At 71.6% G+C, this 54,645-nt stretch carries 55 protein-coding genes (2 of these 55 only partly in view); 20 read left to right on the forward strand and 35 right to left on the reverse strand.

Annotation, left to right across the window (positions count from 1 at the left end; genetic code table 11):
* Both ACIBU0_RS00505 and ACIBU0_RS00510 read left to right on the forward strand, forming a co-directional pair.
* On the forward strand, positions 1 to 1,054 hold the 3' portion of the coding sequence (locus ACIBU0_RS00505) for an amidohydrolase (protein WP_398809434.1). Its footprint begins 581 nt before the window's first position; 1,054 of the gene's 1,635 nt are visible here — the last part of the coding sequence; the start codon falls outside the window, past its left edge; the stop codon is at positions 1,052 to 1,054.
* Positions 1,055 to 1,269: 215 nt separating this feature from the next.
* Complete coding sequence (locus tag ACIBU0_RS00510; RefSeq protein ID WP_398809437.1) at positions 1,270 to 3,000, forward strand: hypothetical protein; 1,731 nt, start codon at positions 1,270 to 1,272, stop codon at positions 2,998 to 3,000.
* 84 nt (positions 3,001 to 3,084) lie between these two features.
* Here ACIBU0_RS00510 and ACIBU0_RS00515 read toward each other — a convergent pair whose 3' ends face one another.
* The 7 genes from ACIBU0_RS00515 to ACIBU0_RS00545 form a co-directional block, all read right to left on the reverse strand.
* A complete protein-coding gene (locus ACIBU0_RS00515) occupies positions 3,085 to 4,329 on the reverse strand; it encodes a cytochrome P450 (protein ID WP_398809440.1) in 1,245 nt (414 codons plus the stop codon).
* Entirely contained in the window at positions 4,326 to 4,928 is a 603-nt protein-coding gene (locus ACIBU0_RS00520; RefSeq protein WP_398809443.1) for a GTP-binding protein, read from the reverse strand. The genes ACIBU0_RS00515 and ACIBU0_RS00520 overlap by 4 nt, the downstream gene beginning before the upstream one ends.
* On the reverse strand, positions 4,909 to 5,280 hold the full coding sequence (locus ACIBU0_RS00525) for a DUF742 domain-containing protein (protein WP_398809447.1): 372 nt from the start codon (positions 5,278 to 5,280) through the stop codon (positions 4,909 to 4,911). The genes ACIBU0_RS00520 and ACIBU0_RS00525 overlap by 20 nt, the downstream gene beginning before the upstream one ends.
* Positions 5,277 to 5,687: a roadblock/LC7 domain-containing protein gene (locus ACIBU0_RS00530; protein WP_031485587.1), complete on the reverse strand. Its 411-nt coding sequence runs from the start codon at positions 5,685 to 5,687 to the stop codon at positions 5,277 to 5,279. Before ACIBU0_RS00530 ends, ACIBU0_RS00525 begins: the two co-directional genes overlap by 4 nt.
* 4 nt (positions 5,688 to 5,691) lie before the next feature.
* The gene (locus ACIBU0_RS00535) at positions 5,692 to 7,422 is read right to left on the reverse strand and encodes an ATP-binding protein (RefSeq protein ID WP_398811691.1); all 1,731 of its coding nucleotides are present in this window, start codon (positions 7,420 to 7,422) and stop codon (positions 5,692 to 5,694) included.
* A 262-nt stretch (positions 7,423 to 7,684) separates the two neighbouring features.
* Positions 7,685 to 8,536, reverse strand: a complete 852-nt coding sequence (locus ACIBU0_RS00540) for a hypothetical protein (RefSeq protein ID WP_398809452.1) — start codon at positions 8,534 to 8,536, stop codon at positions 7,685 to 7,687.
* A 74-nt stretch (positions 8,537 to 8,610) separates the two neighbouring features.
* Positions 8,611 to 9,573, reverse strand: a complete 963-nt coding sequence (locus ACIBU0_RS00545) for a GlxA family transcriptional regulator (RefSeq protein ID WP_398809455.1) — start codon at positions 9,571 to 9,573, stop codon at positions 8,611 to 8,613.
* Positions 9,574 to 9,644: 71 nt separating this feature from the next.
* On the opposite strand from ACIBU0_RS00545, the gene ACIBU0_RS00550 reads away from it, so the two are divergent.
* On the forward strand, positions 9,645 to 10,595 hold the full coding sequence (locus ACIBU0_RS00550; RefSeq protein ID WP_398809457.1) for an NADP-dependent oxidoreductase: 951 nt from the start codon (positions 9,645 to 9,647) through the stop codon (positions 10,593 to 10,595).
* Positions 10,596 to 10,601: 6 nt separating this feature from the next.
* On the opposite strand, the gene ACIBU0_RS00555 is transcribed toward ACIBU0_RS00550, so the two are convergent.
* Positions 10,602 to 11,708 carry an NAD(P)-dependent alcohol dehydrogenase gene (locus ACIBU0_RS00555; protein ID WP_398809460.1) on the reverse strand — a complete coding sequence of 369 codons (1,107 nt, stop codon included), beginning with the start codon at positions 11,706 to 11,708 and terminating at the stop codon, positions 10,602 to 10,604.
* Between the two features lie 25 nt (positions 11,709 to 11,733).
* Positions 11,734 to 13,185, reverse strand: coding sequence for an aldehyde dehydrogenase family protein (locus ACIBU0_RS00560; protein WP_398809463.1), 1,452 nt, complete (start codon positions 13,183 to 13,185; stop codon positions 11,734 to 11,736).
* A gap of 103 nt (positions 13,186 to 13,288) precedes the next feature.
* On the opposite strand from ACIBU0_RS00560, the gene ACIBU0_RS00565 reads away from it, so the two are divergent.
* The 3 genes from ACIBU0_RS00565 (at position 13,289) to ACIBU0_RS00575 (ending at position 16,368) form a co-directional block, all read left to right on the forward strand.
* Entirely contained in the window at positions 13,289 to 13,726 is a 438-nt protein-coding gene (locus tag ACIBU0_RS00565; protein WP_398809466.1) for a MarR family winged helix-turn-helix transcriptional regulator, read from the forward strand.
* A gap of 99 nt (positions 13,727 to 13,825) precedes the next feature.
* Entirely contained in the window at positions 13,826 to 15,838 is a 2,013-nt protein-coding gene (fxsT, locus tag ACIBU0_RS00570) for an FxSxx-COOH system tetratricopeptide repeat protein (protein WP_398809468.1), read from the forward strand.
* Positions 15,839 to 15,987: 149 nt separating this feature from the next.
* A complete protein-coding gene (locus ACIBU0_RS00575) occupies positions 15,988 to 16,368 on the forward strand; it encodes an anti-sigma factor antagonist (RefSeq protein WP_398809471.1) in 381 nt (126 codons plus the stop codon).
* A gap of 26 nt (positions 16,369 to 16,394) precedes the next feature.
* On the opposite strand, the gene tuf is transcribed toward ACIBU0_RS00575, so the two are convergent.
* From tuf to ACIBU0_RS00590, 3 genes are all read right to left on the reverse strand, one after another.
* Positions 16,395 to 17,588 (reverse strand): elongation factor Tu, encoded by a 1,194-nt coding sequence (gene tuf, locus ACIBU0_RS00580; RefSeq protein ID WP_398809474.1) that lies wholly within the window; start codon positions 17,586 to 17,588, stop codon positions 16,395 to 16,397.
* 77 nt (positions 17,589 to 17,665) lie between these two features.
* On the reverse strand, positions 17,666 to 18,619 hold the full coding sequence (locus ACIBU0_RS00585) for a ribose-phosphate diphosphokinase (RefSeq protein ID WP_398809477.1): 954 nt from the start codon (positions 18,617 to 18,619) through the stop codon (positions 17,666 to 17,668).
* Between the two features lie 101 nt (positions 18,620 to 18,720).
* Positions 18,721 to 19,911, reverse strand: coding sequence for a cytochrome P450 (locus ACIBU0_RS00590; RefSeq protein ID WP_398809478.1), 1,191 nt, complete (start codon positions 19,909 to 19,911; stop codon positions 18,721 to 18,723).
* A 143-nt stretch (positions 19,912 to 20,054) separates the two neighbouring features.
* On the opposite strand from ACIBU0_RS00590, the gene ACIBU0_RS00595 reads away from it, so the two are divergent.
* Positions 20,055 to 20,717 (forward strand): DUF4230 domain-containing protein, encoded by a 663-nt coding sequence (locus tag ACIBU0_RS00595; RefSeq protein ID WP_398809481.1) that lies wholly within the window; start codon positions 20,055 to 20,057, stop codon positions 20,715 to 20,717.
* A 23-nt stretch (positions 20,718 to 20,740) separates the two neighbouring features.
* Here the strand turns inward: ACIBU0_RS00595 and ACIBU0_RS00600 are convergent, their stop codons facing one another.
* Genes ACIBU0_RS00600 through ACIBU0_RS00625 form a run of 6 tightly spaced genes read right to left on the reverse strand, consistent with a single transcriptional unit; the run spans position 20,741 to position 24,494 of the window.
* Positions 20,741 to 22,501 (reverse strand): complex I subunit 5 family protein, encoded by a 1,761-nt coding sequence (locus tag ACIBU0_RS00600; protein WP_398809484.1) that lies wholly within the window; start codon positions 22,499 to 22,501, stop codon positions 20,741 to 20,743.
* Positions 22,501 to 22,848: a sodium:proton antiporter gene (locus ACIBU0_RS00605; RefSeq protein ID WP_398811694.1), complete on the reverse strand. Its 348-nt coding sequence runs from the start codon at positions 22,846 to 22,848 to the stop codon at positions 22,501 to 22,503. Before ACIBU0_RS00605 ends, ACIBU0_RS00600 begins: the two co-directional genes overlap by 1 nt.
* Positions 22,849 to 22,858: 10 nt before the next feature.
* Positions 22,859 to 23,599, reverse strand: coding sequence for an MnhB domain-containing protein (locus ACIBU0_RS00610; RefSeq protein ID WP_398809487.1), 741 nt, complete (start codon positions 23,597 to 23,599; stop codon positions 22,859 to 22,861).
* A 19-nt stretch (positions 23,600 to 23,618) separates the two neighbouring features.
* A complete protein-coding gene (locus ACIBU0_RS00615; RefSeq protein WP_398809490.1) occupies positions 23,619 to 23,870 on the reverse strand; it encodes a Na(+)/H(+) antiporter subunit B in 252 nt (83 codons plus the stop codon).
* Positions 23,863 to 24,315 (reverse strand): monovalent cation/H+ antiporter complex subunit F, encoded by a 453-nt coding sequence (locus ACIBU0_RS00620; protein WP_398809493.1) that lies wholly within the window; start codon positions 24,313 to 24,315, stop codon positions 23,863 to 23,865. The genes ACIBU0_RS00615 and ACIBU0_RS00620 overlap by 8 nt, the downstream gene beginning before the upstream one ends.
* Positions 24,312 to 24,494, reverse strand: coding sequence for a hypothetical protein (locus ACIBU0_RS00625; protein WP_398809495.1), 183 nt, complete (start codon positions 24,492 to 24,494; stop codon positions 24,312 to 24,314). Before ACIBU0_RS00625 ends, ACIBU0_RS00620 begins: the two co-directional genes overlap by 4 nt.
* A 233-nt stretch (positions 24,495 to 24,727) precedes the next feature.
* On the opposite strand from ACIBU0_RS00625, the gene ACIBU0_RS00630 reads away from it, so the two are divergent.
* Together ACIBU0_RS00630 and ACIBU0_RS00635 are read left to right on the forward strand one after the other, a co-directional pair.
* Positions 24,728 to 25,303 carry a VanZ family protein gene (locus ACIBU0_RS00630; RefSeq protein ID WP_398809497.1) on the forward strand — a complete coding sequence of 192 codons (576 nt, stop codon included), beginning with the start codon at positions 24,728 to 24,730 and terminating at the stop codon, positions 25,301 to 25,303.
* Positions 25,304 to 25,355: 52 nt separating this feature from the next.
* Positions 25,356 to 25,811, forward strand: a complete 456-nt coding sequence (locus ACIBU0_RS00635; protein ID WP_398809500.1) for a VOC family protein — start codon at positions 25,356 to 25,358, stop codon at positions 25,809 to 25,811.
* 35 nt (positions 25,812 to 25,846) lie between these two features.
* Here the strand turns inward: ACIBU0_RS00635 and ACIBU0_RS00640 are convergent, their stop codons facing one another.
* Together ACIBU0_RS00640 and ACIBU0_RS00645 are read right to left on the reverse strand one after the other, a co-directional pair.
* Entirely contained in the window at positions 25,847 to 26,419 is a 573-nt protein-coding gene (locus tag ACIBU0_RS00640) for a GNAT family N-acetyltransferase (RefSeq protein WP_398809503.1), read from the reverse strand.
* 64 nt (positions 26,420 to 26,483) lie between these two features.
* Complete coding sequence (locus ACIBU0_RS00645) at positions 26,484 to 27,260, reverse strand: sulfite exporter TauE/SafE family protein (RefSeq protein ID WP_398809506.1); 777 nt, start codon at positions 27,258 to 27,260, stop codon at positions 26,484 to 26,486.
* A gap of 176 nt (positions 27,261 to 27,436) precedes the next feature.
* Here ACIBU0_RS00645 and ACIBU0_RS00650 point away from each other — a divergent pair, with 176 nt between their 5' ends.
* Entirely contained in the window at positions 27,437 to 28,669 is a 1,233-nt protein-coding gene (locus ACIBU0_RS00650) for a ricin-type beta-trefoil lectin domain protein (protein WP_398809510.1), read from the forward strand.
* Between the two features lie 42 nt (positions 28,670 to 28,711).
* On the opposite strand, the gene ACIBU0_RS00655 is transcribed toward ACIBU0_RS00650, so the two are convergent.
* The 3 genes from ACIBU0_RS00655 to ACIBU0_RS00665 form a co-directional block, all read right to left on the reverse strand.
* Complete coding sequence (locus ACIBU0_RS00655) at positions 28,712 to 29,311, reverse strand: TetR/AcrR family transcriptional regulator (protein WP_398809513.1); 600 nt, start codon at positions 29,309 to 29,311, stop codon at positions 28,712 to 28,714.
* A 136-nt stretch (positions 29,312 to 29,447) separates the two neighbouring features.
* The gene (locus ACIBU0_RS00660; protein WP_398809516.1) at positions 29,448 to 29,684 is read right to left on the reverse strand and encodes a hypothetical protein; all 237 of its coding nucleotides are present in this window, start codon (positions 29,682 to 29,684) and stop codon (positions 29,448 to 29,450) included.
* Between the two features lie 86 nt (positions 29,685 to 29,770).
* On the reverse strand, positions 29,771 to 30,787 hold the full coding sequence (locus ACIBU0_RS00665; RefSeq protein ID WP_398809519.1) for a DNA topoisomerase IB: 1,017 nt from the start codon (positions 30,785 to 30,787) through the stop codon (positions 29,771 to 29,773).
* A gap of 174 nt (positions 30,788 to 30,961) precedes the next feature.
* Between ACIBU0_RS00665 and ACIBU0_RS00670 the strand changes: the two genes are divergently transcribed.
* From ACIBU0_RS00670 to ACIBU0_RS00680, 3 genes are all read left to right on the forward strand, one after another.
* Positions 30,962 to 31,972, forward strand: a complete 1,011-nt coding sequence (locus ACIBU0_RS00670) for a PHP domain-containing protein (protein ID WP_398809522.1) — start codon at positions 30,962 to 30,964, stop codon at positions 31,970 to 31,972.
* A 308-nt stretch (positions 31,973 to 32,280) separates the two neighbouring features.
* Complete coding sequence (locus ACIBU0_RS00675; protein ID WP_398809525.1) at positions 32,281 to 33,252, forward strand: SDR family NAD(P)-dependent oxidoreductase; 972 nt, start codon at positions 32,281 to 32,283, stop codon at positions 33,250 to 33,252.
* A gap of 76 nt (positions 33,253 to 33,328) precedes the next feature.
* Positions 33,329 to 34,357 carry an SDR family oxidoreductase gene (locus ACIBU0_RS00680; RefSeq protein ID WP_398809528.1) on the forward strand — a complete coding sequence of 343 codons (1,029 nt, stop codon included), beginning with the start codon at positions 33,329 to 33,331 and terminating at the stop codon, positions 34,355 to 34,357.
* A gap of 203 nt (positions 34,358 to 34,560) precedes the next feature.
* Here the strand turns inward: ACIBU0_RS00680 and ACIBU0_RS00685 are convergent, their stop codons facing one another.
* The 4 genes from ACIBU0_RS00685 to ACIBU0_RS00700 all read right to left on the reverse strand — a co-directional run bounded on the left by ACIBU0_RS00685 (position 34,561) and on the right by ACIBU0_RS00700 (position 40,385).
* Complete coding sequence (locus ACIBU0_RS00685; protein ID WP_398809531.1) at positions 34,561 to 34,800, reverse strand: hypothetical protein; 240 nt, start codon at positions 34,798 to 34,800, stop codon at positions 34,561 to 34,563.
* 62 nt (positions 34,801 to 34,862) lie between these two features.
* Complete coding sequence (locus ACIBU0_RS00690; RefSeq protein WP_398809534.1) at positions 34,863 to 36,152, reverse strand: ROK family protein; 1,290 nt, start codon at positions 36,150 to 36,152, stop codon at positions 34,863 to 34,865.
* Between the two features lie 56 nt (positions 36,153 to 36,208).
* A complete protein-coding gene (locus ACIBU0_RS00695) occupies positions 36,209 to 37,189 on the reverse strand; it encodes a phosphotransferase family protein (protein ID WP_398809536.1) in 981 nt (326 codons plus the stop codon).
* A 22-nt stretch (positions 37,190 to 37,211) separates the two neighbouring features.
* On the reverse strand, positions 37,212 to 40,385 hold the full coding sequence (locus ACIBU0_RS00700; RefSeq protein WP_398809539.1) for a cytochrome P450: 3,174 nt from the start codon (positions 40,383 to 40,385) through the stop codon (positions 37,212 to 37,214).
* Between the two features lie 189 nt (positions 40,386 to 40,574).
* On the opposite strand from ACIBU0_RS00700, the gene ACIBU0_RS00705 reads away from it, so the two are divergent.
* Entirely contained in the window at positions 40,575 to 41,171 is a 597-nt protein-coding gene (locus ACIBU0_RS00705) for a PAS domain-containing protein (RefSeq protein WP_398811697.1), read from the forward strand.
* 189 nt (positions 41,172 to 41,360) lie between these two features.
* Here ACIBU0_RS00705 and ACIBU0_RS00710 read toward each other — a convergent pair whose 3' ends face one another.
* Complete coding sequence (locus tag ACIBU0_RS00710) at positions 41,361 to 42,284, reverse strand: DUF3626 domain-containing protein (RefSeq protein ID WP_398809542.1); 924 nt, start codon at positions 42,282 to 42,284, stop codon at positions 41,361 to 41,363.
* An 86-nt stretch (positions 42,285 to 42,370) separates the two neighbouring features.
* Between ACIBU0_RS00710 and ACIBU0_RS00715 the strand changes: the two genes are divergently transcribed.
* Positions 42,371 to 42,865, forward strand: a complete 495-nt coding sequence (locus ACIBU0_RS00715; protein ID WP_398809544.1) for an FBP domain-containing protein — start codon at positions 42,371 to 42,373, stop codon at positions 42,863 to 42,865.
* Positions 42,866 to 42,869: 4 nt separating this feature from the next.
* On the opposite strand, the gene ACIBU0_RS00720 is transcribed toward ACIBU0_RS00715, so the two are convergent.
* Complete coding sequence (locus ACIBU0_RS00720; protein ID WP_398809547.1) at positions 42,870 to 44,201, reverse strand: erythromycin esterase family protein; 1,332 nt, start codon at positions 44,199 to 44,201, stop codon at positions 42,870 to 42,872.
* A 268-nt stretch (positions 44,202 to 44,469) separates the two neighbouring features.
* On the opposite strand from ACIBU0_RS00720, the gene ACIBU0_RS00725 reads away from it, so the two are divergent.
* The 3 genes from ACIBU0_RS00725 (at position 44,470) to ACIBU0_RS00735 (ending at position 48,187) form a co-directional block, all read left to right on the forward strand.
* Positions 44,470 to 45,723, forward strand: coding sequence for an FUSC family protein (locus ACIBU0_RS00725; protein WP_398809550.1), 1,254 nt, complete (start codon positions 44,470 to 44,472; stop codon positions 45,721 to 45,723).
* A gap of 46 nt (positions 45,724 to 45,769) precedes the next feature.
* Positions 45,770 to 46,831, forward strand: coding sequence for a hypothetical protein (locus tag ACIBU0_RS00730; RefSeq protein ID WP_398809553.1), 1,062 nt, complete (start codon positions 45,770 to 45,772; stop codon positions 46,829 to 46,831).
* Positions 46,832 to 46,966: 135 nt separating this feature from the next.
* A complete protein-coding gene (locus ACIBU0_RS00735; RefSeq protein ID WP_398809556.1) occupies positions 46,967 to 48,187 on the forward strand; it encodes a lactonase family protein in 1,221 nt (406 codons plus the stop codon).
* On the opposite strand, the gene ACIBU0_RS00740 is transcribed toward ACIBU0_RS00735, so the two are convergent.
* A complete protein-coding gene (locus ACIBU0_RS00740; RefSeq protein ID WP_398809557.1) occupies positions 48,155 to 48,880 on the reverse strand; it encodes a DUF2470 domain-containing protein in 726 nt (241 codons plus the stop codon). The genes ACIBU0_RS00735 and ACIBU0_RS00740 overlap by 33 nt on opposite strands.
* Positions 48,881 to 49,005: 125 nt before the next feature.
* Positions 49,006 to 49,614 carry a TetR/AcrR family transcriptional regulator gene (locus tag ACIBU0_RS00745; RefSeq protein ID WP_398809560.1) on the reverse strand — a complete coding sequence of 203 codons (609 nt, stop codon included), beginning with the start codon at positions 49,612 to 49,614 and terminating at the stop codon, positions 49,006 to 49,008.
* Positions 49,615 to 49,721: 107 nt separating this feature from the next.
* Between ACIBU0_RS00745 and ACIBU0_RS00750 the strand changes: the two genes are divergently transcribed.
* A complete protein-coding gene (locus ACIBU0_RS00750; protein ID WP_398809562.1) occupies positions 49,722 to 51,245 on the forward strand; it encodes a cytochrome P450 in 1,524 nt (507 codons plus the stop codon).
* Here ACIBU0_RS00750 and ACIBU0_RS00755 read toward each other — a convergent pair.
* On the reverse strand, positions 51,207 to 52,037 hold the full coding sequence (locus ACIBU0_RS00755; RefSeq protein ID WP_398809565.1) for a pentapeptide repeat-containing protein: 831 nt from the start codon (positions 52,035 to 52,037) through the stop codon (positions 51,207 to 51,209). The two genes, ACIBU0_RS00750 and ACIBU0_RS00755, sit on opposite strands and share 39 nt — an antisense overlap.
* Positions 52,038 to 52,205: 168 nt before the next feature.
* On the opposite strand from ACIBU0_RS00755, the gene ACIBU0_RS00760 reads away from it, so the two are divergent.
* Positions 52,206 to 52,406 (forward strand): DUF5999 family protein, encoded by a 201-nt coding sequence (locus ACIBU0_RS00760; RefSeq protein WP_398809567.1) that lies wholly within the window; start codon positions 52,206 to 52,208, stop codon positions 52,404 to 52,406.
* 1 nt (position 52,407) lies between these two features.
* Here ACIBU0_RS00760 and sigJ read toward each other — a convergent pair whose 3' ends face one another.
* The 3 genes in view from sigJ to ACIBU0_RS00775 are tightly spaced (at most 33 nt apart) and all read right to left on the reverse strand, a layout consistent with a single transcriptional unit that may run on beyond the window.
* On the reverse strand, positions 52,408 to 53,301 hold the full coding sequence (gene sigJ / locus ACIBU0_RS00765; protein ID WP_398809569.1) for an RNA polymerase sigma factor SigJ: 894 nt from the start codon (positions 53,299 to 53,301) through the stop codon (positions 52,408 to 52,410).
* 33 nt (positions 53,302 to 53,334) lie between these two features.
* Positions 53,335 to 54,078 carry a PIG-L deacetylase family protein gene (locus ACIBU0_RS00770; protein ID WP_398809572.1) on the reverse strand — a complete coding sequence of 248 codons (744 nt, stop codon included), beginning with the start codon at positions 54,076 to 54,078 and terminating at the stop codon, positions 53,335 to 53,337.
* A gap of 28 nt (positions 54,079 to 54,106) precedes the next feature.
* Positions 54,107 to 54,645, reverse strand: the 3' end of a protein-coding gene (locus ACIBU0_RS00775; protein ID WP_398811700.1) for an alpha/beta fold hydrolase. 763 nt of this gene lie beyond the right edge of the window; 539 of the gene's 1,302 nt are visible here — the last part of the coding sequence; the start codon falls outside the window, past its right edge — the gene reads right to left on this strand; the stop codon is at positions 54,107 to 54,109.

Genomic DNA, 54,645 nt, shown 5'->3' on the forward strand with positions numbered 1-54,645 from the left:
GGCCACACCGGCCGACCGGCTGGCCGCCCTGCTGCACGCCCAGCGGCATCTGCACGCGCTCGGCATCACGGCCTGGCAGGACGCGCTGGTCGGGGACTTCCTCGGCATGGACGACCCGTCGGGGGCGTATCTGGCGGCAGCGCGGGACGGCTCGCTGACCGCGCGTGTCGTCGGCGCACTGTGGTGGGACCGCGAGCGGGGCGCCGAGCAGATTCCCGAACTGGTCGAACGGCGGGCCGCGTTGACCCACGGCCGCTTCCGGGCTGGAGCCGTGAAACTGATGCTGGACGGTGTCGCCGAGACCGGCACGGCGGCGCTGCTGGACCCGTACCTCGACAAGTGCGGCTGCGCGACCGCCAACCGGGGCACCGCCTTCATCGACGCCGGGCAACTGCCCGAGTACGTCACCGAGTTGGACGCGCTCGGCTTCCAGTGCCACTTCCACGCGCTGGGCGACCGGGCCGTACGGGACGCGCTGGACGCCCTCGAGGCCGCGCGGGCCGCGAACGGACCGAGCGACACGCGGCCCCACCTGGCCCATCTCCAGGTCGTCCAGCCCGCCGACGTGCCGCGCTTCGCCCGGCTCGGGGCGACGGCGAACATCCAGCCGCTGTGGGCCGCGCACGAACCGCAGATGGACGAGCTGACGATCCCGTTCCTCGGTCCCGAACGGGCCGCGTGGCAGTACCCGTTCGGCTCCCTGCTGCGCTCCGGCGCACGGCTCGCGGCGGGCAGCGACTGGCCGGTGAGCAGCCCCGATCCGCTGCACGGCATCCATGTCGCGGTCAACCGCGTGACACCGGACGGGGGCGACACGCCGGTGTTCCTGTCCGGCGAACGGATCGGACTCGCCGAGGCGCTCGCCGCCTACACGGCGGGCTCGGCGTATGTGAACCACCTGGACGACACGGGCGAGGTGCGCACGGGTGCGCTGGCGGATCTCGTCGTCCTGGACCGCGATCCGTTCGACGGGCCGGTCGAGGCGATCGCAGAAACCCGTGTATCTCTCACTTACGTCGGGGGCGCGCGAGTATACGCAGCTCAAGAGGCCTGAGCAGTAACGGACATCACGGTCCGGTTACGCGTAGATCATTTACGCTCTGGGCAGTCTCGTACCGCTTTCCGGTTCAACTTTCGGACAGCGAAAGCCAGTTCGAGTACGCGGGCGGTCACGGTGACCGCCCGCAGGCAGGGGCGGGGGGACTTTGCGCTGCCCGACCACGGCCGATCGATTCCGTTGCCAGGACCGCCGCTTGAAGGGAAACCGGTGTGAATTCTCGAGTCGTAGGCGGTGGTCCGCAGACGTCTACCGAAAGCTTTCTCCCGGCGGAGCCGGGCGCCCAGCTCCAGCCGGCGGAGGCGGCGAACGCCCTGACCCGCCTCTTCGGGAAACACATCAAGGGGCGCACGGATGAGTACCGAGATTGCCAGAACGCCGCTCAACAGCGGCTGGACGCGCTCGGATCCCCCCACTCCGGCACCACGCTGCATGTGGAGGGAGCCCTCCATCTGGCGCCGCGCGCCTTCCTCCCGCCCGACGAGGAGGGCCACGCCAGGTTGAGGCGGCTCGACGCCGGCCTGCGCGTGATCGAAGCGGCCTTCCCCCAAGTCAGCACCGATGTCGAGGTCTGCCGACTGACCTGCACGATGCTGGAAGGGGCCTGGAGGAGCCGGGCGCTCACCCCGCCGCGCGAGGAGGAGCAGACAGCGGTCTGCACGTGCCCTCTGTGCCGTCGGCTGCCGACGGCCCCCGCACGCACACTGGCCGACTACGGTTGGCGCCAGAGCGCCGGTCGCCCCCTCACCGTCAAGACCTGGCCGTACCACCGGGAACTCGACAGCGTCCTGACCGGTGGATGGGTCCTGGCCCGGCAGCTGAACGACCTCGAACGCGACCTCGGCTACCGCCACCGCTTCGAGGACGACATCCTGCTCTTCCACGAGTACAAACGCGTGATCGACACCATAGACACCACGCGCCTCACCCAACTCATCGAAGGCCGCCTGGCGGAGAATTTCAGCACCAACACCGCCCGGGCCCTGGTCTGCGGGCTCTACGCGGCCCACAAGCGCTCCGTGGACGAGTACTGGCTCCAACAGCACCACGAGGGCAGCGTCGTACTCCCCCAGACCAATCCGCTCGGCCAGAGCACCTACTCGGTCCTGCAGATGATGGACTGCCTGTTCTGGCACGTCTCGCCCGACACCGAGCTCTGGCAGGAGGAACACCTCGCCTCCCTGCTGCTGTGCCGCGTCATCGACGACATGGTCGACGTACGGGCCGACGCCCTCACCGGCGAGATCAGCAACTTCTGGCTCGCGGACATACCCACCCACACCAAGGCCCTCTACGCTGCCTGCGCCATCGCCATGGTCAAGTACGGCTGCATGCCCGAGGCGCACCCCCCGATGTGGAACAGCTGGTTGATGACCAGCACCGTCGTGTGGTTGGGGCTCACCGGCCGGCACGGCCTGTGGTTCGACGGCATCACCCAGGGCCTCCCCCCGGCCGAGGAGTGCCCGCTGTGCGACCTTCAGCCCAACGCATGCACCGGCATCCTCACCGACGGCACCACCCTCACCTTCGCCCCGCGGCCCACCGCGCCGGCTCTGAGCGCCCGGACCGCCGAGCTGTCCGCACGCTGCCGGGCCCAGCACCCCGGGACATGGCCCCTCTTCGACGCCGAGCTCCATGCCTTCGAAGCGCTGCACGGCCCCTGGCACGGCAGCACCGACAGCACATGGGAGATCCTTCGCCGCACGTACATCGCCGCCGTGGAGGCATCCGGCGCCGCACCGTCCACGGCCCGCGCTCGTGAGGTCCAGCAGGACTCCGGCGCGGTGGGGTCCGAGTTCTTCTACGCCCTGCACGACCCTGAGACCGGGAGGGAGGACACCGCATTGCTCGCCTACATGTTCGGCTGCGCCCACCCGCATTTCCTCTGGAACGCCACGGGATACCGTCCCACGGAGCTCGCGGGCGACTGGCTCGACGGCTGACGCCTCGATCCTGTTCCGGAAACCCCCATGAGATGACGCCGCTGCCCGGCCGGATCACCCGGCCGGGCAGCGGCGTCCTGGGGCCTATACCTCGAACTCGACCGGCAGGGAGTCCAGCAGGGACATCCATGTGGACGCGGTCGAGGTGAGCTCCTCCGGCGGCACGGCCAGGCGCAGGCCCGGCAGACGGTGCAGCAGGACGTCCACCGCGATCTCGATGATGGACATCCCGATGTTCTGTCCGGGGCACTCGTGCGGGCCCGAGCCGAACGCCAGGTGCGCCTGGTTGCCCTGCACCGAGACATCCGGGTCGGGCCGGACCTCGGGGTCGAGGTTGCCGGGGGCGAGACCGAGCACGAGCAGATCGCCCTCCTCGATGCGGTGCGCGCCCAGTTCGACATCGCTGGCGGCGAAGCGCCCCGGCAGGACGGCCAGCGGCGGAGAGTTCCACATGGCCTCCTCCACCACCGCCGAGATGTTCAGCTGACCGCTGATCAGCCCGGAGAGCCGGGAGGTGTCGGTCAGGACCAGCTCCAGCACCCGGGCCAGCAGGTTGGTCGTGACGTGTGCGGCGATCAGCACCGCGCGCAGGTGGGCCACGACCTCGTCGTGGTCGAGCGCCGCGTGATGCTCCAGCAGGCTGGTGGCGAGGTCGGAGCCGGGTTCGGACCGCCTGCGCTCGGCGAGTTCACCGAAGATCTCCCTGATCACGCCGTCGTGCATGACGGCGTCCTCGCCGCCCTTCATCACCTGGGCACAGGACTCGACCAGGCGACGCCCCTCCGCCTCGGCGAGCCCCAGAACGCGGGCGATCACGAGCATCGGCAGCAAGTCCGCGTAGTCCGCCACCAGATCGGCGCGGCCGGAGTCCGCGAACGCGTCGATCTGCTTGTTGGCGAAGTGCGTGGCGTGGCGCCGGACACCGCGGCCGGCGGCGGACTGCAGCCCGTCGCTGACGGCACCGCGCAGCCGGCGGTGAGCCTCGCCGTCCTGGGACACACAGTCGGGGCGCCAGGCGAGCATCGGAACCAGCGGAGAGTTCTCCGCGACCCGGCCCTCCCGCCAGTCCCGCCAGGTCCGCGCGTCCCGGGGGAAGTGGAGGGGGTTGTCGAGCACTCGCCGGCTGTCCCGGTAGCCCAGCACCAGCCAGGCGGGGATGTCGCCCTCCAGCAGCACCGGCGCGACGGAGCCGTGTTCCTTGCGCAGCCGCTCGTAGATGCCGTGCGGGTCGGTCGCCGCCTCCGGCCCGTACAGCCGGGTGAGCTCGGTGTCATGGCCGAAGGGGCAGCCGCGCGGCACCTCGGGATCGTTTAAGGGCTGGGCGTTCATCGGGACTCCAGTGCGACGGCAGAGCGTTCCTTCAAGTGACGTATCAGGGTGACGAGGACGTCACGGCTGGAGGCCCGGTCGCGGGCGTCGCAGGCCACGATCGGGATGTGCGGGGAGATGTCCAGGGCGTCCCGGATCTCCTCGACCGGGTAGTCCCTGGAGTCGGGGAAGACGTTCAGCGCGACGACGAACGGCACGTCCTGCCGCTCCATCTCCTCGATCGCCCGGAAGCTGGAGGCGAGGCGGCGGGTGTCCACCAGGACGACCGCGCCGAGCGCGCCCTTGAACAGGCCGTTCCACAGGAACCAGAACCGCTCCTGCCCGGGCGTGCCGAACAGGTACAGCATCAGGCTGTCGTTGAGGCTGATCTTCCCGAAGTCCAGGCTGACGGTGGTCTCCGTCTTGTCGGCGACGCCGATGAGGTGGTCGACGTCCGCGCTGGCCTGGGTGAGGGTCTCCTCGGTGGTGAGCGGCTTGATGTCGCTGACCGAGCGGACCATGGTGGTCTTCCCCGTGCCGAAGCCACCGGCGATCATCACCTTGACCGAGCGGGCGCCGCCGCCCGGCCCACCGGGACGGTCAAAGCCTTTCAAGTCCACTGAGTACCTCCTCAAGGAGCGCGAGGTCGGGCCCGCGGCCGGCGGAGTGTGCCGGGATGGGGTCACGGGCTTCGACGTGGCCTGCCTCCAGCAGATCCGTCAGCAGCACCGCGAGAATGTTGAAGGGCAATCCGAGGTGGGCGCCGAGTTCGGCCACCGACAGCGGATCGCGGCAGCGCCGGAGGATCTCCTCGTGCTCGTGCTGCATCCCCGGTGCGGGGCTGGTGCGGGAGACGATGAGGGTCGCCACGTCGAGACTCGACGCCGAACCGCCCGGTCCGCTACGGCCCCGGGTGAGGACGTAATAGCGCTCGAGACCGGACGGGTCCGTGGGCCGGCGGGGAGCACTCATCCAGAGTGCTCCTCCAGGCGCGGAGTGGTGCCGAGCAACTCGCCCATCCTGCGCGCCAGGTCCCTCATCTGATGGCCGAGTAGGCCCTGGTCGAGGCCCTCCCGGGCGAGGACGCCGAGATAGGTCTCCACACCGGCCCGTACGACGAAGAGGTGGCCGCCGTCGACCTCGATCATCGCCAGCCTGAGCTGCCCCGCGTACTTGGGGAACTGCTCGGCGACCGGCTGGGCCAGCGCCTGCAGTCCGGCCACCACGGCCGCGAAGCGGTCGACGTCGTCGGGGTCCTCGGCGCCGTAGGAGGTGATGGCCTTGCCGTCGCTGGAGGCCACGAGGGCGAAGTTGATCTCCTGGATACTCTCGACCAGGTCGCGGAGCGCCCAGCTCACGTCGGTTCCCTGTTGCGTCATGGGACTAGTCGCTCTCTTCGGTGCGGTGCTGCTCGGTGGACTCGCGGCCGTCGGCCGTCGTGCCGTCCTCGCCGGGCTCACGGCCCGCGGTGGCGAAGGCGGCCAGACCGGCGAAGGACGCGTCGGGCGGAACGGCGGCGACGGACGTCGTCTCCTCGCTCCGCTCCGGACGCGGGGCCGGCTCGTGGCGCGCCGCCTCGTGCCGCCTGCTGCGGCGCCGGGGCAGGCCGCCGGGCGTGGTGTCCACACCGTCGTCGGTATCGGCCGGGGCCGGGGCCTCGGCGCGCTCTTCGCGGGCCGGGGCGGACACGGCGGCGGCCGGTGCCGTCGGGGCGGTCGCCGCCGGGGTGGCGGAGGCGGCCGCGGGCAGCTGGCTGAAGTACTTGTGCGGAACCACGACCACCACCGAGGTGCCCAGCCACGGCGAGTCCGCGAAGGTGACGCGGATGCCGTACCGGCGGGCCAGGATGCCGACGACGCGCAGACCGATGTTCGCGTCCTCCGAGATACCGCCCAGGCCCGCGCCGGGGGCGGTGCCGGCGAGGGCGTGCTCCGCCTCGCGCTTCTTCTCCTCGCTCAGGCCCTTGCCGGAGTCCTGGATCTCGATGCCGACGCCGTTCGGGACCTCCTTGCCCGAGACGAGGACCGGCTCGGTGGGCGGCGAGTAGCGGGCGGCGTTGTCCAGCAGGTGGGCGAAGATGAGCGTGAGGTGGTCCACCAGGCCGCCGTCGACGCCGAGTTCGGGCAGATGGCGTACGTCGATCCGGTGGAAGTCCTTGATCCGGCCGATGCCGCCGCGGACCACGCTGAGCAGGCGCTGCGGCTCCTGCCACTGCCGGCCGGGCCGGTCCGAGCCACCGAGGACGCTGATGCTGGCGGCGAGACAGTCGGCGGGGCCGATCGCCTGGTCGAGCTCCATCAGGCCGCGGGCGACGGCGGGCAGCCGGCCGTGCTCGCCCTGGAGTTCGTGCAGTCGGCCGCGCAGCTTGCTGGTCAGCACGTGGATACGGTTGCCGATACCGACCACGGCCTGCTCCGCGGAGGTGGAGCGGTTGAACTCCTCCTCGACGCCGATCAGCGCAGTCCGCAGGACCTTGCGGAGGTTGGCCTGGAGTTCGGCACTGACCTTCGCGCACTGGTTGACCGTCGGCAGGACGTCGTCGATCGCGTCGCCCTCACGCAGGTGCCGCAGCGCCTCGGGCAGCTGTTCGTCGGCGAGCCGGGTGACCGCGGCCAGCTGGTGGGCCAGCTGCTCCTGCCAGATCTCGGCCTGGTCGGCGAGCTGGGCTTCGTAGGAGGTGGCCTGGGCGGCGATGCGCTCCTCGTAGGAGGCGCTCGCCTCGGCGATCCGTTCCTCGTACGCCCGCGCCTGCTCGGCCAGTTGGGCCTCGTAGGCGCCGGACTGGTCGGCGAGGGCGCTCTCCAGGGCGGCGCGGTCGGCGCTGAACTTCCGCTCCAGCCCCGCCACATGCTGCTGCCACTGCTGCGAGTGCTCGGCCTGCGAGGTGCGGAACTCACCCTCGGACCTGGTCAGCTGCGCCCGGGTACGCAACAGGAGGCGTACGCACACGGCGCTGGCCGCGGTCGCCGCGACACCGGCGACACCGGCGCTTATTCGCTCCGAGCTCATGAACGTGGCGGCAACCGTCCCACCTCCTAAAGCCAGTGGCATCAGCCACCAGCTGTACCAGGCGACAGGGGGCCGCGCCGCCGGCGGCGGAGTGGCGAGTTCCATCTGCATCCTTCGAGGCAACGATCGATCAAGGGGGGTGTGCAAGGCGATCGCACTCATGAGTACGCACCACAAGATGACCGATCAGGACCGAGTCAACTCGCAGCGCCGAACGGGAGCTTATCGGGTTTGAACGCAAAAGGATCAACCTCGCAGCTCGGCGGAAGTGAGGGTTCCATCACTCTCCGCCAGGAGAGCAAACATCGACAAATGCCTTTACTGACCGGAACAGTCGGAGAAAACGACGCCCGGATCCACTGCGGGCTCACTTGCAGCCCATGCCGTCCTTCACGCGGGGCCACGCCTCGACACCCTCCGGGGTGCGCACATACGCCATCGACTTGTCATCTGTCAGCCACACTCGCCAGTCGCCGAGCCGGTATCCGGTGTCGTGCGCGTCGCCGGGCAGGCGTACGTCGCCGTCGTACGCGGCGGTCAGCATGCCGGGTTCGAGGACACCTTCGGGGTCACGGGCGTACACCTTGCGGTCCCGGTACGTGCCGAGTTCGAGGAAGTGCGCCTCCTGCCAGTCGCAATGGGCCGCTCCCACGGAACTGTTGATCTCGGTGACGGGCACGCGGCGGCCGTCCCGGTCGGTCCAGATCTCGAACTCCAGGGAGTCCGTGAAGCTCTCGGGCAGTTCGGCGGGGTCGCAGGAGGCGCTGGTCTCCGGACCCCAACCCGGGCGGTCCTCGCGGTCCTTGGCGACGACGACCGCGACCTTGGTGCGTCCGCCGACGTCGTAGGAGAACAGGACGCGGCCCTTCTCCTCGCGCTCCACGCGGTAGCCGGACCGCGGCAGGTCGGGCTGCTCCATCTCGAAGTACGCCGCGAGGCCGTCCTCGGGCGTGGCTCCGCCGTCCCCCTCGCTCCACGGTTCGCTGCCGCCGCCGGAGTAGATCTGCCCGTCGCACTCCAGCGCCCGGCCCGCGGCGCCCGACTCGACGCGGGTGGCCCGCGGGCCGTCCTCGTCGAGATGGCGGACGGGTACGTACAGCGGCCCGTCGTACGGCGTGGCCGGCGGCGTGCCCTCGACGACCGCGTTCTGCTCCTCCGTACCGCATCCCGCGACCGCCGTCGCCAACAGCACCGCCACGGCCACCATCCCTCTGCGCATTCCCGCCCCCCTGTTCACCTTGCTGCCCTGCTGTGGTGATCCTTCGACGTGGCCGGGAGCTGGAACGTTCACGCCTAACGGGCGGCAGCCGCCTGGAACGTACGCCGGTACGCCTGCGGCGACACCCCGATCGCGGCGTGCAGGTGCTGGCGCAGGGAGGCTCCCGTGGCGAAGCCGACCTCGCCGGCGATCTGGTCCACCGACAGGTCGCTGGACTCCAGCAGGTGCCGGGCGCGGGCGACGCGCTGCTGGATCAGCCAGCGGCCGGGGCTGAGGCCGACCTCGTCGTTGAAGCGGCGGGCGAAGGTACGCAGGCTCATCCGGGCATGGGCGGCGAGGTCGGTCAGCGTGAGGGGTTCGTCGAGGTGCTCCAGGGCCCAGGCGCGGGTGGCGGCGGTGCTCGCCGCTCCGCTCTCCGGGACCGGCTGCTCGATGTACTGGGCCTGGCCGCCGTCCCGGAAGGGGGGCACGACGCAGCGCCGGGCCACCGCGTTGGCGAGCTCATGGCCGTGGTCGACGCGGACGATGTGCAGGCACACGTCGACGCCGGAGGCGGCGCCGGCCGAGGTGAGGATGCGGCCGTCGTGCACGAAGAGGACGTCCGGGTCCAGGTCGACGTGCGGGTAGCGGCGCCGGAACGGTTCGGTCACCTGCCAGTGCGTGGTGGCCCTGCGACCGTCGAGGAGGCCCGCGGCGGCGAGGACGAAGGCAGCGGTGCAGATCGACACGATGCGTGCGTCCGGGCGGATCAGCGCGAGGGCGGCGGCGACCTCCGCGGACAGCTCCGTGGGGATGTACGGGGGCGCCATCGAGGCGACCACCACGGTGTCGGCCGTGGCGAGGATCTCCGGTCCGTACTGCACACCGATCGTGAAGTCCGCGTTGCTGTGCACCGGCCTGCCGTCGACGCTGCAGGTCAGCACCTCGTACCGGCCGTCGGCCGCACCGAAGATCCGGCTGGGGATGCCCAGCTCGAAGGGGTAGACGCCGTCCAGCGCCAGCACCACGACCCGTTCCACATGCCGTTCACCGCTCATGGCACGATCCTATCGAAGGTTGGCCATCGTGCCATTTCCCTGGGCGGCGGCTCCCGGCAGGCTGTTTCACCATGAGCACTGTGAACACGATGCGAGCCATCAGCCAGGACGTCCTCGGTGGTCCCGAGGTCCTCAAGCAAGTAGAAGTGGAGCGCCCGGCCCCGCGCCCGAACGAGGTGCTGGTGCGCGTCCGCGCCGCGGGCGTCAACCCGACCGACTGGAAGCACCGCGCGACCGGCGGTTTCCTCGGCGAGCCGCCCTTCGTCCTGGGCTGGGACGTCTCCGGCGTCGTCGAAGCGGTCGGGATCGGCGTGGCCCGGTTCAAGCCCGGCGACGAGGTCTTCGGCATGCTGTCCTACCCGTTCGGCCACGGCTCGCACGCCGAGTACGTCACCGCGCCGGCACGCGCCTTCGCGCACAAGCCCGCGTCGATCGACCACATTCAGGCGGGCGCGCTGCCGCTGGTCTCCCTCACCGCGTGGCAGGCCCTGGTCGAGTACGCGGACGTGCAGCCCGGTCAGCGTGTACTGATCCACGCGGCCGCCGGCGGGGTCGGGCACGTGGCCGTGCAGATCGCGAAGGCGCGGGGCGCGTATGTGATCGGTACGGCGAGCGCGGGCAAGCACGAGTTCCTGCGGAGCCTCGGCGCGGACGAGCTGATCGACTACCGCGAGACGGACTTCGCCGAGGCCGTTAAGGACGTGGACGTGGTGCTGGACACCTTGGGCGGCGAGACGTCCGAGCGCTCGCTGCGGGTACTGCGCCCCGGCGGGCTCGTCGTCTCGATCCTGCCGGTCGGGTCGGAGGAGTTCTTCGAGGAGGCCGAGCGGCTCGGCGTACGGGCCCTGCGGATGCTCGTGGACGCCGACCGCGCCGATATGCAGGCGATCGTGGACCTCGTCGAGAAGGGCGAGCTGCGCGCCGAGATCGCCGGGACCTTCGCGCTGGCCGATGCCGCCGAGGCACACGCGCTCGGCGACACCGGCCGGACCACGGGGAAGCTGGTCCTGGTGGTGGACTGACCTGGGTCAGAAGGTGAGCACGGGCTTGATCGCCTTGCCCGCCCCCATGTCCCGTACCGCCTGGTCGATGTCCGCGAACGGATAGGTGCTGACCAGGCGGTGCAGCGGGAGCCGCCCCTCCTTCACCAGCCGGACCAGGGACGGGATGAAGGTCTGCGTCTCGGCGTCGCCGAGGGTGAGGCCGACGACCCGCTTGCCGCCGAGCAACCCGTTGACGTCCAGGGCGACTTCGGTACCGAAGGGCGGGGCGCCGACGACGACCAGGGTGCCGCGGGCGGCGAGTGCGTCGACGCCCTGGCGCAGGACGCCGACGTTGCCGGTGGTCTCCACGACGCCGTCGGCGCCCTGGCCGCCGGTGATCCCGGCGAGCGCCTCGCCGAGGTCGGCCTCGGCCGCGTTGACGGTGTGGGTGGCGCCCAACTCCTTGGCCAGCTCCAGGCGTTCGCCGACCCGGTCGACGGCCACGATCGTGGTGGCGGGGGTGAGGGCGGCCGCCATCACCGCGGACAGGCCGACCGCTCCGGCGCCGAGCACGACGACCGTGCTGCCGGTGACCGGCTTCAGTACGTTCCAGACGGCGCCGACTCCGGTCTGCACCCCGCAGCCCAGCGGGGCGATCGACGCGAGTGGCACCTCCGGGTCGACCTTCACGAGACTGCGCTCGTCCACCACCGCCCGCTCGGCGAAGGAGGACTGCCCGAAGAAGTGGCCGCCGAGGGCCTCGCCGTCCCGGCTGATGGTGCTGGTGCCGTCGGCCCGGCGGCCGCCGATGAGGTTCAGCGGCAGCCAGGTCGCGCAGTAGGCGGGGTGGCCGCCCCGGCAGTTGCGGCACTCGCCGCAGGAGGTGAAGGACAGCACGACGTGGTCGCCCGGCGCGACGCCGGTCACGGACGGGCCGACGGCCTCGACGACGCCCGCGCCCTCATGCCCGAGGACGCCGGGGAGGGGGAAGGGCAGTCCGCCGCTCGCCACGCCGAGGTCCGTGTGGCACAGGCCGGTCGCCACCATGCGGACGACGGCCTCGTGCGGTCCGGGCTCGTCGAGTTCGACGTCGGAGAGGGTGAAGGGCGCTCCGCCGGACTCGACGACGGCGGCACGGGTGGGGATGGACATCGTACGAACTCCTTGGCAGGAACGCTCAGTCGAGCGAGACGACGACGGACTTGGTGGTGGTGTAGGCGTCGAGCGCCTCGGGCCCGTACTCGCGGCCGAAGCCGGAGTCCTTGACGCCGCCGAAGGGGACCGCGGGGTCGAGCATGGCCCAGTCGTTGACCCAGACGATGCCGGCCTGGAGCCGGTCGGCGACGCGGTGCGCGCGGGCCAGGCTGCCGGTCTGCACGCCCGAGGCCAGGCCGTACGGCGTGGAGTTGGCGAGTTCGACGGCCTCGTCCTCAGAGTCGAAGGGCTGGACGGTGAGGACCGGGCCGAAAATCTCCTCCTGGACCACCCGGGAGTCGTTCGCGAGGTCGGCGATCACGGTGGGCCTGTAGTAGTAGCCGCCGTCCAGGTCGAGGCGCTCACCGCCGCAGACGATGCGGCCGCCCTCCTCGCGGGCCAGGTCGACGTACTCCTCGACCTTGCGCAGGTGCCGCTCCCCCGCCATCGGGCCGATGACGGTCTCGGGCTTGCGCGGGTCGCCCAGCGGAACGCCGGGCACGGCGTCGGCGAGGATGCCGAGCACCGTGCTGTAGACCTGCCGGGCCACCAGCAGCCGCGGTCCGCCCATGCAGAACTGCCCGGTGTTGAAGACGAAGGCCTTGATGATCGCGCCGACGGCCTTCTCCAGGTCGGCGTCCTCGAAGACGAGGTGGGCCGCGTTGCCGCCGAGCTCCATGGTGACGGGCTTCAGCGACTCCCCGGCGATGGCCGCGACCTTCCGGCCGACCGTGGTCGAGCCGGTGAAGGCGACCTTGTCGACCCCGGAGTGCCGCAGCAGTGCCTCGCCGGCCGCGGGGCCGCCGGTGACGACGTCGACCACACCGTCGGGGACACCGGCCCGCTTGAAGAGGTCGGCCATGTAGAGGGCGCTGAGCGGGGTCTCCTCGGCCGGCTTGTGCACCACCGTGTTGCCCGCCGCGAGCGCCGGGGCGATCTTCGAGCCGGCCAGGATCAGCGGGAAGTTGTACGGCGTGATCGCCGCGACCACGCCGATCGGCCGGCGCCGGACGTAGGCGAGGGCGTTCATGGGGGTGTCCCGGACGGAGCCGTCCAGGGAGTGGGCGAGGGCGGCGAAGTGCTCGTAGTCGTTGGCCGCGTTGGTGACGTCGACGGCGTGGGCGAGCGTGATCGGCTTGCCGACGTCGCGGCTCTCCAGCTCGGCGATGGTGTCGGCGTTCTCCCGGATCAGCTCGGCGATGCGGTGCAGCACCCTGCCGCGCTCGCGGCCGCTCAGCCCGGACCAGACGCCGTCGTCGAAGGCGTCCCGCGCGGCGCGCACGGCGGCGTCCACGTCGGCGGCTTCGGCGTCCGCGACGGTGGTGAGGACCTCGCCCCGGGACGGGTCGACCACCTCGATGCGCGCTCCGCCGGCGGCCTCGCGCCACTGCCCCCCGATGAACAGCCGACCGGGTTCGATCTCGAAGGTGGTCATCGCCTCTCCTCAGCCTCATTGCCAAGATTTCAACAAACAGGATTCCTGTCTGTCCGCAGTCTCATTACAGACAGGAATCCTGTCAATGCTCTAGGCTGAACTCATGCTCGACGCCCAGGTAACCAAGGCACCTCCGTCGCTTCTCTACATGGTGAAGCAGGTGGAGCTCGTGGTGCGCTCCCACCTGGACGAGCTGGTCAAGCCGTCCGGGATCACCGCGCTGCAGTACACCGCGCTCACCGTGCTGCAGCGGCACGACGGACTGTCGGCCGCCCAGCTGGCGCGCGACTCCTTCGTGACGGCGCAGTCGATCGCCGATCTCGTACGGAGCCTGGAGACCCGCGGGCTCGTCCGCCGCGAGCGCAACCCGCGCAACCGCCGCGAGCTGCTGATCCTGCTGACCGACTCGGGCCGGGAGCTGCTCGCACAGTACGAGCGGTCCGTGCGGGAGCTGGAGGAGCGGATGGTGCGCGACCTCACGGCCCATCAGACGGAGCAGTTCCGCCAGGCACTCTCCAAGGCCTGGCACGCGCTGTCGTAAGTCACGCCCGCGGCCGGACGGTGCTGCCGGAGCGGCCCCTGGGCTAGGATCGCGCCGGCTGATGATCGTCGGGGTCACTGTCCTACCGAAGAGGGAGCCATGGGGCGAACACTGGCCCGCGCGGTGGCCGGTCTGCTCGTACTGTTCGTCGGCAGCCTCGCCTTCAACGCGGCGTCCGGGCAGAGCCGTTGGCCGGGGCCGCTCGACTTCGTGCGCGTGCACCCGTGGTTGGTACTCCTCCTCCTGGTGCCTCTGTCGCTGACCGGGCTGTGGCAGACACCGCGCCGCCGGCGTACGCAGGGTCCGCCCGAGCCCAAGACCTACGGAATGCCTCCGCGCAACTCCGACTTCACCGGTCGCGACGCCACCCTGCGGGAGATGCGGCAGCGCCTCACCTCGGCGAACGACGTGGCGATGCTGGTCGTCCACGGGATGGGTGGCGTCGGCAAGACCCAGCTCGCCGTCGAATACGCCTACCGCTACCTGGCGAAGTACCGGTTCGTTGCGTTCGTGAACGCCGAGCGCCCCGATCTGGTGGCTCCGCAGTTCGTCTCGCTCGCCGATGAGTTGGGGCTGACCGGGGTGAACTCCGACCAGGCCGCCCCACGGGTGTACGGCAAGCTGCGGGACCGCAGGCCCTGGCTGATCATCTTCGACAACGGCGAGAAACCGGGCACGCTCACACACGCGCTGCCGTCGGGCGACCTGGCGAGCAACGGGCATGTCATCGTCACGACCAGGGTGAGTGGCTGGTCGGGCAGCGCCGGGGTCATCGACCTGGAGGTCTTCGCCAGGCGGGAATCGGTGGAGCTGTTGGTCCGGCGGGTGCCGGGCATGACCGCGGCGGTGGCCGACCGGATCGCCGAGCAACTGGGGGACCTTCCGCTGGCGTTGGAGCAGGCGGCCGGGTACATGGGCTACAACCACACGGCGCCGGAGGAGTATCTGACGCTGCTGACGTCGCAGCTGGAGGACGTGATCGCGCTGGGCGAGCCGACCGACCGGCCGACGGTGGTCGCGTCCCTGTGGCTCAGCGTGCGAAGGCTGGAGACGGAACAGCCGCAGGCGGTGCGGCTGCTGGAGCTGTGTGCCCTCCTGGCGCCGGAGTCGATCCCGCTGGACCTGTTCACCGGCAGCCCCGACGTGCTGAACGTGGCCGCGGCCGACCCGTTGGCGTGGGACACGACGGTCGGCGCCCTGGCCGGTCTGAGTCTCGCGAGGCGCGGGACCGCGTCCCTGGTGGTGCACCGGCTGGTACAGGCCGCCGTCCGGGCCGAGATGCCGGACGAGGTCCACACCGGCACTCGGGTCCAACTGTGTCGTGCGCTGCTCGCGGCCGTGCCGCACGACATCCACGGCGACCCGGACGCACGGCCGCGGTGGCAGCAACTGCTCCCCCACGTCCTCGCGGTGACCAAGGGCGATCCGCCGGCCGAATGCGCGGCGGAGACGGCGGTGCTGCTCAGGCTGGCCTCGGAGTTCCTCCTCCAGCTCGGGGACTACTCGGTGGCACTGCCCCTGTGCGAACGCGCTCTCGCGATCGACGAGTCGCTCGACGGCCGGGATGCGGAGGTCGGCTTCGACCTGATCACGCTGGCGCAGATCCACCGGGACCTCGACGCCCCGGAGACGGCACGCCGGCTGACGGAACGCGCACTGCGGCTGCACGAATCCTGCCTGCCGGCGGACAGTCCCGTCATCGCGACGGACCTGGCCACGCTCGCCCGGACCCTGTGCCTTCTCGGTGAACACAGAGCGGCGCTGCCACTGGCCGAGCGGGCGCTTCGGATCGACGAGGCGGCACACGGGCCGGACGACCCGTACGTGAGCTTCGACCTGGTGGCCCTGGCGACCATCCACTTCGACCTCGGCGATTACGCCACGGCCGTACCGCTGATCTCGCGGGCGCTACGGATCCGCGAGGCCAGATACGCACCCGACCACCTGTACATCGGGTACGCCCTGATCTTCAAGGCGCGCGCCCTGCACGCGTTGAACGACCCGACCGCGGCGGACCTGGCGCAGCGCGGCGCACAGATACTGCACACCCGGCTGGGCAGGACACACCCCAAGACCGAGGATGCGTTCGCTCTGGTCGACCGTCTGCGGTGACGACGCCCGGTCCTGGCCATCCTCTGTCGCAATTCAAAGACATATGTCAATCGAACATGCTCAGATTCGCTCGATCGAGGGTAACTTGCAGTGCGGGGACTGGATTTGGGCACCCCGCCGCAAGTGAGCAGGTTGGAGGCGATGTCGTCGTGCAGCAGGATCCTGCGCCGTTCAGTCGGCATCTGCGCGTCCACCGGTACCGGGACCACACGGTGCTGGAGTTCCGCGGCGAGATCGACATCGCGGCGGCGGTGGAGATCGTCCCGCATCTGGACCGGGTGACGACCCGCCCGGACGCCCGGATCGTGATCGACCTCAGGAGTGTCGAGTTCTTCGACTGCTCCGGGCTGCGTCTGCTGTACCGCGCCCGCAGCCAGGTCCTCGACCACGGCGGACAGCTGCACCTGGTCTGCACCCACCCGCTCACCCTGCGCGTGCTCAGGATCACCGGCCTGTCCCGGCTGCTGCCCCCGCATCCGACGCCGGACGCGGCCCTGGACCAGCCCGAGACCACGTCCGGCACCTTATGACGCCGTCATCCGCCGTGTAGTGGCGGCTATTTGAGGATCCTGGTGACCTGCCCGGCCCCCACCGTCCGGCCGCCCTCGCGGATGGCGAACTTCAGTCCTTCTTCCATGGCGATGGGCTGGATCAGCTGGACGTGCATGCTCGTGTTGTCGCCCGGCATGACCATCTCGGTGCCCTTGGGCAGGGTGACCACGCCCGTCACGTCCGTCGTGCGGAAGTAGAACTGCGGGCGGTAGTTCTGGAAGAACGGCGTGTGCCGGCCGCCCTCGTCCTTCGACAGGATGTACGCCTGCGCCTCGAACTCCGTGTGCGGGGTGACCGATCCGGGCTTGATGACGACCTGCCCGCGCTCGACGTCCTCCCGCTTCACGCCCCGCAGCAACAGCCCGACGTTCTCACCGGCCCGGCCCTCGTCGAGGAGCTTGCGGAACATCTCGATGCCGGTGACCGTGGTCTTCGTCTTCTGGTCGTGGATGCCGATGATCTCGACCTCGCTGTTCACGAGCAACCTGCCGCGTTCGATCCGGCCGGTGACGACCGTGCCGCGCCCGGTGATGGTGAACACGTCCTCGATCGGCATGAGGAACGGCTTGTCGACGTCGCGTTCCGGCTCCGGGACGGCCGTGTCGACGGCGTCGAGGAGATCGAGCACCGCCCGGGCCCACTGCGGGTCCCCTTCCAGGGCCCTCTGCGCGGAGACCTTGACCACCGGGACGTCGTCGCCCGGGAACTCGTACTCGGTCAGCAGCTCGCGCACCTCCAGCTCGACGAGCTCCAGGATCTCCTCGTCGTCGACCATGTCGGTCTTGTTGAGCGCGACGACGATGTACGGCACGCCCACCTGCCGGGCCAGCAGCACATGCTCCTTGGTCTGCGGCATCGGCCCGTCGGTGGCGGCGACGACCAGGATCGCGCCGTCCATCTGGGCCGCGCCGGTGATCATGTTCTTGATGTAGTCCGCGTGCCCCGGGCAGTCGACGTGCGCGTAGTGCCGGCGCTCGGTCTGGTACTCGACATGGGCGATCGAGATGGTGATGCCGCGCTGCCGCTCCTCGGGTGCCTTGTCGATCTGGTCGAACGGCGTGAAGGGGTTCAGGCCGGGATACCTGTCGTGCAGCACCTTCGTGATGGCCGCCGTGAGCGTGGTCTTCCCATGGTCGATGTGACCGATGGTCCCGATGTTCACGTGCGGCTTGGTCCGTTCGAACTTCGCCTTCGCCATGGCGAGCCCTCCTGAGCATCCGGTGATGCCGAGCCGTGCATCCGGGTCAGACGGAGCACTGCTCCGCTCCCTCCTGTCTATTCGGTTCCCGGCGCGTCGAACAGGGCGCTGACGGACTCCCCGTTGTGAATGCGGCGCACGGCCTCGGCGAGCGCCGGGGCGATGGAGAGGATCCGCAGCTTGTCGGTGCGCTCCTCGGCCGGGACCGGCACGGTGTTGGTGCACACGATCTCCAGTACGTCGGGCTGCTCGCCGATCCGCTTGAGCGCCCCGGACGCGAACAGGCCGTGCGTACAGGCGACCCGGATCGACCGGGGCCCCAACTCGCGGAGCCGGTCCAGGAGTTCCAGGACCGTGCTGCCCTTGGCGATCTCGTCGTCCAGGACGATCACGTCCCGCCCGGACACCTCGCCGATGACGGAGCTGATGCTGACCCGGTCGTCCGCGAACCGCTGCTTGGCGCCGGCGGCCACCTGGGCGCCGATCATCCGCGCGAACGCGGCGGCCTCCTTGGCGTTGCCGAGGTCGGGCGAGACGACGGTCGTACGGGAGAGGTCGTACTGCCGGAAGTGCGCGGCGAGTTCGCGCAGCGCGTGCAGGTGGTCGACCGGCACCGTGAAGAAGCCGTGCACCTGCGGCGCGTGCAGCGTCATGGCGAGGACCCGGCTCGCGCCGGCCGCCACCATCAGGTCGGCGACGAGCCGGCCGCCGAGGGAGATGCGGGGCGCGTCCTTCTTGTCGGAGCGGGCGTAGGAGTAGTGCGGCATGACGACGGTGATCCGGCGCGCGGACGCGCCGCGCGCGGCGTCGCACATCAGCAGCAGCTCGACGAGATTCTCCTGGACCGGGCGGACCAGCGGCTGGATCAGGAAGACGTCCCGTTCCCGGCAGTTGGCCTGAAGCTGCACCTCCAGGCAGTCGTTGGCGAACCGGCTGACCCTGGTCGGGCTGAGCGGCACGCCCAGATGCGCACAGACCTCCGCGGCCAGCTCGGGGTGGGCACTGCCGCTGAACACGGCGATCTCTCGCACGATCCGCTCCTCGCATGATCATCACGGGTGGCGGACTCATGCTACTGACGTCAGCAGAAACGTTGCGGCGCAGTCGGGTGTACGGGGGTGTGGCGATGGCCTCACCACGACACGGGCAACCTGCGCGGGCTCCGCGTCATCTGTCCTTCCCGCCATTCGATCGTCTCGGGCGTGAACTCGGCGCGCAGCCGCGGGAAGCGGGCGGCGAGGCGGTGGAGGGCCAGTTCGAGTTCCAGGCGGGCGAGCCAGGCGCCCAGACAGTGGTGGGGGCCGGCGCCGAAGGCGATGCTGGGCGAGGTCAGGGGTGCGAAGAGGTCGGGCTCACCGGGCGGGAAGACGTCCGGGTCGCGGCCGGCGGAGTTGGTCTGGACGGCGACGACGCTGCCCGCCGGGATCAGCACGCCGCCGATCTCGGTGTCCTCGACGGCGCGGCGGATCAGGCCGGGCAGGACGCGGCCCTCGCTGAGCGGGATCGTCCGCAGCAGGTGTTCGGCCGCGGTGGCCGCCGCCTCCCCGTCCTCGGCGAGTCCGTGCCAGGCGGCCCGCCCGTCGGTGAGGAGGTAGACGACGGCGTTGCCTAGGGCCGTCATGGTGGTCTCGTGCCCGGCGACGACCAGGCCGCAGACCAGGGTGACCAGCCGGCGCTCGTCGATCCCGAGGCCGTCGCCGGCCTCGACCAGCCCGCTCACCAGGTCGTCTGCGGGCGCCTTCCGGCGTTCGGCGACCAGTTCGCCCGCGAACTCGCCGAACTCGAGCATGGCCGCGCGGACTTCCTCCGCGGTGTGGGCGCCGCCGGACAGGGCGTGGTCGGCCCAGTGCCGGATGCGGTCGCGGTCCACGTGTTCCAGCCCCATCAGGCGGCAGATCACCGAGACGGGCAGGGGACGTGTGAAGCCTTCGATGATGTCGGCGGGCCGGTCCTGTTCGGCGAAGTCGTCGAGGAGCGATGCGACGACCCCGTCCACCCACGGCCGCCACCGGGCGATCGCCCGGGGCGTGAACGCCCGCTGCACCGTGCCGCGCAGCCGCTGATGGGCGGCGCCGTCCTGGTTGACGAGCCCGTCCGGGGAGTCCAGCAGATTCGGTACGACGAGCAGGGGCGGCGCGTCCGGGGCGTGCAGCGCACTCCTGTTGAACCGGGGGTCCATGAGCACCTGCCGCGCCTCGGCGTACCGGGTCACGATCCACACCGGGGTGCCGGTGGCGAGGGTGCCGAGCCGGGGCGGTCCGGGCTCGGGGAGGCTGATGCGGTGCATGGGGCGAAGCGGCCGGGACGTGCTGTCTGCGCTCATCCGGGTCTCCAGACGCGCCGGTACGGACGGTTCCCACGCTAGTGCGCCGCCCATGCTCCGGTCAGGGGCGGCAATCGGCCAACGGACAGGTCCGGCAAGGGATTTGGGGGTACTTGGTTGAACAGGGAAGGAGGAACGTCGACATGACGACTCCCATCAAGCGCATCAACAAGCGCATGCCCGGCTGGGCGAAGGCGGTGAGCGCCCTGATCCTGGTGCTCGTCGTCTTCTTCGCCGGGATCCGGCTCAGCGTGATCCCCGGTCTGAAGGACCTGTTCGGCACCGAGACCGACGACCGCTCGGGTCCCGCACTGCTCCAGTCCATCCAGGACATGAGCCGCTACGACGCCGCCTCCGGCAACTTCCAGATCGTCGTGGATCTGGAGAAGGACGCCAAGTTCCTGCCCGACGCGATCCGCGGCACCCGCACCCTGTACGTCGGCGCGGGCACCGTGGACGCCTATGTCGACCTCGGAAGGGTCGGCGAGGACGACGTCACGGTCAACGACGACCGTACGTCCGCCACGCTCCGCCTCCCGCACGCCGTCCTCGGCAAACCGTCCCTGGACCCCGACCGCTCCTACGCCGTGTCCAAGCAGCGCGGTCTCCTCGACCGCCTCGGCGATCTCTTCTCCGACAACCCGAACAGCGAACAGGCCGTGCAGAAGCTGGCGGTGAAGCACATCGGTGAGGCGGCCAAGGACAGCGGCCTGACCGCACGCGCCGAGAAGAACACCACCGACATGCTCGAAGGACTGCTCCACTCGCTCGGCTTCAAGGAGGTGAAGGTGGCGTACGGGGCCTGATCCCCGACCGGCTTCCGTTGTGACTACGACACCAGGCCCGGCAGGGCCAGCGCCCCGAGCACGGTGGCGCCGACCAGGACCCAGGCCACGTAGTCCCCGACGTGCCCGGACTGCAGGCGCCGCAGCGGCAGCGCCCGGTCCGGGGCGGCAAGGAGCCTCGGCCGGGTGACGGCCAGGGTCGCGAGGCCCAGGGCGAGCGCGGTCGAGGCGAGGCCCAGCAGCACACCGGCCGGGCTCCAGTGCGGGGCGGGGACCACCGCGCCGCCGGACCCGGCCTCGTTGACGGCGCGCGCCACCACCGCACCGAAGCCGGGGCCCACGCCGACGGCGAGCGAGCCCGCGAGCAGCAGGGCGGGGACGGCCGTCATGGTGTCGGGGATCCGGCCGAGCCGGCGCCGGGTCTCGGGCCGCTCGTCGCCGCCGGTGGTCTCATACCCTGCCTTGTCGTACGGCCTGGGCCCAAGCCCGAGGAAGACCCGCGCGGCGACCCGCAGCACGGCTCCGGCGGTGACCGCGGTCGCCGCGACGTAGAGCACGGTGAGCGGGCCGCCCACGGCCTCCTCCGTGACCGCCTTCCCGAAGGCCGTGCCGAAGGGCGGCAGTCCCGCGAGGGCCAGCCCGGCCAGGGCGAAGAGCACGGCGACGCCGCGCAGTTCCCGGGCGCGTCCGTGCAGGGCGTGTTCGTCGACGCTGCCGTACCGGTCGAGGAGGATGCCCGTGCAGGCGAACAGGGCGGCCTTCACACCGGCGTGGCCGAGGACGTACAGCGCGATCCCGTCGTCGGCCTCGGGTGTCAGGGCACCGATGCCGATGAGGAACAGTCCCGTGTGGGCGACGGTCGAGTACGCCAGCAGCCGTTTGATGTGCCGCTGGTACCAGCACATCACCGCACCGATCACCGCCGTCACCGCGCCGAGTACGAGGAGCACCCGCTCCAGGTCGGCCGCGGGGATGCCGCCGGGTCCGGCGAAGACCGTGCCGTACACCCGCCAGACGCCGTACGCGCCGAGTTCGACCATGACGCCGGACAGCAGCATGCACACCGGGGTGGGGGCGACGGCGTGGGCGTCCGGGAGCCAGAAGTGGAAGGGCACGGCGGCCGCCTTGACCAGCAGACCGGTCAGGACGAGCACGAAGGCGGCGAGGACGAGCGCGTCCGGTGGGCCCTGGGCGTCGAGGCCGCGGCCGATCTGGGCCATGGCGAGCTCGCCGGTGCGGGCGTAGAGCAGCCCGATGCCCATCAGCATGGCGTACGCGCCGAGGGAGGTGACGACCCCGAAGGTCAGCGCGCCCTGCACGGCCCTGGCCTCCTCGACCCGGTGGCCGGTCAGCGCGTAGGCGACGACGCTCATCAGCTCGAACCACACGAACGCGTTGAACAGGTCGCCCGCGATCGCGAACCCGCACATGCCGGCCTGGAAGAGCAGCATCAGCGCGGGGAACGAGCCGGCGTGCCGGCGCGGGGGCTCGTCGAAGTAGTGCCAGGAGTACGCCAGCGCCGCGAGCGTCAGCAGGGAGGCCAGCGCGGCCATGCCCAGGCCCGGGCCGTCCCCGAGCAGGACGATGCCGACACTGCGGCCGCCCACGGGGTTCCAGCCGCCGACCCATTCGGTCATCGGCGGCGAGGAGTTCAGCAGCAGCACGATCGCGAGTCCGGCCGTGCCCGCCGAGACGGCGCAGCCGACGGACTCGGCGAGGACGCGGGGCACCCGGCGTCCGCCCGCGACCAGGAGGGCGGCCCCGAGGAGCGGTACGGCGACGAGCAGCGGCAGCAGGTCGTTCATCAGCCGCGCAGCTCGGAGAGTTCGTCGGGGTCGACCGTGCCGTGGCGTTTGGAGACCTGGATGACGAGGGCCAGGAGGAGGGCGGTGACGGTGGCGCCGACGACGACGTCCGTCAGGGCGAGGGCCTGCACGACCGGGTCGACGACGGGGCGTGAGCCGGGCTCGAGGTCGGAGAAGACGGGCGCGGTGGCGCCGTCGCGGTAGCCGACGGCCAGCAGCAGGACGTACGTCGCGGACTGGCAGACGGAGAGGCAGCCGACGGCGTGGATGAGGTTGCGGCTGGTGGCGAGGCCGTAGCAGCCGGCCAGGAAGATCCAGGCGGAGACGAGGTAGGGCAGTACATCCATCACGGCGCTCTCACTTCCCGCTCTCCTCCTCGATCTCGACGGCCTGGTCCAGGAAGCGGGCGAGCAGCACGACGACCGCGCAGGCGACCTCCATGCCGATGGCCGCGTTCAGCAGCGGCACGGTGCCGCCGGAGGACAGCGTGTTGAACGTGCCGTACGGCAGCAGGGTGTTGGCGAGGAACGCCGTGCCGCCGATGAGGCCCGCGAGGCCGGTGACGAGGTAGGCCGAGGCGGACAGGGCGTCGCCGACCTCGTACAGGCCGACCGGGCGGATGCGTTCCAGGGCGCGGTAGTCGGCGCCGAGGTACAGCAGGTGCAGGGAGGTCGCGGTGACGACGCCGCCCTGGAAGCCGCCGCCGGGGCTCAACTGCCCGTGCGCGATGACGTACAGTCCCGTGGCCAGGGCGACCGGCAGGACGATCAGGGCGTACCGGCGTACGGGTGGGGCCACGTCTGCGGGTTCGGGCCGGGCGCGGTGTTCGTCGCGGGTCTGCCGCAGCAGGACGACACAGCCGACGACGGCCGCGAAGAGGATGATCATCTCGCCGAGGGTGTCGAAAGCGCGCTGGTCGAAGTTGACGGAGGCGACGGTGTTGGCGGTGTGCCGGGTGAGGGACGCGTGCACGGCACGGTCGCCGTAGGGGTGGCGGTCGCCGCCGAAGTCGGGCAGGCGCAGGCAGGCGGCGACGAGGAGCGCGGCGAGGCCGCCGCCGCCGACCGCGACGAGCCAGAGCCGGGTGCGTGGGTTCATCGCTCACGCCCCTTCCGTTTCATCGCTCACGCCCCTTGCGGCGCTTGATCTTGCGGACCGACAGGAGCAGCAACAGCGGGGTGAGGGCGCCGCCGACGGCCAGTTGGGACAGGGCGACGTCGGGCGCCTGCACCGCGGTGAACAGGACGGCGAGGACGATGCCGAGTACGGCCAGCACGAGGGCCTGGCGCACGGGGTCGCGGACCAGTGCGGCCACCGTCGCGGCGACGGCGACCAGCAGCAGCGCGACGACGATCACCACGTCAGCCACCGCGCACCCCCGCGAAGCCGCCGGAGAGCGCGCGGGAGGCGACGATGTTCCCGCCGATCAGCAGGGCGCCCGTGACCAGGAGCTTCACCATCGCCCGGCTCGGCCCGACCGCCGCGCACAGCACCAGGACCACCGTCGCGCCGAGTCCCGCGACCGCCCAGGTCACGCCCCAGGCTCGGGGCCGGTCGTCGGCCAGTTCGTCGGTGAGGAGGCGGGCGAAGACGAGGGTGCCGACCGGGCCGAGGAGGGCCAGGACCAGGGCGACATCGACGTACGCCGGGCGGTCGTACCCCTGTGCGAGCAGCAGCAGTCCGGGGCAGGCCAGCGCCGTGGACAGGTTCTGTGCCACGACCCGGCGGCGCAGCGGCCCGGTGGCGACGCCCCAGAGGGTGGCGCCCACTCCCCCGCCGAGCAGGACGGTGGCCGCGAGGAGATAGCCGTTCACCGTCCGGTCACCGCCCGGCGTGCGGAAACCGCCGCGAGCGCGGCCACTCCGGCGACGCCCGCGCCGACCGCGAGTTCCAGGGTGTCCACGGTGCTGATGAGGACCAGCCACAGGAGGGCGAGCGCGGCCCAGCAGGCCAGGAACTCGGCCACCGCGAGGAGCGTCGTACGCCGGTTCATGCGTCACCTCCGCGGGCCAGTTGTCTGTTATGCCTGTTACATCCGTTACGCGTCATCCAAACACCACCCGTGGTGACCGGTGCGGCGGCGCGCGCGGGTCACCGCCCGGAGTGCCCCGACAGCGTGAAGGGAAACCGCGGCGGCCCGCGACCCGCGCGCGACGCGGCGGCATCGCGGCGCGTTCCGGGGGTAATCCCCTTACGACAAAGGGAAGTTGAAGACTGGAGGACCGCATGGCCCGTGGAACCCCACGTTCGCGTGCCGCGTTACGCCCCGGCACTTCCAAGTCCGCGAACGCCGCCAAGTCCAAGCGCACCGCCAAGCCCCGCCGCACTCCGCGATCCGAGCGACGCCCGCTGCGCGTCCTCGCCCGCCTCCTGACGATGCTGTGCGCCTTCGCGTTCATGGTCGCCTTCGCCGTCGTCCTGGCGCGGCTCACCCTGCAGCCCTCCCCCGCCTCGGAGGCCCTGACCCACACCAACCTGCATCCGGGCCGCTCCCTGCGGGCGTATCTGGACCAGCCCGAACTGCGCGACGCCGTCCGGCAGATCGGCGGGAACCTGCTGCTCGGCGTACCGTTCGGCATCCTGGTTCCCGTACTCGCCCCGCGCACGCGCGGCGTCCTCCGGGTGCTTGTGCTGACGGCGACCGTCATGCTGCTCGTCGAGTGCGCGCAGGGTGCGCTGGTGCGGGGGCGCGCTTTCGACATCGACGACGTCATCCTCAACACGACCGGCGCCCTCATCGGCTACCTCCTGCTGGGCCGGCGACTGAGCCGGGCCGTGCATGCCAAGGAGGCTCGCTCCTAGGGCCGGTGGTGAAAGCGGATCGTCTGTCAGACCTGCCTGGGATGCTGCGCCCATGGAGATGACAGTGCAGCTGACGATCGACTGTTCCGATCCGCAGAGAATGGTGGCTTTCTGGGCCGAAGCCCTCGGCTACGTGCCTGAGCCTCCGCCGGGCGGGCACGCCTCGTGGCGTGCTTACTGGGCGGCCATGGGCGTGCCCGAGGCAGAGTTGCCGGCCGGTGCCGGGGATGTTCCGGAGTCGATCATCGACCCCGCGGGACGTGGGCCGAGGGTGTGGTTCCAGCAGGTTCCGGAGCCGAAGGCCGCCAAGAACCGGTGGCACTTCGACCTGAAGGTCGGCGGGGGCCGTGACGTCCCACTGGACGTCCGCGCACAACGCGTCAAGGCCACGGTGGAACGGCTGGTCAAAGCCGGTGCCACCGTGCTGCGGATCAAGGATGAGCCGGACATGGGGCTCTACGCCGCCGCCATGCAGGACCCCGAGGGCAACGAATTCGACGTCGTCTGAGGGCCGTTGTGACGGTGCTGGTCACAGCCGCTCGTTCACAGCTGCGACCAGCACGGGCGCCCCGTGGCGGAGGTGGTTGCGACGTACTGGTCCGACGACAACTCGAACACCCGTACTCGCCGACCGCAGGTGGGATTGACGGTCTCACGGACCGGATGCATCCCCAGTTTGGTCATGATCCGTTCAGAGGCGTCGTTGCCCACTTGAGCGATGCTGACGATCCGCTCCAGCCCTCGCTCTTCGAAGCCGAACCGCACAGCGGCCGCAGCGGCCTCGGTGGCCAAGCCCTGCCCCCAGTGGGGACGTCCCAGCCGCCAGCCGACCTCGACCGCCGGCAGCACCTCCGGCAAGAAGTGGGGCACCGAAAGGCCGGTGAACCCGGCCAGCTCGCCAGTGGACCGGATCTCGACGGCGAACAGGCCGAATCCCTGGGACTCCCACTCGCTCTCCCACGCCTGGACCCTGCCGCGAGTCTGCCGTTCGTCAAGGACACTGCCGTCACGGATCCACCGCATGACCTCGGGATCGGCATGGACGGCAGCCATCGGCGCAACGTCTTCCGCGCGCCAGCGACGCAGGATCAAACGGGGAGTCTGAAGCGTGACCATCCGATCATTCTGGAGGTGCGGACGGGCTCCCCGCCATACCCACCAGGCACTTTCGATACCCGCCCTAACGCAACACCAACTGGACGATGGCCACCGTGCCGACCACGACGATGAGCGCACGCAGGACGGCGGGAGGAAGGCGGCGGCCCGTCCTGGCCCCGAGGTGGCCGCCTGCCGCGGATCCGACGGCGAGGAGGGCGACGGCCGTCCAGTCGAACTCCGCGACGGCGAGGAAGAAGAGCGCGGCGACGGAGTTGACCACGGCGACGAGCACGTTCTTGGCCGCGGTGAGGCGTTGCAGGCTGTCGTCGAGGAGCATGCCCATCAGGGCGACGTAGATGATGCCCTGGGCGGCGGCGAAGTAGCCGCCGTAGACGCTGGCCAGGGTCAGTCCGGCGAGCAGCAGGGGGCCGCCGTCGGGGCGGGCGGATCCGCCCTTGCGGGCGCGGCGACTGCGCAGCCTCCCGCTGATCATCGGCTGGAGGACGACGAGTACGAGGGCGAGGCCCACCAGGACCGGCACGATCCGTTCGAACGCCGAGGCGGGCAGGGCCAGCAGCAGCGCGGCACCGGTGAGTCCGCCGAGCAGGGCACCGGCGCTCCACTTGAGGATGCGCCGGCGCTGGCCGCGCAGTTCCCCGCGATACCCGATGGCGCCGCTGATCGAGCCGGGGATCAGGCCGAGCGCGTTGGAGACTGTGGCGGTGACGGGCGGCAGGCCGGTCGCGAGCAGCACCGGAAACGTGATCAGCGTCCCCGAGCCGACGACGGCGTTGACCGCCCCGGCGGCGATGCCCGCGCCCAGGACGGCGAGCAGCTCACCGATGTGTGCGGCGTTCATGACGGGAAGCCTAGGAACCGAATGCTGCGGCGGCCGCCGCAGCATTCCCGACTTCTGGTCCGTACCAAGGTATTGACGCCCCCTTATCTCAGCCCTTGAATCAAGTGGCGACCCCTTCACCCCCCACCTCGGTCGGCGCACCCCGTCCCTCGGGTCGCCGTACGGAAGGGAGCACGATGGCCTCCCCACGCCTGCTCCGCACCACTGTCCTCGCCGCCCTGTCGGCCGTCCTCGTCGTCTCCGCCGCGATCGGCCCCGCACAGGCCGGACCGCCGGACGACACGGCCGCCGCCGCGGTGACGTTCTCCGACAACTTCGACGGGCCCGCCGGTGCCGCGGCCGACACGTCCAAGTGGCAGACCGAGACCGGCGACAACGTCAACAACCACGAGCGGCAGTACTACACGTCCGGCAACAAGAACGCGGCATTGGACGGCCAGGGCCATTTGGTGATCACGGCCCGGCGCGAGAACCCGGCCAACTACCAGTGCTGGTACGGCACCTGTCAGTACACCTCGGCCCGGCTGAACACCGCCGGGAGGTTCACCGCGCAGTACGGGCACGTCGAGGCACGGATGAAGGTGCCGCGCGGGCAGGGCATGTGGCCCGCGTTCTGGATGCTCGGCACACCGGTCAACTGGCCCGACTCGGGCGAGATCGACATCATGGAGAACGTCGGCTACGAGCCCTCGACGGTGCACGGCACGATCCACGGCCCCGGCTACTCCGGGTCGGGCGGCATAGGCGCCGGCTACTCCCTGCCGAACGGGCAGGCCTTCGCCGACGCCTTCCACACCTTCGCCGTCGACTGGGCGCCCGACTCGATCACCTGGTCCGTGGACGGAAACGTCTACCAGCGGCGTACGCCCGCCGACCTGGGTGGCCGACAGTGGGTCTTCAACAAGCCGTTCTTCCTGATCCTCAACCTCGCGGTCGGCGGCTACTGGCCCGGCGACCCGGACGGCTCCACCGTCTTCCCGCAGCAACTGGTGGTGGACCACGTCTCGGTGACGACCGGCGACAGCGCCGCCGGAGCCGCGGTCAGGGGGCTGTCCGGGAAGTGCATGGACGTCGCCGGGGCGAACTCCGCCAACGGCACCCCCGTACAGCTCTACGACTGCAACGGCACCGCCGCCCAGCAGTGGACCGCCGGCTCCGACGGCACCCTCCGCGCACTCGGCAAGTGCCTGGACGCCACCGGCAACGGCACCGCGGACGGCACGACCGTCCAGCTGTGGGACTGCACGGGCGGCCCCAACCAGAGATGGACCGTCACCGCGGCGCACGACATCGTCAACCCGCAGGCCGACAAGTGCCTGGACGTGACCGGCAACAGCCCGGCCAACGGCACCCGGCTGCAGATCTGGACCTGCACGGGCGGCGCCAACCAGAAATGGACGGTCGGCTGACCCGGGCCGTCCGACGTCCGGCCGACCCGGCCGGGGCCCAGGTCACTTCTGGGGCGGGGTCAACCGGTCCGCCGCCACGATGCGCTCCACCGCGGCCCTCACCAGGTGTTCACGCTCGGCCTCGGTGAAGACGTCCGGCAGGGTGAGCTGCTCGACGATCAGCCAGTTCAGCGTGAGCATGAGCAGTTTGACGGCGGTGGCGTCGCCGGGGAGGCCGGACGCCTCGTGGTAGGCGACGTTGGCCTCGACGTCGGCCCGGACCCGCTCGGTGAGGACCTTGCGCAGTTCGGGGCGGCGGGTGGCCTCAAGGCGAAGTTCCAGCAGCGCGAGGTAACCGGTGCGGAAGGATGCGACGCGGGCGACGAGCTCGCGCATCAGCTCGGCGTAGGTCTCCCGGTCGCGGTCGGCCGCCCGCTGGCGGGCGATCGTGGCCTCGTCGGGCTGAAGCCGCTCATAGACCCGGGCGCCGGCCTGAGTGAGCAGGTCGTCGCGGCTGGCGAAGTAGTTGGACGCCGTGCCGGCGGGAACGGCGGCCTCGGCATCCACGGCCCGGAACGTCAGGCCGCGCGCGCCCTCTCGGGCCAGCACCTCGATCGCCGCGTCGACGAGGACCGCACGCCGCTGGTCGTTCCGTCTCACCACTGACACCACTCCTGATGCAGTACTACGCTCACACCACTTCAAGCAGAGTACTGCGCGGGGCTACAGCAGGGCGACGAGCAGCAGGGCTTGCGTCGGCACATCCGATCCGGCGATCAGACGCTCCGGGAGAAGCGGCCTAGCGATGGCGCCAGGTGAACTTGTCGCCGCCCACCCAGCGGACCACGTCCGGGTCGTCCAGGTCGTGGACGGTGATACCGAAGGCGGCGGCGGTCTCCAGGACATCGGTGACGGTCCTCGCCTCGCCGACGACGACACCGTCGATCTCCATGATGCGGAACGGAGGCGTGCCCGGCTGAACCCCGAGCACCATGATCCGCGGGTGTGAGATGTGCGGGCTCGCGATTTCGGTCATGAATAGAGCGTAGAGCGCAACCCGCGTGAACGGACCCTTCGGGGCAAACAGGTCCTTCAGGTCATGTGCACAGCAGGTCCCTCGGGTCATGCGCGCAGCAGATCGAGGACCGCCGCCTCGACGGCCCCCTGCGTGGCCGGACGCCCGAACGCGCCGTGCTCGCCGAGCCGGGTGAGCGCGTCGGCGACGGTCCGGCCCTGCTCGAAGAGCTCGAAGATCCGGGGGTCGATGTAGGAGGCGCGGCACACGGCGGGCGTGTTGCCCAGGTAGTGGCTGACCTCGCGGACCGCCCGGCTCATCTGCCGGCGTCTGGCGGCGGGCGTGTCCCGCCCGTCCCGGGCGGTGACGGCGAGCGCCACGGCGGCGAGGACCGTCGCATGCCAGGTCCGGAAGTCCTTGGCGGTGATCTCGGTTCCGGTCAGCCGGCGCAGCGCTTCGTTCAGGTCATCGCCGTGCAGGTCGCGCCAGGCGCCCCGCTCCCAGTACATGAGGAGCCGCTCCCCGCCGCGCGGACGGCGCAGCAGGGCGCGTACGACGGTGTGGGCCTGGGCATCGACGAGCGCCCGTACGGTCTCGGTGCCGCCCTTGGCCGGATAGCTGAACGTGATCTCGTCGCGGCCGCAGGTGACGTGCTCGCGCAGCATCGTCGTCAGGCCGTAGGTCTCGCTGTCCCGGGTGTGCCTGTCGCTGCCGATCCGGAAGAAGCCCAGGTCGAGCAGGCGGACGGCACAGGCCGTGACCCGGGCCCGGCTCAGGCCGCGTCCGGCGAGGTCCAGCGCGACCTTGGCACGCAGCTCGGGAAGGGACTGCGCCACCTGCCGCACGTGCTCGTGCTTGGCCTCCTCCTGCTGGGCGCGGAACCGCTCGTGGTACAGGTACTGGCGGCGTCCGGCGTCGTCGGTGCCGACGGCCTGGAGGTGGCCGTTGGACCAGGGGCAGATCCACACGTCGCGCCACGCGGGCGGGATGGTCAGGGCGCGGATACGGGCGAGCCGGCCCGGGTCGGTGAGGGGTCTGCCGTCCAGGTCCAGGTAGCGGAAGCCCCGGCCGCAGCGGACGCGGGTGAAGCCGGGGTCGGTGCACGAGCTGGTGCGCAGTCTCATGGCAGGCGCATCACGGCCACCCGGTGCTGCGGCGCTGAAAGTACGGCATCGCGGACCTCTTCGCGGGGCGGGCGCGGACGGGACGACGCCGGAGTACCCCGGGGGCGTACCGGCAAACCGTTCGCCGCCGTGCGGGGGCGGCGGGGCCGGGGAACCCTGGAGAGGGAGGTGGCGATGGATCCCGTCGAGGCGCTGAACCGGATCGCCTTTCTGCTGGAGCGGTCCCTGGCGCCGACGTATCGCGTGCGGGCCTTCCGTACGGCCGCCCGTGCGCTGGCCGAGCTGCCCGAGGAGGAGGTGCGGGCGCGGGCGGATGCCGGGACGCTGGAGTCGCTGCGGGGCGTCGGTCCGAAGACGGCCCAGGTGGTGCGCGAGGCCCTGGCTGGTCAGGTGCCGGGCTATCTGACGGACCTGGAGGGCCGGCCCGCGGCCGCGCCGCCGGAGAACGGGCGGCGGCTGTGGGAGCTGCTGCGCGGGGACTGCCATCTGCACTCCGACTGGTCGGACGGGGGCAGCCCGATCGACGAGATGGGCCGGACCGCGGCCGAGCTGGGGCACGAGTGGGCGGTGCTGACCGACCACTCGCCGCGGCTGACCGTCGCCCGTGGCCTGTCGGCGGACCGGCTGCGCGAGCAGTTGGAGGTGGTGGCGGGGCTGAACACGACCTGGGCGCCGTTCCGGCTGCTCACCGGCATCGAGTGCGACATCCTCGAGGACGGCTCGCTCGACCAGGAGCCCGAGCTGCTGGAGCGGCTGGACGTCGTGGTGGTGTCCGTGCACTCCAAGCTGCGGATGGACGCCCGCGCGATGACCCGCCGCATGGTCGCCGCGGTACGCAATCCGCACGCGGACATCCTCGGCCACTGCACCGGCAGGCTGGTCACCGGGCGGGGCCGGCCGGAGTCGGAGTTCGACGCGGACGAGGTGTTCGCCGCGTGCGCCGAGTCCGGTACGGCGGTGGAGATCAACAGTCGGCCCGAACGGCTGGACCCGCCCCGGCGGCTGCTGCGGCGGGCCGTGGAGGCGGGCGTGCTGTTCTCCGTCGACACCGATGCGCATGCACCCGGGCAGCTCGACTGGCAGCGGTACGGCTGTGCGCGGGCGGAGGAGTGCGGGGTGCCCGCCGAGCGGGTGGTCACCACCTGGACGGCGGACGAACTGCTGGACTGGACCCGCAAGAAGTGAGCGTATGGGGGACGTGACGCAGATCACCGCGTATCGTGGCAAACCCAGGAACACTCACCGATGGTTTCCCGTTGAACCAGCCGTGGGTGCGGATGGGACAGTGTCCCCGGGCCTCACCTTTTGCCCACAGGGACGATCGTTCGGCTGAAGCCCTGTGGAGCCTTTCGCCGAGAGGCGACCGCCATCCGCCCCCACCACTGACCGCCCCGATCGCGAATCCCCCGTCGCGGTCGGGGCTTTCTTCTGTGTCCTGCCCTCAAGAGCGTGTCCTTGACTTCGAGAGCGCTCCAATTCGTAGCGTGCAGGGCATGAGCACCGCACAGCACAAGCAGCACAAGATCGGCTCCGGCTTCGGGGCCACCAGCACCGCCGACGACGTCCTCCACGGCATCGACCTGACCGGCAGGCTCGCGATCGTCACCGGCGGCTACTCGGGGATCGGCCTGGAGACCACCCGTGCGCTCACCAAAGCCGGTGCCCGCGTCGTCGTCCCCGCGCGTCGGTCGGCGGATGCGCGCGGGGCGCTGGAGGGGGTACCCGGCGTCGAGGTGGACGAGCTGGACCTGGCCGACCTGGAGAGCGTGCGCGGCTTCGCCGAACGGTTCCTCGCCTCCGGCCGGACCGTCGACTTCGTCATCGACAGCGCCGGCGTCATGGCGTGCCCCGAGACACGGGTCGGGCCCGGCTGGGAGGCCCAGTTCGCGATCAACCACCTCGGTCACTTCGCCCTCGTCAACCGTCTGTGGCCGGCTCTCGAACCGGGCGGCGCGCGGGTCGTCTCCGTCTCCTCCGGCGGTCACCATCTCACCGGCATGCGCTGGGACGACGTCCACTGGCGGCGGGGCTACGACAAGTGGCAGGCGTACGGGCAGGCCAAGACCGCGAACGTGCTCTTCGCCGTGCACCTGGACCGGCTCGCCAAGAACTTCGGCGTCCGCGCCTTCGCCCTGCACCCCGGCGCCATCCTCACCCCGCTCCAGCGGCACATGGCCAAGGAGGAGATGGTGGAGCGCGGCTGGATCGACGAGAACGGCACCCCGCTGAACCCCGAGGGCTTCAAGACCCCGCAGCAGGGCGCCGCCACCCAGGTCTGGGCGGCGACCTCACCTCAGCTGGACGGCCTGGGCGGCGTGTACCTGGAGGACTGCGAGGTCGCCGAGCCCGCTCCGGCCGACGGTGCGATGCGTGGCGTGAAGGACTGGGCCGTCGACCCGGAGGAGGCTGCGCGCCTTTGGCAGCTGTCGGCGGAGCTGACGGGCGTGAACGCGTTCGCCGGCTAGCCGGGGTCCGGCGCGTGCGAGCGCCGCGGACGGGTACTCGGGCGCTCCCGTCCCCACTCTCCGAAAGGAGCCGCAGGTGAGCAGCGAACCGACCCGCAGGATCGTGGTCACCGGTGCCACGGGCAATGTCGGTACGAGTGTGGTGCGGCTCCTCTCGGAGGATCCGGAGGTCGGCTCCGTGGTGGGGCTGGCCCGCCGGAGTCCCGAGTGGTCGCCGCCGAAGACGGACTGGGCCGAGGCCGATCTGGCGTCCGAGGAGACCGATCTCGTCGGCCTCTTCGAGGGCGCCACCGCCGTCGTCCATCTGGCCTGGGCGTTCCAGCCCACGCACGATCCGGCGGTGACCTGGCGGACGAACGTGCTGGGCGGGATCCGCGTGTTCGAGGCGGTGGCCGCCGCGAAGGTGCCGACGCTGGTGCACGCGTCGTCGGTCGGCGCGTACTCGCCGGGGCCGAAGGACGAGGCCGTGGACGAGTCGTGGCCGACGCACGGGTGGCCCGACGCCGCCTACTGCCGGGAGAAGGCCTATCTCGAACGGGCCCTGGACACGTTCGAGGGACTGCATCCCTCGGTCCGCGTGGTGCGGATGCGGCCCGCCTTCCTCTTCAAGCGGGAGTCGGCGAGCGAGCAGCGCCGGATCTTCGGCGGCCGCTTCCTGCCGGGCCCGCTGGCGCGGCCCGAACTGCTGCCGTTCCTGCCCGACATCCCGGGACTGCGGGTGCAGGCCCTGCACACCGATGACGCGGCCGCGGCGTTTCGGCTGGCCGTGCGGTCCGACGCCCGCGGGGCGTTCAACCTCGCCGCGGAACCGCCGGTCGACGCCGCACTTCTCGGCGAGATGCTCGGCGCGCGCCCGGTCCGGCTGCCGCGCACGGCGGCCCGCTCGGCGATCGCCGCCGCCTGGGGGCTGCACCTGCTGCCCGCCTCCCCGCATCTCTTCGACGCGGTCCTCAGGCTGCCGCTGATGGACTGCACCCGCGCGCACACGGAACTGGGCTGGCACCCGGAGCGTACGGCGCCCGAGGTCCTGGAGGAGTTCCTCCAGGGCCTGCAACGCGGAGAGGGCGCGGCGACAGAGCCGCTGCGGGGCCGCAAGGTGGGCTGACCCAAGCCGAGCTGATGCGCCGCACGGGTGCCGGCCCTACGCGGCGGAGCCGCACGTTGACACAGGCAAGGCGGGCTGACCACGCGGAGCTGATACGCCGCTGATACGCCACCGCCGCGCCGCCGCTGCCCCACGGCCCGCTCGGCGATCGCCGCCACCCGGGACCGCTCACGCGACCGGCGGGCCTGCCCTCCGCCGTCGGCTCAGCCGGTCGGCTCCTCGGGTGTCGGGTGTTCGGGGTGGACGGTGGCCGGCTGCGGTGCTCCTTGGCGGCCCGTGCCCGCCTCGTCCATGTCCGGGACGTCGTCCGCTTCGGTGGTGTCGTCCGCGGGCTCGACGGGCACCTCCCACGGGTCCTCTCCCGCGTCCGCCTGCTGGTCCGGCAGGTCCCTGGGTACCGGTTCGCCGGTCGGTTCCGGCGCCTCGCGACGGTCGTCGGCCATGGTGCACCTCCCTCGCGTCGTCCGAGCGCCCCGCGAGTACCGCCTGCCTCACCGGCGAAACCTCAGGGCGCCACCCGCTCCGCCAGTGCCGTGCGCCAGGCCGGCGCCGGGTCCCCGGGTCCCGGTTCGGCGCGGCGGCCGCCGCAGGCGAAGAAGTCGTTGAGCGGCAGGACCGCGGCGCCGACGGTGACGGCGTCGGGGCCGAGCCTGCCCAGCTCGACGGTGACCTTCCCGGCCGGGTGCCGCAGGGCGTACGAGGCCGCGTGACGGCGTACGTCGGGCAGGAACCGGGCGCCGAGCTGGAGACCCGCCCAGCCGCCGATCAGGATGCGCTCGGGCTGGAAGAGGTTGATCAGGTCGGACAGCCCCGCGCCGACGTACTCGGCCGTCTCCTCCAGTACGGCGAGCGCCGCCGGGTCGGCCGCCCCGCCCTCGGCCGGATACGCGCCGGCCAGCATCACCGCGAGCGCGGTCTCCTCGTCGGCGCCCTCCGGCACGCTCCCGCCCTCCTCGCGCCAGCGTTCCAGCAGGGCCTCCGCGCCCGCGTAGGCCTCCAGGCAGCCGAGCGCCCCGCACCGGCAACGGCGCCCCCTGACCCGTACCGTCAGATGCCCCCACTCGACGGCCCGCCCCTGCTCCACGTCCGGGGTGACCAGACAGGCGCCGACGCCGGAGCCGAAGAGTACGACGACCGCGCTGCCGGCGCCGCGTCCGCCGCCGAACCACATCTCGGCCTGGCCCAGGGTCTTGGCACCGTTGTCGATGAAGTACGGGACGGTGTCCGGGAGCGGGGAGCCGTCGCGCAGGAGCCGCTCCAGCGGTACCGCGTCCCAGCCGATCGTCTGCCCGTGCACCACGGCACCGTCCTGCGGCGGGTGCTCGACGATGCCGGGGACGCCGATACCGACGCCGAGGAGCCGCTCGGGCCCGATGCCGGCGCCCGTGAGCACCTCGGCGATGCCGTCGCGCACATGGCCGACGATGCCGTCCACCTCGTACCGCTGCTGTTCCAGGGGCCGTTCGGCATGGGCGAGTTCGTTGAGGGTCAGGTCGAACAGCCCGATCCGCACCCGGGTCTCCCCGACGTCGACGCCGATCATGTGGCCGCTGCCGGGAACCACTCGCAGCAGGATGCGCGGGCGGCCGCCGTCGGAGTCGACGCTGCCGGCCTCCTCGACCAGCCCGTCGGCGATCAGCTCGGCGACGACATTGCTGACGGAACCGGAGCTCAGCCCGGTCGCCGGGCCGAGTTCGAAGCGGCTGAGGGGGCCGTCGAAGTAGAGGCGCCGCAATACGGCCGTACGGTTGCCCCGCCTGAGGTCCCGTACCGTGCGCCCGTTCCGCCCCGCCATGTGGCTCCCTTCGGACCCGTCCCGTTCCCCACCTGTTCGAACGCCCCCATTGTGGACTACGACGTGAGTTCCTCTACCTCGGCCAGCGCTGCGACGAGTTCCGGCGCGACCCTCGCCTGGACCCAGCGTTCCGTGTCGACGTCGGCCGCTCGTGGGACCGTCTCGGTGAGCATGATCAGGTAGAGGTAGGCACGGTAGAGGGCCAGCCGCAGGCGGGCCGGGACGTCGAACTCTGTCCGGCCCCCCGCCTCCCGGTAGCCCGCTAGGAACGCCTCGTCCTTCCTGATGTCCCCGAGCAGCGCGAGGGAGACGAAGTCGGCGAGGGGATCGCCCCAGAACATCCGCTCGCCGTCGATGAGCCCACCGATGCGGGGCTCCTGCTCGGCCGTGCGGTCCAGCAGGATGTTCCCGTCCCACAGGTCGAAGTGGACCAGTGCGGGGACCGTGACCTCGTCGAGCGCGGGGTAGGCGGGCCGGAGCATGCGGGCCACCTGGTCGGCCGAGCGGGGCAGCCGGGCGTCGTAGTCCCGGGCGTCGTCCAGGACGGCCTCGATCATGGCGGTGAACGCGGTCCGCCAGTCGGTCGCGAGCGGGCCGAGGGCGCCCGAGGGGTAGCCGAAGCCGGGCCCGGTCACCGTGTGCAGACGGGCCACCTGACGGCCCAGCTCCCGGCGCAGCGGGGCCCTGTCGGTTTCGGGGAGCGAGCCGTTCCAGGGCTCACCGGGGCAGGCCGTCATCAGCAGATGCGGTACGACGCCCTTCTCGTCGAGGGCCACGACGCGCGGGGCCTGGACACCGGCCCCGGCGGCCCCGCGGTAGAACTCCGCCTCGGAGGTCAGCAGGCCGCGCTCGTAGCGCAGGCCGGGGACGGTGGACGCGGGCGGGACCTTGAGGATGTAGCGACTGCCGTCGATGAGGAGGAGTTCCTCGACGGTGTTGTACGTGCCGCCGCTCAGGGGCCGGACCCCGGCGAGCAGGCCGGGGTCGAGGCGCGCACCCTTCAGTACGCGCCGAGCCCAGTTCCAGGAGTCCGTCAACGCCCCGCCCCGTTCTCGCGTGTCAGCCCGCGGCGTACACGTCCTCCACGTAACGCCCGTCGCGCACCAGTCCGTCCAGCCACTGCTCGGCCGCCGCCTCACCGGCGTCCGGCGTGCGGTCCCGGAACAGGGTACGGAACGCTTCCCGCACGCCGGGTGCCATTTTCGAGCCGTCGCCGCAGACGTACACCCGGGCGCCCGCTTCGAGCAGCTCCCAGACCTCGTCGGATTCGGCGGCGATGCGGTGCTGGACGAAGGCCACGCCGTTCTGCGGGGCGGCGCTGAAGGCCGGGCGGAGCGAGACCGCGCCGGCGGCGTCGGCGGCGTGCAGTTCCCCGGCGTGCAGGAAGTCGGCGTCGGGGGCGTCGCAGCCGAAGTAGCAGAGCGCGGGGGCGAGTTCGGCGCCGGACGCGAGGGCCGCCGTACGGTCGGCTATCGCCCCGCGGAAGGGGGCGAGACCGGTGCCCGCCGCGACCATGACGACCGGTGCGGAGCCGTCGATCCGGAAGGCCTCCCGGCACGGCTGGACGCGGGCGTACACCGTGTCGCCGGGCTGGACCGTGGTGAGGTACCCGGATCCCGTGCCCCGGTGGGTGCCCCTGCCCGAGCGTGCGGGGGCCTGGAGCAGGGACACCATGAGGTCCGCGTGGCCCGGGTCGGCTGCGGGCGACGAGGAGATGGAGTAGTGGCGGGGGCGCAGCGGGGTGAGGAGGTCGAGGAGCGTCGGCCAGTCCAGAGCGCCGCGCAGGGCCGGGAAGTCCTCGATCACCTCGACCAGGGTGCGCGGGTCGTCGGTCAGGTTCGCCAGCGCCGTGCGCTCGGGCGGGCACGGGTTGGCGGCGGCGAGGGCGGAGAGCTGGGTGGCACTCGGGCGCTCCTGCAACTCGACGTGGTACCTGAGGAGTTGACGCACCGTCAAGGGGCGGTCCACCGCGAGGCCGTCGCGGCGTGGGCGGGTGGCGCGGATGTCCAGGACGGTGTCGAGGTCTACGCCGAGCGCGGCGGCGGCGCGGTCGACGAGGTCCGGGGCGTTGACGGGCAGGACCGTGAGGTGGTCGGCGGTGCGGTAGGTGACGCCGTCGGGCAGGGCGACGCGGACGAAACGCTTGCGGCGGGCGTGGCCGGGGGCGGTGAGGTCGTGGGCCTCGGTGACCTTCATGGGGACGAGGCCGTGCCGTTCGGCGAGGGCGTCCAGCGGACCGCCGGTCAGGGTGCGCACCTCGTACGCAGCCGCCGGGGCGTCGCCGGGGGCGGTTGCCTCCGGGTCGCCGTACCGCTCCAGCAGCGCGGTGCGGAGCCTGGCCGTGAAGTCCCGTACCGCGCCGGTCAGATCGCCGGAGGCGTCGGCGGCGGCGCGGTCGACGAGGCGGGTGGCGCCGAGCGCGGCGAGGCGGTCGTCGAAGCGGGTCGGGACGTGCTGGTAGGTGGCGGCCCAGTTGCGGTCGCCGACGCCGAGGACGGCGTAGGTGACGTCCGTGGCGTCGGACGCCTCGTCGAGCCAGGTGGCGAAGGCGGTGGCGTCGTCGGTGGGGCGGCCGTTGTAGGAGGCGGCGGTGATCACGACCGGGCGGTCGGCGGGCAGGCTGCCGGCGTAGTCGTCGAGAGGCGCGACCTGTGTCGTGCAGCCGAGGGCGGCGGCCTCGTCGGCGAGCTGGGCGGCGAAGTCGCGGCAGGTGCCGTAGTTGCTGCCGTGCAGGAACAGGGCGGCGGTGCCGGGGCGGACGCGGGCGGGAAGGGTGGCTGTGTCGGCCACGGCCTCCGGGGTCGCGGGGGCGGCGCCGGGCAGCGGAGTGTGCAGGCGGTCGGCGGGGGTGCGCGGCGTCAGGGTCAGGGTGAAGCCGTCGGGCTTGAGGGTGAGGGTCTCCTTGACCGTCAGGCGGTAGTCGGCGTGGTCGTGCAGCCGGTAGCGGTGGACCAGCATCGCCAGCAGCATGGTCGCCTCGTGCAGCGCGAACTGCCGCCCGATACAGGCGCGTTCACCGGTGCCGAACGGCTTGAAGGCGTGCACCGGGCGTGCCGCCTCGGCCTCGGGCGTGAAGCGGGACGGGTCGAACAGCTCGGGGTTGTCGCCCCACACCGGCTGCCGGTGCAGCATCGGCGCGAGCACGGTGACGGACTGCCCCGCGCGCAGCGGGATGCGGCCGCCCAGCAGCGTGTCCCGAAGGGCGTGGCGGCTGAAGGCGGCGGCCGTGGGCCACAGCCTCAGCGCCTCGTTGAGGACCTGGCGCGTGTACGTCAGCCTGCCGATCTCGTCGTACGCCGGCTCGGGGTCGGCCTGGTCGCCCCACAGTGCGTCCACCTCCCGCTGGACCAGCCGGAGCGCGGTCGGGTGCTTCGCGAGGTAGTACAGCGCGAAGGACATCGCGCCGGAGGTCGTCTCGTGCCCGGCGATCAGGAAGGTGATGACCTGGTTGCGGATGTTGGCGGCGTCGAGGGTGCCGCCGTACCGCGGGTGCTCGGCGGTGAGCATCAGGCCGAGCAGGTCCTCGGCATCGCGCTGGTCGGTGCCGGCGCGGGCGGCGATGACGTCGTCGACGACCTGGGCGAGATAGGCGGCGTCGTCCCGGAATGCCGCGTCGGCCGCGGAGTAGTCCCGGCCCGGGACGCGGGCCAGGCGGTTCATGCTCCACTCCAGGCAGCGGACCATCGACTCGACGAAGGGATGCGGCTCGGCGCGCTCGAAGGAGCCGAAGTCGTAGCCGAATCCGGCGAGTCCGATGGTGTCGAGGGTCATGCGGGTCATGTCGTCGGGGACGTTCACCGGCTGCCCGGCGCGGGCGTCGCGGTCCCAGGAGGCGATGAGCCGACGGGCCACCTTCAGCATCACGGGGTGGTAGGTGCGCATCGACCCGAGCGCGAAGGCCGGCATGAGGATGTCGTGCGCCTTGGCCCAGTTCGGCTCGTCGTTGTACGCCGTGAACAGGCCGTCGGCGGCGAACTCCCGGACGTTCTCCAGGGCGGGCCCGACATGCTTGGCGAACCGCTTCTCGTCGGCGAGGTCGGCCACCAGGTCCGGATCGGCGGTGAACAGCGCGTCCCGTCCGTGCAGCCGCCGCACGAGCACCGGCCCGTGCGCCCGCATCAGCTCCATGATCTGCTGGATCGGGGTGCGGCCCGGGCCGGCGGCGGTGATGTCCACGACGGGGACGCCGGGGAGGGTGTCGGTGGTCTGCGGGTGCGGCGCGGTGGGGGGCATGGCGCGACAACTGCCTTTCGCGGTACGGGAGTACTGCGCTCCAGCGTGGTCGACGGTCCCCGGTCGCCCGAGCCGCCGCACTACATGATTGTGTAGTGCAGGGGTATGCGGCGCTCTTGCGTCGAGTGAGCGGAGGTGCCCGTGGACCTGTCTCGTCCGGAGGCCGTGGTGTGGCGCAACCGCGCCCTGATGGTCTTCGACCGGGTACCGGTGCCGATCGCGGTCTGCGATGTGTACGGCGCGGTCCAGCTGGCCAATCCGGCGATGGGGGCCGAGTGCGGTACGACCCCGGGTGGGCTGCGGGGCCGGGATGTGCTGGAGCTGTTCCGGCCGCAGGAGGCGACGCAGGTGGAGCGGATCGTGGAGGCGCTGCGGCTCAGACACCGCTCGCGGTACCAGGTGTCGGTGCGCTGGGAGGCGCCCGGCGGTGCGGAGCGGTACGGGGAACTGACTGCGGACCCGGTGAGTGACACCGTGGAGCAGACGCCGGCGCTGCTGGTGATGCTCCGGGTCCTGGGTGAGCGCGAGGCGCACTCGCCCAGGCCCGTGCGGGTGACCCCGGCCGAAGCCCGCATCCTGGCGCTGCTCGCCGGCGGCGCCACCACCGCGCGGGCCGCGCGGGAGACCGGGCTCACGGTGGACGGCGTGAACTACCACCTGCGGCGCCTGTCGGCGCGGTGGGGCGCGGCGAACCGTACGGAACTGGTCGCGCGCGCCTATGCGCTGGGCGTGCTCGCCCCCGGCGTATGGCCACCGACTCCGGCCACGTCGGACGAGCCGGAATAGGCCGCGCCCGCCCCCTCGGGGGCACCGAAGCGGGCGAGCGTGTGCCACACCGCTTCAGGCCCTGAAGTCCATACCGGCCCGCGCACGCCGCGACCCCGATGACACGCGGATCGATGCGACCGCGCTCGGCGATCCGGGCGCCCAGGTCGGCGTACTCCTGGCCGCGATAGTCCACGCGGCGCCGCAGCCCTATCCGCTGGGCGTGCCCGCCCCCGGCGTATGGCCACCGACACCCGCCGCCTCGGACGAACCGCAATAGGCCGTGCCCGCCCCCACAGGGGCACCGAAGCGGGCCAGGGTGTGCCACACCATCTTCAGGTCCTGGAGTTCATACCGGCCCGCACACGCGGCGTCCCCGATGACACGCGGGTCGATGCGGCCGTGCTCGGCGATCCGGGTGCCCAGGTCGGCGTACTCCTGGCCGCGGTAGTCCGCGTGGCGGTGCAGTTGGGGGACGGTGAGCCGGTAGCCGGGGTGCCACTCGACGGGGCAGGGCAGCAGGCGGGCCGCGGTCTCGACCGGTGTGCCGCGGTAACAGGCGTCGAGGACGACGGCCTCCACGTCGCTGGCGAGGTCGACCCCGCCGTGGACCTGGGCCTCGATGTAGTCGTTGAGGGCGTCCTGCTCGTCGGATTCGGCGAGCGCGACGAGGTGCATGCCGGCCGCGACTCCGAAGTCGGTCGGCTCCGCGGCGCTGTCGGGATAGCAGAAGGTGGCGCGGGCGAGTGCGGCGCCGGTCAGCCGGAGGTGCGAGGAGCCGAACCGGGGGGCCGCACCGACCACTTGGCGCCGGAAGTTCAGCGCGCCGTACACGGGACGCTCATGCGGGGCCGCGTCGTCGTACACCCCGCCGAAGATCCGGCTCTCCCAGCGCCAGCGGTCGCCGCCGGGGTGGGCGGTGAGGCCGCCGTTGCTGGTGCCCGTGACGAACTGCGAATGGTACGTGCCGTCCTCGGCCAGCGCGCGCAGGATCGGAACGCCCCGGATGAATCGGTCGGGGTGGAAGTTGAGGGTGATGCGTACGTCGGGATCGAGCGCCGGCCCTGTGGAGGAAGCCGCGACATGCCGCAGTGCCGCCCCGGCCCGAGGTGACCCGCCATCGCCGAAATTCACTGGCTTCCCCTCTCCAGGCTTCCTACCCTAGGCGAAAACCTAGAGGCCCTAGGTTTTCGCCGATCCACTCCGCAGGAGACTCACCCATGAGGTCACTCACCGAGCAGGACATCCGCAACTCTTTCATCAACTGCTCGAAAGGCGAGGCCAAGCGCCTGTCCCTGCCCCGCGATCTCGCCGAACGCCCTTGGGACGACTTGGACTTCCTCGGCTGGCGGGATCCGGGGGCGCCCGACCGCAGCTATCTCGTCACCGAACGGGAAGGGCGGCCGGTCGGCGTCACCCTGCGCTTCCCGTCCTCGCAGCGCAGCCTCCTGCGCTACAGCATGTGCTCGCTGTGCCTGACGTCCCATCCGCGCGGCGGTGTCTCCCTGATGACGGCCCGCAAGGCGGGCCCTGCGGGCCGTGACGGCAACTCGGTCGGCCTGTACATGTGCACCGACCTCGCCTGCTCCCTCTACCTCCGCGGCAAGAAGACCCCGGAGGCGGGCCCGCGGATCGAGGAGAGCCTGACGCTGGAGGAGCAGATCGCGCGGACGCGGGGGAATCTGACGGCGTTCCTGGACCAGCTGTACGCCTGACCGGTCAGCGGTCCCGCAGCCGGGCCGCCTCCACCCGGTGCAGATGGATCAGGACGTCGTGGCTCCGGGCGAGGGCGATGCCGTGCTCCGGCTCCGGGTACTGCGTGCCGATGCTGCGGGTCGGCCTCGCCTCCCTCAGCCAGGGGCGGGCCGGTGACGGCACGGTCCGCAGGTCGACGGCGTAGTCACGGGGGCGTGCTCGGTCGAGCGTCTCCTCGTTGTAGCCGTCGGCCGCCGGCCCCAGGGTGAACTCCCGCACGTTCCCGTCGGGTGCGGTGGCGTTGAACGAACCGCGGTAGAAGGTGAGGCCGACGCTGACGTACGCGTCACCGAGCCGGTCGCGCAGGAAGGCACCCTGCATCTTCGGGTAGTGGGCGGGGTCGTCCGGGACATAGGCGACGTGTGCGTTGTGCGCCGACAGCAGGACCTTGGTGCCGGTGCGCTCCGCCCACCAGGCCACGTTGTCGGCCATGATCGAGTCGCGGTAGCGCATGGCGGCCCTGATCTCCTGCTCGTCCTCGAAGTCGAAGGCATAGCCACGGGCGGTCTGGTCGATCGCCGTGGCGTGCTGGACCGCCCACTCGTACGCCTCCCGGTCGGCGCCCGGATGCTGTTGCCGCAACAGCGTCAACACTTCGCCGGTCCGGGCCGCCATCAGCTTGCGTTCCGCGTAGGGCTTCTCCATGTACTGGTCCATGTACACGCCCGTCGCCACGGTGGGCCGCAGCCCCCGGTACAGCTCGGTGAAGCGGGCCAGGAGACGGGGGTGCGTCCGAGCCACGTAGTCCGTGACCTTGTCGTACAGCTCGGGGCCGGCCCAGGCGAAGTCGTCGCCCATGAACTGCACCGGGTCGTGCGGATGCTGCCGGTTGTAGGCGCGCATCCATTCCACGAGCCGCAGATAGTCGGTGTTGTTCCACCACAGGTAGTCCCGCTGGAACTCCTCGCGCATGATGCGCCGGGGATCGCCCTTGCCGTGCAGCACGTAGTCGTTGAGGCGCAGGCCGGTGCTCCAGGGTGCCTCGAGGGCGAAGGTGCGGAAGCCCTTGTTCTCGACGAGATGGCGGAACACGCGGTCCTTGAGGGCGAAGAACTCGTGCGAGCTGTGGGTGGCCTCCCCCAGGCCGACGACCCGTGCATCCGCGATCATCCGGTCCAGGGGGCGCAGATCGCGGGTGTCGCCGCCCGGCTCGGCGGTGCGCAGAGGATGGGCGGCGTGGTCGAGCGCCTCGGCGACCGTGGGGGATGCCGGTGCCGCCGTGGCCGGGATGCCGGTCGTCAGGGCGGCGAGGATGATGAGCAGGGTCAGTGATAATCCGGTCCGATGCCGTTTCATGATCCAAGGCTTGCCGCTCCAAGCCGGTGGGGGCCATACGGCGGTCCCCCCCTCTCCGGGTGGACACAACCAGAAGGTGACGGCGGGGGTTTTCCGGAACCGCGCGCGCCCGATCGGCCGCCCGCCCCGCCTCGCGCGGGTGTCGACCATCACCACTCCGGCCCCTTGCCGTACTCCGGCCTTTGCGATCACTCTGGGGGCCTTGCGGACGGTTACCGTCCGCAACAACTGTGTGTGGGAAGCATCTGTGAAAGGGAACAGCCCAGGGATGCGAGAGGTACGTGAGGAATCGGCGTTCCAGGAGCGGCTCGGGAGGCTGCTCCGGGACCCCGTGGTGGTCCAGGCGCTGCGGTCGGCGGCCGCGGCGACGATCGCGTACGTCATCGCGCTGCGCGTGAGTCCGGAGGCCGCGCCGCTGACCGCGCCCCTGACCGCGCTGCTGGTCGTGCAGGTCACCCTGTACGCCACGCTCACCAACGGCATCCGCCGCGTGAACTCCGTGGTGGCCGGCGTCCTCGTCGCCATCGCCTTCAGCCTGATCGTCGGCCTCACCTGGTGGAGCCTCGCGCTGCTGATCGTGGCCTCGTTGGCGGTCGGGCATCTGGTGCGGGTCGACGAGTACGTGCCCGAGGTGGCGATCAGCGCGATGCTGGTCCTCGGCGTCACCACCATCGGCGACACGGCGTGGTCACGGGTGCTGGAGACGCTGATCGGCGCGATGGTCGGGCTCGGCTTCAATCTGCTGCTCGCGCCGCCGGTGTGGGTGGAGGAGGCCGGCGAGTCGATGGACGGACTGGCTCGCCGACTGCGGCAGTTGATGCTGCGCATCGGCGAGGAGGCCGCCGGCCGGCAACCGTTCGAGCAGGCCGCGGCCCGGCTGCACGAGGCGCGCCGGCTCGACCACGACATCGTCGAGGTGGACGCGGCACTGCGGCAGGCCGAGGACAGCCTGCGGCTCAACCCGCGCGTGCGCGACAGTCTGCTGCACCGGGTCGTGCTGCGTACCGGGCTGGACACGCTGGAGATCTGCACGGTGGTCCTGCGGGTGCTCGCGCGCACCCTCACCGACCTGGCGAAGGAGCGTGAGCCCGAACCGCTGTTCGCCAAGGAGACCGGTGTGGTCGTGGAGCAGCTGCTGTCCGAGATCGCCGACGCGGTGGTCAGCTTCGCGGTGCTGGTCACCACGCACGTCAGCAGCAACGCCGACGCGGCGGAGTCCCGGCTGTCCGCCGAGTTGCGCACGGCGGCGGGCACCCGCGACAAGCTCGCCCTGCTGCTGCGCGAGGAGGCCGAGCGCGAGACGCAGCACTGGCAGCTGCTCGGCGCGGTCCTCACCGAGGTGAACCGCATCCTGGACGAGCTCGACACCGAACACCGCTCGCGGCGACTGCTGGAGGAACTGGACCGCGTGTCGGGTGAGCAGCGGGCCAAGATGCCGCGCCTGAACCGCCTGCGCGAGCGCATGGGAGTTCAGGAGAAGCTGTGGCGGAACCGCACCGGGATCGGCGGGCGTTCTTGGTGAAGGAACGCCGGGACGGGGCCGGCGCCGGATGCGAGGGGGCGGGCCGATGGCCGACGACAAGACCGTGCGGATCGACGGAAACACGCTGCGGCTGCCGGGCGGTGTGGCGGTGCGGTTCATCCGCACGCTGCGGCTGCCCGAGAAGGGCACGCATCCGCTGCCCCCGGGGCTCGGCGAGTTCCCGGTCCGCCGAGTGGCGGACTACGCGGACACCGTCCCCGAGGCGTGGCGGGCGCGCGGCGGTGTGATGCTCCCGGTGTATCTGCGCGAGGCGATGTGGCTGAGCTTCGGCGGTACGACCGAACCGGCCGCCCTGCAGGTCGGGGTGGGCAAGGTGTGCGCGGTCTCGGGGAAGCCGTGGAGCGACCGGCTCACCCGCAAGCCGCAGAACTATGTCGTGCTGCCCCGTCAGCCCTGGCTGGACGGCATCAACTCCGGCAAGGGCACCGTCCGCCAGTTCGTGGCGGTGCCGCTGGGACTGGGCGCGACCGTCGAGGGGCAGGTCACCGGCGAGGAGGTCTGGGGCGGCGTACAACTGCAGTCCTTCGCGCTGAAGGAGCCCCAGCTGGCGAAGTGGCGTGAGGAGGAGCGGCGCCGGGCGGAGCAGGCGCGGGCGATGCCGCAGTTCGGCGGCTACGGAGCCGCCCTGCCGATGGCCGCGCCGCCCGCGCCCGGTTCGGTCCCGGCGCCCGCGGCCGCTCCGGCGGGCGGGCCGCGCCGGGCCGCCGCCGCGATGGGGCTGGGCGTCGGCGGTTCGATGCGTCAGGAGGTCTACGAGGACGACCGCCCGCTGTCGGACTGGGCCGACCACCCCGGCGGCCGGGTCTTCGTCCACCTCGTGACGCCTCCGGAGTGGCGCCGCATCACCGGCGAGGCTCCCCCGCCGTCGCCGGTGGACCGGGCCGCGTACACGCGCGCGGGGCTGCCGTGGTTCGACTACTACGACGAGGACGCCGAGGATCTCGCCCCCACGGACACGCTGGAGGCGGTGAAGCCGGTCGGCGACTGGCTCGGCGACGACCACGAGCCCTGGCAGGCGCCTTCGCCGGACCAGGTGAAGCCGCTGAAGGACGCGCAGGGCAAGCCGGTGGAGGACGGGGACTGGTAGCGGTCCGGAGCGCCCACACAAGACCCCCCTGTCGTTGCACTGCATGCAACGCTTGTTGCTGTTCTTGCGCTCGGCGGTGATCCACGCCAAGGTGGCTGTCGCTACCGCGACGACCGACGACCTGAGGTGTGGGACATGGGCAGTGGTGGGCTGAGCAGGCGCCGATTCGTCGGAACCCTCGCCGGAACGGCCGCCGGGGCAGGCCTCCCGGCGGCCACGGCGTGCGACGACGCGCCCGCTCCCGCGGACACGGCCGACACCGCGGCCCCCGAGGCGACCGCCCCCGCGACCCGTCCGAGCGCCCAGACCGAGAGCCGCGAGCCGTCCGGCCCGCGCCCGCTCTACCTCGGCACCTACACCTCCGTCGAGGGCGGCGGCACGGGCATCGGTCTCGCCGCGTACGACCCGGCCACGGGCCGCATCACCGGCAGCGGGACGATCAAGGGCGTCGGCGACCCGTCGTACCTGGCCCTGCACCCGAACGGCCGGACCCTGTACGCGGTCGACGAGCGCGAGGACGGCGCCGTGACCGCCGTGCGCCTCGCGGATCGAAAGATCCTGGGGAGCCGCAGCACCGGCGGCGCCGCGCCGTGCCATCTGTCGGTGCATCCGAGCGGACGTTGGCTGCTGAGCGCCAACTACGGCACCGGCAGCGTGGCCGTGCACCCGATCGACGCCTCGGGCGCGCTCGGCGAGCGCACCGACCTGGTCACGCACTCCAGCCCCTCCCCCGGGCCGGGACAGGAGGGCCCGCACGCCCACCAGTTCGTCACGAGCCCCGACGGCGGCCACGTCCTCGCCGTCGACCTGGGGACGGACACGGTGTACACCTACCGCCTCGACCAGAAGGCCGGCACGCTCACCGAGGTGGCACGGGCGCAGGCCGAGCCGGGTGCGGGGCCGCGCCATCTCACCTTCCACCCGGGCGGCCGGTACGCGTATCTGGCCAACGAGGTCGACGACACCGTCGCGGTCTGCTCGTACGATCCCGGCACGGGCCGGCTCGGCATCGGCGAGGAGCAGTCCACGGGCACGGGCTCGGGCACGAGCTATCCGGCGCAGATCGTGGTGACGCCGCACGGCCGTTACGCCTATCTCGCCAACCGGGGCCACAACAGCCTCGCGCGTTATGCGGTGGAGTCGGACGGCGCCCGGCTGCGGCTGCTCGGCACGGTGCCGGTGTCCGGGGACTTCCCGCGGCAGATCGCCCTCTCACCGGACGGCACGCTGCTGTTCGCGGCGAACCAGCGCTCCAGCACGGTCAGCGTCTTCCACGTCGACGCGGACAGCGGTGAACTGCGGCTCGCGGGCGAGCCGTTCGCGTCACCCGTCGCCGTCTGCGCGCTGCCGCTGTAGGGCGCGCGGGCAGGACGCGGCACTGGCCTGGGCGAGCAGGACGTGCATGCGTTCGGTGAGCTGTCCGACGTCGTCGGCGGGCCGGTGGAACGGCAGGCGTACGTCGGCCTGAGCGCGGGCGCGCTCGATGCGCAGCGTCAGTCCGTGCCGGTCGACGGCGAGGGGCTGGACGCGGACGGCGCCGTGCAGGCTGTCGGAGCCGATGAGGCGGGTGAGCCGCTCGACGGCGTCCGGGTGGCAGTCGGCGAGGTGGGTGAGCAGCCGGGCCTCGGCGGTGACCAGCGGGTCTGGCGTGGCGGCGGCGAACTCGTCGAGGTCGACGACCACGGCTCCGGCCGGCTGCCGCAGCACGGCGCGCGTGGCCCGGAAGGCGAGTTTGCCCTCTTCGGAGGTGAACCAGCCGGACAGCCAGAGCCGGGCGCGGATCCGTCCCCGTACGGGTACGGGGGCGACGTCGGCGAACTCCAGGACGGCGGACGGCTCTCCGCGGGGCGCGCAGATCGCCGCCGTGACGAGCACGCTGTCCTCCGGCACATCCAGCAGGATGCGTCCGTCCTCGGTCACGGTGTGCGCGCCGACCAGCTCCTCGCGGCAGCCCTCCGCGGTCACCGCGACGGACCACGCGGCGGCGAGCACCGACCGGGCCCGTTCCGCCGCGGACGGCGCGGCCGCCCAGGTGTGACTGTCACCCATCCCGAACCTCCTTAGGTAAGCCTCACCTAACCTATCGAAGATCGGGCTGCACGCCAACCAGCCCTGTCGAGGCTGCGCGATCTCTTTGCGGGCTCAAGAGGATCAGGCGGGCGCTCAGGAGGCCATCAGGGTGCGATGACGCCCAACAGCGCGCGGGCACACAGGTCGCGCACCTGCTCACGGGAGAGGTCCGAGCCCCTCAGCCACTCCAGGCAGACGGCGGTCGTGAACGCCAGCCAGCCCCGGACGGCGAGCCGGACATCGGGCCGCTCCTCGAAGACCGGGCCGAACTCGGGGTCCGCCGCCATCGCCGCCAGGATCTGCCGCTCCTGTGCGGCCAGGGCGCGCTGGTAGACCTTGCGCACGGCCTGATCACCGGCCGCGTCGGCGCGATGGAAGGCGCGGTAGCCGTGGGCGTGGGCCCGGACGTACTCCAGATACGTGTCGAGACCCGCGGAGAGCTGCTCGCGCACCGGCACTCCGGGCACGGCGGCCGTCATCCGCAGCATGCGCTCGCTCTCCCGCTCGACGACGGCCGCGAAGAAGTCCCGCTTGGTCGGGAAGTAGTGATAGAGCAGCCCGCGCGAGACACCGGCGATCTCGGCGACCTGCTCGATCCACACGTCGTCGTACGGACTCTCCGAGAACAGCCGCACCCCGACCGAGAGGAGCTGCTCACGGCGCTCCTCGGTACTGAGCCGGCGGCGTGTGCGCTCGCCCTGGTTCGCGGCCATGTCCGCACTTTACTTGACGTGGATTCAACAGCGGGATCAGACTGAGCGCGTTATTGAACCCACGTACAACTAGCTCAATCTGCCGCTGGATCAAGGGAGATCGCGCGATGGCGGAGACGACGACCGGGAACGGACTGCCGAAGGGGTTCCGCAGCGCCGAACAGGGCTGGCCGGAGCTGCACCGCATACCCCATCCCCCGCACCGGCTCCCCCTGCTCGGCGATGTGCTCGGCGCCAGTCGGCGCACGCCCCTGCAGGACTCCCTGCGCTACGCCCGGGAACTGGGGCCGATCTTCCGGCGCAGGGCGTTCAACAGGGAGTTCGTGTTCGTGTGGGGTGCCGCACTGGCGGGCGACATGGCGGACGAGGCGCGCTTCGCCAAGCATGTCGGGCTCGGCATAGCCAACCTGCGGCCGGTCGTCGGGGACGGCCTGTTCACCGCGTACAACCACGAGCCGAACTGGCAGTTGGCGCACGACGTGCTGGCCCCGGGGTTCAGCCGGGAGGCCATGGCGGGCTACCACCCGATGATGCTGGCCGTGACCGGCCGGCTCATGGACCACTGGGACCGCGCGGTGGCGGCGGGCCGTGCGGTGGACGTGCCCGGCGACATGACCAAACTGACCCTGGAGACCATCGCGCGTACCGGGTTCGGCCATGACTTCGGCTCCTTCGAGCGCGCCCGTCCGCATCCCTTCGTGACGGCGATGGTCGGCACGCTCACCTACGCGCAGCGGCTCAACACCGTGCCGGCGCCGTTCCTGCTACGGCGTGCCGGGCGGCGCAACGCGACCGACATCGCGTACCTCAACCGCACGGTCGACGACCTGGTCCGTGCCCGCACGGCGAAGGGGCCGGGCGACGGGGATCTGCTGGACCGGATGCTGGAGACGGCCCATCCGGAGACGGGCGAGCGGCTCTCCCCGCAGAACGTCCGCCGACAGGTGATCACCTTCCTGGTGGCCGGTCATGAGACCACCTCGGGCGCACTCTCCTTCGCCCTGCACTACCTCTCCCGGCACCCGGACGTCGCGGCGCGCGCCCGCGCCGAGGTGGACCGCGTCTGGGGCGACACGGCGGTGCCCGCCTACGACCAGGTGGCGCGGCTCAGGTATGTGCGCCGGATCCTCGACGAGTCCCTGCGGCTGTGGCCGACGGCGCCCGCCTTCGCCCGGGAGGCCCGCGAGGACACCGTGCTCGGCGGGCTCCATCCGATGCGGCGGGGCGCCTGGGCGCTGGTGCTCACGGCGATGCTGCACCGCGATCCCGAGGTCTGGGGCGCGGACGCCGAGCGGTTCGATCCGGACCGCTTCGAGCCGGGGGCCGTACGGTCGCGTCCGCCGCACACCTTCAAGCCGTTCGGGACGGGAGCGCGGGCGTGCATCGGGCGGCAGTTCGCGCTGCACGAGGCCACGCTGGTGCTGGGTCTGCTGCTGCGCCGGTACGAGTTCAGGGGCGACCCGGCCTACCGGCTGCGGGTGACGGAGCGGCTGACGCTGATGCCGGAGGGGTTGCGGCTGCGGCTGGAGCGGCGGGCGGCCGTCCCGGCGTCTGCGGCGCCGGTTGCGTCCGGCGCCGACGAGGACGTCCCGTCAGAGCTCCGCTGTCCAGTGCACCGGGCGGCTGACTGAGGCGGGCAGCCGGGTGCCCGCGCTGCCCCGGGCCGCGTTCACCTGGGGCTGGGTCAGGAAGAAGGCGCCGGTCAGATCGGCGTCCGTGAGGTCGGTGTCGCGCAGGTCGGCGCCGATGAGGTCCGCCCCGCGCAGGTCGGCGCCGGTCAGGTCGGCGGCGATGAGGTAGGCGCCGCGCAGGTTCGCGCCGCGCAGGTCGGCACCCTTGAGGCGGGCGCCCATCAGGTCCGCGCCGCGCCGGTCCTTCTTGCGGCCGCGTACGCCCGCCCGCGCCAGTTCGCTGGTCCTCAGCAGGAGTGCGTTGACCTCCTGCCGGTGAGCGGCCACGTCCAGCGCGCCGAGCTCCTCGGGCGTCCGGCGGGTGAGCTCCTCGGTCGTCTCCCGGAGCGTGCGCAGCTCGGCGTGGAGGGGTCGGGCGGCGGGCAGGGTGAGCGCCTCGGTCAGGTACCAGAGCAGTTCGTGGAGCCGGCGGACGACCGGGAAGACGTCGAACATCTGCCGGGCGTGTGCGCGGGAGCCGGTGCGCCAGTCCTGGCCGGCGAAGGTGACCTGCGAGACCTTCTGCCCGGCGCCGAAGCAGTCGTAGACCGTGCAGCCGGTGAAGCCCTGTTGCCGGAGCCGGGCGTGGATGCCGCAGCGGTGGTCGTCCCGGAGGTTGCGGCAGGGCGTCCCGGCGTCCTTGTCGACGGCGAAGTCCGCCGAGGCGGCGAAGGGCAGCGCGACACAGCACAGTCCGAAGCAGTTCGCGCAGTCTCCGCGCAGGTGGGTGAGGTCGCCGGGGTGATCTTGCATGCCACCAAGCCTAATGTGCGCCCCGGAACGAAACCTCACCGACGAGTTTCCGCCGCTGTGGGGGTCCTCTCATCCAACGGAAAACAACCTCGGCTACCACTGGATACGAGCCGACGGAAACAGGAGCAGCGCCCGACGAGGAAACCGCGAAGACCGAGGAGAGAGATCATGTGCAGCCACCAGCCCGCGTGCCCCACCGCCGACAGCCCGGACCATCACACCGCCGTCATCGTGTCGGCCCATCCCGAACAGGGCTGGAGCCTGCTGTGCAACGGCACCATCGTCTTCGACGACACCGGTGAACTGCTGCCGGACGGGCGGGTCGTGGACCCGCACCGCACCGTCGGCACGCTCGCCGTGGCCGCCTGACTCAGCCGTCGAGCGCCGGTAGATCGAGGCGGGCCAGCCGCTCGGGGTCGGCCAGGATGTACATCTCGGTGATCCGGCCGTCGGCGATGGTGACGCCCATGACCGACAGCGGCTGTCCGTCCTGGACGCCGACGACGCCGACCTCCCCGTTGACCAGCGCGAACCGTGCGTACTGCGCGAACTGCCGGAACAGCATGGCCTGTTCGGCCACCGGCTTCGCGCCGCGCACCAGCTTGGACACCGCCGCACCGCCGACCAGCGGCCCGGAGTCGGCCCGCAGCACCACGTCGGGGTCGAGGACGGCGAGGAGCGCCTCGAAGTCGCCCGCGCGGGCGGCCGCCATGAAGGCGTCGAGGACCTGGCGTTGTCTGCCGCGGTCGGGTTCGGTGGTCGGCGTGGCGCCCTTCACCCGGCGCCGGGCGCGGCTGGCCAGCTGACGCGTCGCGGCCGAACCGCGTTCCACGATCGGGGCGATGTCGTCGAACGGCACCGCGAACATGTCGTGCAGCACGAACGCGATCCGCTCGGCGGGCTCCAGCGTCTCCAGCACCACCAGCAGGGCCAGGCCCACCGAGTCGGCCTGGAGCACTTCCTGTTCCGGGTCGATCGTCGACAGCGGGCGGATCACGGGATCCGGGACGAACGTGTCGTCCAGCGGCTCCTCGTGGCGTCGCGTGCGCGAGCGCAGCAGGTCCAGACAGACCCGGCCGACCACGGTGGTCAGCCAGCCGCCCAGGTTCTCGATGTCGTCCGCGTCGCTGCGGCTCAGCTTCAGCCAGGCCTCCTGGACGGCGTCCTCCGCCTCCGCCAGTGAGCCGAGCATGCGGTAGGCGACGGCCTTGAGATGGCCGCGGTGCTCCTCGAAGCGGTCCGCCAGCAGATCCGTGTCGTTCACATTCCCCCCGTTGCGTCCTTCGCTGAAGCAGGTCTACCGGCTGAACAGTTCGAAGGCCACGGCCGGCTTCCCGCCGAACCGCTCCCCCGTCGCCTGCGCGTTCGAGGTGAGGAAGCCGTGGGCGTACGTCTCAGGGTCCTCGTCCGTCAGCACCTCGATGTAGGTGCGGTGTTCGAGCAGTGACCGCACCGCCCGCTCCAGCCCCGCCGTCGCGTCGACCGCGTGCGTGGGCGTGCTGGATCCGGCGACGGCGACCCAGCGGACGCCGTTCCACGGCTCAAGGCCCTGCGCGGCGAGTTCCGGGAAGATCCAGCGGTTGCCCGCGTCCCCGGCCGCGTCGAGCGTGGCACGGCCGACCGCCACATGGTCCGGGGTGTTCCAGGCGACGCCGCCCCAGGTGTCCCGGTGGTTCAGCGTGATCACCAGTTCGGGCCGGTGCCGGCGGATGGCGGCGGCGATGTCGCGGCGCAGGGCGGTGCCGTACTCGATCACGCCGTCCTGGTGGTCGAGGAACTCCACCGCCGAGACGCCGACGACGGCCGCACTGGCCCGCTGCTCACGCTCGCGCAGCGGACCGCACTGCGCGGGCTCCAGCGTGTCGATGCCGGCCTCGCCCCGCGTGGCCAGGACGTACGTCACCTCGCGTCCGGCGTCGGTCCAGGCGGCGATCGCCGCCGAGCAGCCGTACTCGAGATCGTCCGGGTGCGCGACGACGGCGAGCGCACGCTGCCAGTCCTCGGGCATGGGCTTCAGCTGAGTGATCGTCGGCTCGGTCATGCCCGCACCCTAACGTGTGACGCCGACATCACGCTTCGTCACGGGTGAGCGCGAGCAGCCGATCCAGGACACGGGGGCCGCCGGCCCGTACGCCGTCGTGCTCGAACTCGTCGGTGACCCAGGTGCGCAGGCCCTGGACGGCGCGGGCGGTGGCGAGGGAGTGGGCGGTGTCGACGTACATGTCGTCGTGGTAGACGGCCGCGGCGACCGGCACCTCGTTGGCGGCCAGGCGCGCGGAGTCGTAGAGGGGCTTCCAGTCGGTGCGGGCGGCGAGGAGGCCGGCGGTCTCGCGCAGGGGGCGCAGGGCCGGGTCGCAGTCGAACATCCAGGGGTGGATGGTCTCGCCGGTGAACAGCAGCGGTCCGTCGCCCGCGAGGGTCTTGGCCGCGTCGAACTGCGGGAACTCGGCGCGGACGCGCTCGGCGGACCAGGCGGTGGGGCGGGTGTCCTGGCCGTAGATCGCCTCGTGGACGAGGGCGTACAGCGGGTGGCTCGCGTAGGACAGCAGGCCCTGCGCCTGCTCCTGGAACTCGTCGGAGAGTTCCAGGCCGTGCGGGGTGCGGACGA

Origin of the sequence: Streptomyces sp. NPDC049627 (genome assembly GCF_044465645.1) — a bacterium.
In the GTDB taxonomy this organism is placed as follows: Bacteria; Actinomycetota; Actinomycetes; order Streptomycetales; family Streptomycetaceae; genus Streptomyces.

Excerpts from the sequence above, each read along its gene's own strand:
- ACIBU0_RS00515 (WP_398809440.1), bottom strand. The coding sequence starts at position 4,329 with ATGAACGCCCAGCCCTTAAACGATCCCGAGGTGCCGCGCGGCTGCCCC.
- ACIBU0_RS00525 (WP_398809447.1), bottom strand. The coding sequence starts at position 5,280 with ATGAGTGCTCCCCGCCGGCCCACGGACCCGTCCGGTCTCGAGCGCTAT.
- ACIBU0_RS00530 (WP_031485587.1), bottom strand. The coding sequence starts at position 5,687 with ATGACGCAACAGGGAACCGACGTGAGCTGGGCGCTCCGCGACCTGGTC.
- ACIBU0_RS00535 (WP_398811691.1), bottom strand. The coding sequence starts at position 7,422 with ATGGAACTCGCCACTCCGCCGCCGGCGGCGCGGCCCCCTGTCGCCTGG.
- ACIBU0_RS00540 (WP_398809452.1), bottom strand. The coding sequence starts at position 8,536 with ATGCGCAGAGGGATGGTGGCCGTGGCGGTGCTGTTGGCGACGGCGGTC.
- ACIBU0_RS00545 (WP_398809455.1), bottom strand. The coding sequence starts at position 9,573 with ATGAGCGGTGAACGGCATGTGGAACGGGTCGTGGTGCTGGCGCTGGAC.
- ACIBU0_RS00550 (WP_398809457.1), top strand. The coding sequence starts at position 9,645 with ATGAGCACTGTGAACACGATGCGAGCCATCAGCCAGGACGTCCTCGGT.
- ACIBU0_RS00555 (WP_398809460.1), bottom strand. The coding sequence starts at position 11,708 with ATGTCCATCCCCACCCGTGCCGCCGTCGTCGAGTCCGGCGGAGCGCCC.
- ACIBU0_RS00560 (WP_398809463.1), bottom strand. The coding sequence starts at position 13,185 with ATGACCACCTTCGAGATCGAACCCGGTCGGCTGTTCATCGGGGGGCAG.
- ACIBU0_RS00565 (WP_398809466.1), top strand. The coding sequence starts at position 13,289 with ATGCTCGACGCCCAGGTAACCAAGGCACCTCCGTCGCTTCTCTACATG.
- fxsT (WP_398809468.1), top strand. The coding sequence starts at position 13,826 with ATGGGGCGAACACTGGCCCGCGCGGTGGCCGGTCTGCTCGTACTGTTC.
- tuf (WP_398809474.1), bottom strand. The coding sequence starts at position 17,588 with ATGGCGAAGGCGAAGTTCGAACGGACCAAGCCGCACGTGAACATCGGG.
- ACIBU0_RS00590 (WP_398809478.1), bottom strand. The coding sequence starts at position 19,911 with ATGAGCGCAGACAGCACGTCCCGGCCGCTTCGCCCCATGCACCGCATC.
- ACIBU0_RS00595 (WP_398809481.1), top strand. The coding sequence starts at position 20,055 with ATGACGACTCCCATCAAGCGCATCAACAAGCGCATGCCCGGCTGGGCG.
- ACIBU0_RS00600 (WP_398809484.1), bottom strand. The coding sequence starts at position 22,501 with ATGAACGACCTGCTGCCGCTGCTCGTCGCCGTACCGCTCCTCGGGGCC.
- ACIBU0_RS00605 (WP_398811694.1), bottom strand. The coding sequence starts at position 22,848 with ATGGATGTACTGCCCTACCTCGTCTCCGCCTGGATCTTCCTGGCCGGC.
- ACIBU0_RS00610 (WP_398809487.1), bottom strand. The coding sequence starts at position 23,599 with ATGAACCCACGCACCCGGCTCTGGCTCGTCGCGGTCGGCGGCGGCGGC.
- ACIBU0_RS00625 (WP_398809495.1), bottom strand. The coding sequence starts at position 24,494 with ATGAACCGGCGTACGACGCTCCTCGCGGTGGCCGAGTTCCTGGCCTGC.
- ACIBU0_RS00630 (WP_398809497.1), top strand. The coding sequence starts at position 24,728 with ATGGCCCGTGGAACCCCACGTTCGCGTGCCGCGTTACGCCCCGGCACT.
- ACIBU0_RS00635 (WP_398809500.1), top strand. The coding sequence starts at position 25,356 with ATGGAGATGACAGTGCAGCTGACGATCGACTGTTCCGATCCGCAGAGA.
- ACIBU0_RS00640 (WP_398809503.1), bottom strand. The coding sequence starts at position 26,419 with ATGGTCACGCTTCAGACTCCCCGTTTGATCCTGCGTCGCTGGCGCGCG.
- ACIBU0_RS00645 (WP_398809506.1), bottom strand. The coding sequence starts at position 27,260 with ATGAACGCCGCACACATCGGTGAGCTGCTCGCCGTCCTGGGCGCGGGC.
- ACIBU0_RS00650 (WP_398809510.1), top strand. The coding sequence starts at position 27,437 with ATGGCCTCCCCACGCCTGCTCCGCACCACTGTCCTCGCCGCCCTGTCG.
- ACIBU0_RS00660 (WP_398809516.1), bottom strand. The coding sequence starts at position 29,684 with ATGACCGAAATCGCGAGCCCGCACATCTCACACCCGCGGATCATGGTG.
- ACIBU0_RS00665 (WP_398809519.1), bottom strand. The coding sequence starts at position 30,787 with ATGAGACTGCGCACCAGCTCGTGCACCGACCCCGGCTTCACCCGCGTC.
- ACIBU0_RS00670 (WP_398809522.1), top strand. The coding sequence starts at position 30,962 with ATGGATCCCGTCGAGGCGCTGAACCGGATCGCCTTTCTGCTGGAGCGG.
- ACIBU0_RS00675 (WP_398809525.1), top strand. The coding sequence starts at position 32,281 with ATGAGCACCGCACAGCACAAGCAGCACAAGATCGGCTCCGGCTTCGGG.
- ACIBU0_RS00685 (WP_398809531.1), bottom strand. The coding sequence starts at position 34,800 with ATGGCCGACGACCGTCGCGAGGCGCCGGAACCGACCGGCGAACCGGTA.
- ACIBU0_RS00690 (WP_398809534.1), bottom strand. The coding sequence starts at position 36,152 with ATGGCGGGGCGGAACGGGCGCACGGTACGGGACCTCAGGCGGGGCAAC.
- ACIBU0_RS00700 (WP_398809539.1), bottom strand. The coding sequence starts at position 40,385 with ATGCCCCCCACCGCGCCGCACCCGCAGACCACCGACACCCTCCCCGGC.
- ACIBU0_RS00705 (WP_398811697.1), top strand. The coding sequence starts at position 40,575 with ATGGTCTTCGACCGGGTACCGGTGCCGATCGCGGTCTGCGATGTGTAC.
- ACIBU0_RS00715 (WP_398809544.1), top strand. The coding sequence starts at position 42,371 with ATGAGGTCACTCACCGAGCAGGACATCCGCAACTCTTTCATCAACTGC.
- ACIBU0_RS00720 (WP_398809547.1), bottom strand. The coding sequence starts at position 44,201 with ATGAAACGGCATCGGACCGGATTATCACTGACCCTGCTCATCATCCTC.
- ACIBU0_RS00725 (WP_398809550.1), top strand. The coding sequence starts at position 44,470 with ATGCGAGAGGTACGTGAGGAATCGGCGTTCCAGGAGCGGCTCGGGAGG.
- ACIBU0_RS00730 (WP_398809553.1), top strand. The coding sequence starts at position 45,770 with ATGGCCGACGACAAGACCGTGCGGATCGACGGAAACACGCTGCGGCTG.
- ACIBU0_RS00735 (WP_398809556.1), top strand. The coding sequence starts at position 46,967 with ATGGGCAGTGGTGGGCTGAGCAGGCGCCGATTCGTCGGAACCCTCGCC.
- ACIBU0_RS00740 (WP_398809557.1), bottom strand. The coding sequence starts at position 48,880 with ATGGGTGACAGTCACACCTGGGCGGCCGCGCCGTCCGCGGCGGAACGG.
- ACIBU0_RS00745 (WP_398809560.1), bottom strand. The coding sequence starts at position 49,614 with ATGGCCGCGAACCAGGGCGAGCGCACACGCCGCCGGCTCAGTACCGAG.
- ACIBU0_RS00750 (WP_398809562.1), top strand. The coding sequence starts at position 49,722 with ATGGCGGAGACGACGACCGGGAACGGACTGCCGAAGGGGTTCCGCAGC.
- ACIBU0_RS00755 (WP_398809565.1), bottom strand. The coding sequence starts at position 52,037 with ATGCAAGATCACCCCGGCGACCTCACCCACCTGCGCGGAGACTGCGCG.
- ACIBU0_RS00760 (WP_398809567.1), top strand. The coding sequence starts at position 52,206 with ATGTGCAGCCACCAGCCCGCGTGCCCCACCGCCGACAGCCCGGACCAT.
- ACIBU0_RS00770 (WP_398809572.1), bottom strand. The coding sequence starts at position 54,078 with ATGACCGAGCCGACGATCACTCAGCTGAAGCCCATGCCCGAGGACTGG.